The following is a 56958-nucleotide window of genomic DNA, read 5'->3' on the forward strand; positions in this document are numbered from 1 at the left end:
TGGTGGGCGACACGCACGCCGAGATCGAGGCGGCCGTCGGCGACGGCAGCGCGTTCGGCCTGGAGGTGACCTACATCCGCCAGGCCGCGCCGCTGGGACTGGCCCACGCCGTGCTCGTCTCCCGCGACTACCTGGGCGACGAGGACTTCGTCATGTACCTGGGGGACAACTTCATCGTCGGAGGCGTCAGCGACCTGGTCGGGCGGTTCGCCCGCGAGCGGCCCGCCGCCCACATCATGCTCACCCGGGTCGGCGACCCCCGGCAGTTCGGGATCGCCGAGCTCGACGCGGCCGGCCGGGTGGTCGGCCTGGAGGAGAAGCCCGACGTACCCAAGAGCGACCTCGCGCTGGTCGGCGTCTACCTGTTCACCGCCGCGATCCACGAGGCGGTGGCCGAGCTCAAGCCCTCCTGGCGCGGGGAACTGGAGATCACCGACGCCCTGCACTGGCTGATCACCTCCGGCCGCCGGGTCGAGTCCACCGTCATCTCCGGCTACTGGAAGGACACCGGGAACGTCACCGACATGCTGGAGGTCAACCGGCTGGTCCTGGAGTCCCTGGAGCCGAGGGTGGACGGCCGGGTGGACGCCGCCAGCGAGCTGATCGGCCGGGTGGTCGTCGAGGCGGGCGCGAGGGTGGAGCGGTCCCGTATCGTCGGCCCCGCCGTCATCGGCTCGGGCGCGAGCGTCCTGGACAGCTACGTCGGCCCCTTCACCTCGATCGGGGCGGGCTGCACGGTCAGCGGCAGCGAGATCGAGTACTCCATCGTCCTGCCCAGGGCGTCGATCGCGGGCGTCTCGCGGATCGAGGCCTCCCTCATCGGCCACGACGTCGAGGTCACCCCCGCCCCCGCCACGCCCCGGGCCCACCGCCTGGTGCTGGGCGACCACAGCAAGGTCCAGATCAGTTCATGACGACATCCGGCGGGACACGCGGGGCGACCCGCCCGCGAACGCGCGGAACCCCGCGGGGCCGCGTCCCGGGACGAGAGGGCGTGTCCATGACCACCTGCAGGCTGTGCGGCTCGACGAGCCTGGCGAGCGTCGTCGACCTCGGCGCCACGCCGCCGTGCGAGCGCTTCCTCACCGAGGCGCAGCTGGAGGAGCCCGAGGTCACCTACCCGCTGCACCTGCGGGTCTGCACCGGCTGCCGGCTGGCGCAGATCCCGCCGCTGATCACCCCCGAGGAAACCTTCACCGAGTACGCCTACTTCTCCTCGTACTCGACCTCGTGGGTGGAGCACGCGCGCGTCTTCGTGCGGGGGGCGGTGGAACGGCTCGGGCTGGGATCCGGCTCGTTCGTGGTGGAGGTGGCCAGCAACGACGGCTACCTGCTGCGGCACGTCGCCGACCTCGGCATCCGCTGCCTGGGCGTCGAGCCGTCCGAGAACGTCGGCCGGGCCGCGCGGGAGGCCGGGGTGCCCACGTGGACGGCGTTCCTCGACCCGGTGACCGGCGCCTCGGTGCGGGCCGGGCACGGCCCGGCCGACCTGGTGGTGGCCAACAACGTCTACGCCCACGTACCGGACGTGATCGGCTTCACCCGGGGGCTGCGCGCGCTCGTCGCCGACGACGGCTGGGTCTCGATCGAGGTGCAGTACCTGCCGACGCTGATGGCGGGCAACCAGTACGACACGATCTACCACGAGCACTTCCAGTACTACACGGTCGACTCGGCGCGCGCCGCCCTGGCCGCCGGCGGGCTCCGCCTGGTGGACGTCGAGCGGCTGCCCACCCACGGCGGGTCGATCCGGCTGTGGGCCAGGCCCGAGGAATCCGCGGGGGAGCCGGGGGAGCGGGTGGCCGCGCTGCTCGCCGAGGAGAAGGCCGCGGGCCTGCACGAGCTGTCCGGGTACGCCGAGTTCGGCGCGCGGGTCGCCCGGGTGCGGCGCGACCTGCTCGCCTTCCTCCTGGACGCGGCCCGCCGGGGGAAGACGGTCGCCGGCTACGGCGCCCCCGGCAAGGGCAACACCCTGCTCAACCACTGCGGCATCCGGCCCGACCTGCTGCCCTTCACCGTGGACCGCAACCCGTACAAGCACGGCAGGTTCACGCCCGGGACGCGCATCCCGATCCTGCCGCCCGAGCGCCTGGCCGAGGAACGGCCCGACTACGTGCTGGTCCTGCCGTGGAACCTGCGCGAGGAGCTCGTCGTCCAGCTCTCCCACGTGCACGCCTGGGGAGGCCGGCTGGTCTTCCCCATTCCCGAACTGGAGATCGTCGAGGTGAACCCGTGAAGGTCGTCCTCTTCTGCGGCGGATACGGCAGCAGGATGCGCACCGGCACCGCCGGCGACGTGCCCAAGCCCATGCAGCTCGTCGGGCCCCGGCCGCTCATCTGGCATGTGATGCGCTACTACGCGCACTTCGGGCACACCGAGTTCGTCCTCTGCCTGGGCTACGGCGCCGACCACATCAAGGAGTTCTTCCTGAACTACCGGGAGACGACGTCCAACGACTTCGTGCTCCGCGGCGGCAGGGTCGAGCTGCTGTCCACAGACATCTCCGAGTGGTCGATCTCGTTCGTGCAGACCGGGATCACCTCGCCGATCGGCGAGCGGCTGCGCCGGGTCCGCGACCACCTGGACGGCGAGGAGATGTTCCTGGCCAACTACGCCGACGTGCTCACCGACGCGCCGCTGCCGGAGATCGTCGACCGGTTCGCCGCCTCCGGCGCCGCCGCGTCGATGATGGTGGTGCCGCCCTCGGACACCTTCCACTGCATCGAGCTGGGGGAGCGCGGCGCGGTCGGCGGCATCACCCCGGTCAGCGAGATGCCGCTCTGGGTCAACGGCGGCTACTTCGTGCTCCGGCAGGAGATCTTCGAGCACATCCCGCCCGGCGGCGACCTGGTCGGCGACGGCTGCGCCGAGCTGGCCAAGCGGGGCAGGCTGCTGGCCTACCCGCACCGCGGCTACTGGCGGCCGACCGACACGGTCAGGGAGCGGGTCGCCCTGGACGAGGCGTACTCGCGCGGCGAGCGCCCCTGGGCGCTGTGGGAACGCGAGCCCGCGGCGGTGACGATCCCGTGATCGGTTTCCGGCCGGCCCGGACGGGCCGGATCGCGCTGCTGGCCGCGCACTGCGACGACCTCGCCATCGGGGCGGGCGGCACCCTGCTCACCCTGTGCTCGGCGCGCCCCGGCACGCGGGTGGACGCCCTGGTGCTGTCCGGCGGCGGGACCGCGCGCGAGGACGAGGAACGCGCGGCGCTGGCCGACTTCTGCCCCGGCGCCGACCTGCGGCTGACCGTGCTCAAGCTGCCCGACGGGCGGCTGCCCGCGTACTGGGAGGAGGCCAAGACGGCGGTGGAGGAGCTGCGCGCCCGCACCGACCCCGACCTGGTGTTCGCGCCGCACCGCGGCGACGCCCACCAGGACCACCGCGGCCTGGCGGAGCTGGTGCCCACCGCCTTCCGCGACCACCAGGTGCTCGGCTACGAGATCGTCAAGTGGGACGGCGACCTGGGCCGCCCCGGCGCCTACCAGCCGCTCGCGCCCGAGGTCGCCGAGGCCAAGGCGGAGCTGCTGGAGCGGCACTACCCCTCCCAGCACGGGCGGCCCTGGTACGACCGCGAGGCGTTCCTCGGGCTGGCCCGCCTGCGCGGCATCGAGTGCCGCGCCCGCCATGCCGAGGCGTTCCACGTCGGCAAACTGACCTTCGACCTGGCTGGAGGGTGAACCCCATGCGCGTGCTGCTGACCGGGCACCAGGGATACCTGGGGAGCGTGATGGCCCCGGTGCTCGCCGCCGGGGGCCACGAGGTGACCGGGCTGGACTCGGGGCTGTTCGCCGGGTGCGTGCTGGGCCCCGCGCCCGGCGACCCGCCCGGGCACGCCGTCGACCTGCGGGACGTCACCGCCGGCATGCTGGAGGGGATCGACGCGGTGGTGCACCTGGCCGCGCTGTCCAACGACCCGCTGGGCGCCCTGGCGCCCGAGCTGACCTACGACATCAACCACCGCGCCGCGGTGCGCCTGGCCCGGCTGGCCCGCGACGCGGGCGTGCGCCGGTTCCTGTACGCCTCCACCTGCTCGGTCTACGGCGCCTCCGGCGAGGACCTGGTCGACGAGGACGCGCCGCTGCGGCCGGTGACCCCGTACGCCGACTCCAAGGTGCGCGTCGAGGACGACCTGCTGGCGCTGGCCGACGACGACTTCAGCCCGGTGTTCCTGCGCAACGCCACCGCCTTCGGGTTCTCGCCCCGGCTGCGCGCGGACATCGTGCTGAACAACCTCGTCGGGCACGCGCTGCTGTCCGGGCAGGTCAAGGTGCTCTCCGACGGCACCCCGTGGCGTCCCCTGGTGCACGCCGCCGACATCGCCGACGTCTTCGCCCTGACGCTGACCGCGCCGCGCGAGATCGTGCACGCCAGGGCGTTCAACGTCGGTGACGAGGAGAACAACCTGACCGTCGCGCAGATCGCGGCCGAGGTCGCCGAGGCGGTGCCCGGCGCGGAGGTCGTGATCACCGGCGAGACCGGGGCCGACCCGCGCTCCTACCGGGTCGACTTCTCGCGGCTGCGGGCCGCGCTGCCCGGCCACCGGACCCGGTGGACGGTCAAGGCGGGCGCGGTCGAGCTGGCCGAGGCCTACCGGCGGTTCGGCCTGACGGGGGACGACTTCCGGGAGCGCTTCACCCGGCTGGCGCAGCTGGCGGCCCGGCGCGAGGCCGGGACCGTCGACGGCGCGCTGCGCCCGCGCCGCGCGACGGCGGGACGACCGGCGTGACCGGCGCGGACGGCACGGGTGGCGCGGGCGGTGTGACCGGTGCCGGTGGCGCGGGAGGCGCCGACGAGGGGCGTGAGATGCACGCCCTGGTGGAGCGGCTCTACCCGATCTGCCGCAGCATCACCGGCGACGGCGTGCGCCGCACGCTGGAGATCGTCGGGGAGTCCCTGCCGCTGCGGGTCAGCGAGGTGCCGACCGGCACCGAGGTCCTCGACTGGACCGTGCCCAGGGAGTGGAACATCCGCGACGCCTACGTCAAGGACGCCTCCGGCACCCGGGTCGTCGACTTCGCCGCGTCGAACCTGCACGTGGTCGGCTACAGCGTCCCGGTGTCGGCGACCATGACCCTGGACGAGCTGCGCGGCCACCTGCACACGCTGCCCGAGCAGCCCGGCCTGGTCCCGTACCGGACGAGCTACTACGCGGAGACCTGGGGTTTCTGCCTGGCCCACGACACGCTGGAGGGCCTGCCCGACGGGCCGTACGAGGTCATGGTCGACTCCACGCTCGCCGACGGCCACCTGACCTACGGCGAGCACGTGGTGCCCGGCCGGGTCGCCGAGGAGGTGCTCGTCTCCTGTCACGTGTGCCACCCCTCGCTGGCCAACGACAACCTCGCGGGGATCGCCGTGGCCGTCCGGCTGGCGCGCCGGCTCGCCGGGAGCGACCCGTGGTACACCTACCGCTTCGTGTTCGCGCCGGGCACCATCGGCGCGATCACCTGGCTGGCGCGCAACCGCGAGCGCGTCGGGCGCGTCCGGCACGGCCTGGTGCTGGCCTGCGCCGGGGACCGGGGCCCGCTGACGTACAAGCGCAGCAGGCGGGGGGAGGCCGTGATCGACCGGGCCGTCCGGCACGTCCTGCGCACCTCGGGGCGCGAGCACCGGGTCGTGGACTTCTCCCCGTACGGCTACGACGAGCGGCAGTTCTGCTCACCCGGCTTCGACCTGCCGGTCGGCTCCCTCACCCGGACCCCGTATGCCGGATACCCGGAATATCACACCTCGGGGGACAATCCGGGCTTCGTGTCGCCCGAGGCGATGGCGGACACCCTGGAGACCTGCTGGGAGGTCACCCGGGTGCTGGAGGGCGACCGCCGCTACCTCAACCTCAGCCCGTACGGCGAGCCGCAGCTCGGCAGGCGCGGCCTGTACGGATCGCTGGGCGGGCGCAGCGACGCCCAGGCGGCGCAGATGGCGATGCTGTGGGTGCTGAACCTCTCCGACGGGGAGCACGGCCTGCTGGACATCGCCGAACGCGCGGGCCTTCCCTTCGGCGCGGTGGCCGAGGCGGCACGCGCCCTGCACGGATCGGGACTTCTCAAGGAGTGTTCGCAATGACGGGCTTGCGGGTCGTGACCGGCGCGCCGGCGACCGGGACCCTCGGTCTCCGGGTCGGCGAGACGGTGGAGGTGCTCGGCGAGGCCGAGATCAGGGCCACCCTGGACGAGCGGGGGGAGCTGGAGGGGCTCCCCTTCATGCCGGAGATGCTGGCCTGGTGCGGGCGGCGGCTCACCGTGCACAAGGTGGCGCACAAGCTCTGCGACACGATCGGCGGCAGCGGCATGCGCCGCATGGAGCGGGCCGTCCACCTGACCGGGGCCCGCTGCGACGGCGCGGCGCACGGCGGCTGCCAGACGGCCTGCCAGTTCTACTGGAAGGAGGCGTGGCTCAGGCGGGTGACCCCGGAGAGCTCGTCCTCCCCGGCCGCCTCCGGTGGCGCGGCCACGAACGGCGCGGTCACGAACGGCGCGGTCACGGACGGCGCGGTCACCGGTGGCGCCCGGGTCGCTCCCGGTGCCCTGGTGCCCCCCGGAGCGCGGGTCACCCCCGCCACGGGACGCGACATCGCCGCGGGCCGGACCCTGCTGCCGGTCCTGCGGGCCGCCACCCGCAAGGAACCCGGCCCGGACGGCGAGGAGCGCTTCTCCTGCCAGGCCACCGAGCTGCTCCGCGCCGCGCCCGCCTGCCTGCCGCTCAAGGACGTCGGGCAGTACGTCGCCGACGTGCGCACCGGGAACGTGGGCGTGCCCTGGATGCTGCGCTCACTCCTGGTGGGCCTGTTCAACCGCTACCAGCAGGCCGCCAGGCGCCTCCTGCCGAGGTGGCTGTGGATCAGGGGCGGGATGCGCTGGGGGTTCGTCAGGGGCGAGGCCGGGGCGAGGACGCCGACGCGGACCCTGGACCTGCGGCCGGGCGAGCTCGTCCGGGTCAGGTCCAAGGAGGAGATCCTGAAGACGCTCAACGGCGACCTGCTCAACCGCGGCATGGGGTTCGAGGAGGAGATGTCGCGCTACTGCGGGCACGTGGCGCGGGTCAGCGCCCGGGTCGAGCGCTGCCTGGACGAGAAGACCGGCCGGATGCTGCGGATGAAGAACCCCTGCATCGTCCTGGAGGGCGTCGTCTGCTCGGGCGCGTACAACGTGAGCTGCCCGCGCGAGTTCGTGCCGTTCTGGCGGGAGATCTGGCTCGAACGCGTCGGGGAACGCGCCGAGCGAGGCGCCGGTGAAGGCGCCGGGGAAGGCGCGGGTGAAGGCGCGGGGGAACGCGGCTGAGCGCTCACCCCGCGAGACGCCCACCCACGGGCGGAAGGCACGGACGGCGGAAGGCACGGATGGACCAGCGGCAGACACAGGACGCCGGCGCGCACGGCACCGGCGCGCACGGTCCCTCCGGCGCGCCCGCCGCCGGCGCGCACGGCTCCTCCGGCATGCCTCCCGCCGGTGGGCACGGCCCCTCCGGTGGTTCCCCCGCGGGCGAGCACGGTCCCTCCGCCGGTGAGCAGGTGGGGGCGATCGGCGCCAAGGCCGGGCGCGGGCTGCGCTGGAGCCTGCTGGGCAACGTGGGCACCAAGGCGACCACCTTCGTCATGGGGCTGGTGCTCGCCCGGCTCCTCGCCCCCGAGGACTTCGGCCTCTACGCCATCGCGCTCGCCGCGACCACCTTCGTCATGCACGTCAACGACGTCGGCATCATCGCCGCCACCGTGCAGTGGCGCGGCCGGGTCGAGGACATGGCGCCGACGGCGACGGTCATGGCCATGGTGTTCAGCACGGGGATCTACGGGATCTTCTGGGTGGTGGCCCCCTACTTCGCCGAGCTGGCGGGCAGCGCGGAGGCCACGCCCGTGGTGAGGCTGCTCACCGCGATCATCCTCATCGACGGTGTCACCGCCGTGCGGGCGGGCTCGCTGATGCGCGGGTTCGGCCACGACAGGCTGACCAAGGCCAACATCGCGGGATCGCTCGTCAATGCCGGGGTGGCGGTCACCCTGGCCGCGAACGGCGCGGGCGCCTACAGCTTCGCCGCCGGGCAGGTCGCGGCCAACACGGTCACCGGCGTGCTGGTGTTCGCCTGGGTCGGGCTGCCGTTCCGGCTCGGCTTCGACCGGGAGGTCGCGGCCCGGCTGCTGCGGTTCGGCGCGCCGCTGGCGCTGGGCCTCGGCATCGAGGCGGTGCTGATGAACGCCGACTACGTCATCGTCGGCGCCGTGCTCGGCCCGGTCGCGCTCGGCTTCTACCTGCTGGCGTTCAACGTCTCCAGCTGGGTGCCCAGCGTGATCGGGACCGCGCTGCGCTACGTCACCGTGCCCAGTTTCTCCCGGCTGGCCGAGCAGCGGCCGGAGGCGCTCTCGCTGGGCGTGCAGCGGTCGGTGCCCCTGCTGGTCGCCGCCGTGCTGCCGGTCGCGGTGGTGACGGCCACGCTGGCGCCGGAGATCGTGGCGTTCCTGTACGGCGAGAAGTGGGCGCCCGCCGCGGGGGTGCTGGCGCTGCTGGCGGTCCTGATGGTCGTGCGGATGCTCACGTCCCTGGCCTTCGACGTCCTCACCTCGGCGGGCGCAACCCGGGCCACGGTGTGGATGAACCTGGCCTGGGCCGCGGCGCTGGTGCCCGCCCTGTGGGCGGGGACGCACTGGTACGGGGTGCGCGGCGCCGCGATCGGGCACGCGCTGGCCGGGCTGCTGGTGGCCCTGCCGGTGGCGGCGCTGGCGCTGAGCCGCGCCGGGGTGCGCCTGGCCCCGGTCCCGGCCACGCTGGTACGCCCGCTGCTGGGCGCCGCGCTCGCGGCGGTGGTCACGGTGACGCTCGCCCACGCGGCCGAGGAGCTCGCGGGGCTCGCGGGGGCCGGGGGAGGGATGGGCGCGGGCGCCGCGCTGCTGCGGCTCTGCCTGGCCGGGGGCGGGGGACTGCTCGCCTACGTCCTCGTCGTCGTTCCCGCGGCACGGCTGCGCGAGCTCCGCCGGCTCGGACCGCTGGCGCGGCTCAGGGGACGGGGACGGCCCGGATGACCCGCACGACCGGCAAGGCCCGCACGACCCGCACGACCCGGAAGGCCCGGAAGGCCCGGACGTTCCGGGTGAACGGATGGAGAGGAGAGGACCGGATGCCGAACTCCGACACGCTGGTGTCCATCGTGCTTCCCGTACGCAACGGGGCCGATCGGATCGAGGGCGCGGTCCGCTCGGTGCTCGCCCAGGACCACGAGAACCTCCAGCTCGTGATCTCCGACAACGCGTCCACGGACGGAACCGAGGAGATCTGCCGCGACCTGGCCGCCGGCGACCGCAGGATCGCCTACCGCAGGCACCCGGAGAACGTGGGCCTGTTCGAGAACTTCGTCGGCACGGTCGCCTTGACCGACGGGGCGTTCTTCCGCTGGGTCGGTGACGACGACCGGCTGGGGCCCGCGTGCGTCTCCCGGTCGCTGCGGGCGTTCGCCGAGGACGATCGGCTCGTCCTGGTGTCCACGCAGGTCGCCTACACCGGACCCGACGGGGCCGTCGCCACCGCCCCCCTGGACCGTCCCGGGCTGGGCTCGGACGACCCGGTCGAGCGCTTCACCGAGATGCTGCGGCTGCTCAACGAGAGCCACCTGCTCGTCGACCCGCTGTACGGCCTGCTGCGGCGCGACCCGCTGGCCCGGATCCCCCGGCGGAACATGCTCCGCGAGGACGAGGTGTTCGCGGCGAAGCTGGCGCTGGCAGGGCCGTGGGGGCACGTCCCGGAGGTCCTGGCCCACCGCAACTGGAAGCACGACCCGCTCACCGCGATCGCCCGCCGCCTGGACGTGCCGCCCTGGCGGGCCCGCTGCTCCACCGTCCTGCAGTGCGCCGAGCTGCTCGGGTGGCTGCGGGGGAGCGACCTCGACGCGCGGCAGCGCCGCCGCGCCCGCGCGGCCGTCCTGGCCATGTACGCCCGCCGCCACCGGCTGACCGTGGCCCGCCGGGGGCGCAGGCTCGCCTCGGCCGCGTCCGGCCTCCTCGGCGCCGGGCGGTGAGAGGCCTCCCCGAGCCGCACGTCCCGTGACCGACCAGCGATCTCATCGAACCCCCAGCGAGGAGAACCACCGTGACCACCGTTTTCTCCAACAGCGGAGTGGACGACGACACCCGCAGGGAGCTGCTCTACGGCGGGCAGGTCTTCGTCTACCCGGCGACGTCCGCCTCCGGCCGCCTGGCCGCCTTCGCCCGGGAACTGGTCGCCGAGGCGTTCGGCGGGCGGGACCCGGAGACCGCCCAGTTCGACATGCCGGTCGAGGAGTTCGCCGAGCTGCTCGCGTCGCTCAAGCCCCGCTTCATCCACCACCCCCGGTGCAAGGAGCTGCTGCCGGCGCTGCTGGAGGAGCTGGGCTGCGACCTGGAGCGGACCTACTTCGACGTGCCCAGGCTGCGCACCTCCACCTCGCACGACTACCTGACCTCGGGCATCTCCTACGCCTTCCACCCGCACCGCGACTGCTGGTACTCGGCCCCGTTCAACCAGGTCAACTGGTGGATCCCGGTCTACGCGGTGGTCCCGGAGAACGTGATGGCCTTCCACCCCCAGTACTTCGGCACCCCGGTGCGCAACGGCAGCGCGCGCTACGACTACGCCGAGTGGAACCGCACCAGCAGGGCCACCGCCGCCCGGCACGTGCGCGGCGACACCAGGGAGCAGCCCCGGCCCGAGGAGGAGGTGACGCTGGAGCCGCAGGTCCGGGTGGTGCCGGAACCCGGCGGGGTGATGGTCTTCTCCGGCGCCCAGCTGCACTCCACGGTGCCCAACACCTCGGGCAGGACCCGCTTCAGCATCGACTTCCGCACCGTGCACATCGACGACGTGCGCGCCCGGCGCGGCGCGCGCAACGTGGACGCGGCGTGCACCGGCACCACCCTGCGCGACTTCGTGCGCTGCGCCGACCTCGACCCCATGCCGGAGGAGCTGGCGCTGGCGTACGAGGCGGAGGCCCTGACCAGGTCCGGAGCGGGTCCCGAACGGGTCCCGAGCAGGTCCTGAACCGGTCCCGGGCACGTCCCGGCAGACCCGAGCAGACCCGAGCGGGGGCGGGTCGGCGGCGGATCCCGGCCGCCGCCACCCCGATGTGATCCCCGTGACGCCACAGTGACAAGGAGTTCGCGTGCCGCGATCAACACCCATCGTGTCCCGGGCGTCCGGGCCACCCGGGAGAGCGGGGACGTAGTGGAGTTCTGGAAGACCCTCCTCGGCCTCGTCAGGAGGAGGTGGATCGGGTTCCCGCTGCTCGGCCTGGCGCTCGTCGCCGCCGTGGTCACCTTCGCGCTGGTGCCCGTACGCCACGTGTCGAGCACGTCCATGGTGCTGACCACGCCTCCGGCCGGAGGGACGCTGGACCCGGTCACGCCGCAGGGGCGCAGCAACCCGCTGCTGCAGTTCAGCGACGGGCTGCGGACCACGGCCGGCATCCTCATCCTGGCCATGAACACCAAGGCGGTCATGGCGGAGCTGGGCGTGACCGAGGACGGCCCCACCGAGGTCACGATCAACGACGGGCGCAACGATCCCAGCATGATGGGCATCCTGACGAACGGCCCCTTCGTGTACGTCAGGGTCGAGAGCGGCTCCGCCGACACCGTCCGGACCGTCATGACGGAGGCCCAGGCCCGCCTCAGGGCCGAGCTGACCCGCAGGCAGCAGGTGCTCGGCGCCCCCAACTCCACCTACATCGGGCTGGTCGAGGTGGTCCCGCCCGCACCGCCGGAGGCGGACCGGAGCGGCCCGGCGCGGGCCGCGGGCGGCGCGGCGTTCCTGGTGGTCCTCCTCGGCCTCGGGACCGCGTACGCCGTGGAGCGCCGCAGGGTGTTCCGGCGCCGGTCCGGCGACGGCCGGGCCGAAGGGTCCGCGAGCACCGTCACGGCCCCGGCGGACCCGGGCCGGCCGGTGACCCCCGAGGGGCCGGCGCACCAGGGCGGGACGGCCGCGGACGGAACCGGTCCCGGCACGACCACCCCGGGCGGAACGGCCCCGGGCAAGGCCGCGACGGGCAAGGCGGCGACGGGCAAGGCCGCCTCGGACGGGGCGGCTCCCGGCGGGGCGGCCCGCCCGGGAGGCGCGGCGGGACGCGGCGACGGCGGCGGCCGGGACGACCGAGGACGCGGCGGCGATGACGGCGGGCGGGACGGCAGGGACGACCGGGACCGGCCCGTCGTGCTCCACCCGGCGGACCCGGCCGGCCGGGAGAAGGACGGCCCGGAGGACGGGAGGGCCATGAGGCGGCGCAGGCGCAGGGCGGCGGCGCGGCGGGCGGGCGGTACGAGGCACGGGCGGCGCAGGCGGTAGACGACCCGGTCACCGGCAGGGGAGCCCACGGTTCCCCTGCCCGGCGGCCCCCATCGGGCCGGAAAGGAGAACGCGTGGACTTCTGGGGAACGGTGCTCATCGTGGCACGGCGCTGGTACGTCGCCCTGCCGACGTTCCTGCTCTCCCTGGGTGCCGCCGTCGGCGTCTACACGACGATCCCGACGCCCTACGTATCGAACGCGGTGCTCGTCCTGACCATCCCGCCCAGCGGCGGAAGCCTGCCGAGCGACCCGACCCGTCCCAACGGGCTGACCAATCCCCTGCTCAACTTCGACCAGGGCCTGAGCATGTCCGCCTCGATGCTCATCCAGGTGATCAGCACCCCCGAGTCCACGCGGGCCCTCGGCGTGCAGCCGGAGGGCGAGACGACCTTCACGGTCACCAACGGCGGCACCAACCCCGAGGCGATGGACGGGGGACCGTTCGTCTACATCGAGGGCAAGAGCATGTCACCGGACGGGGCGCGGGACATCGTGACGCGGGTCAGGGACCGGGCGCGAACGGAGCTGGCCGCCCGGCAGAGGGAGCTGAACGCGCCGCCGGCGACCTACATCGCGATGAGCGAGATGGTGCCGCCGACCGAGCCGATGCCCCAGCGCGGGGGCAAGTCGCGCGGCGCGGCCGCGGCCCTGCTGCTGGGGGTGCTCGCGAGCCTGGCCTCGGTGTTCTCCCTGGAGAGCTTCCTGGCCGCCCGCGCGCGCAGGCGGGGCGACCGGCGGCCGGTGCCGTCCGCGTCCGGCCGGCGGCCCGCCGAACCGTCGGCGCTGCGGCGGTGAGGGCCCCGTGACGACCGTGCCGCTTCCCGCCTCCCTCGACCGTCCCGGCCTGCGCGCGGCCGACGGGGCCACCCTGGCCGCCGTGTTCGCGGTGGTCCTGATGCTCTCGCCCGCGCGGCTGGTCTTCCGGGGGCTGCCGTTCTCGCTCACCCCGGCCGACGCGCTGGGCCTGTTCGCCGCGCTGTGGTGGTTCTGCGCCCACCTCACCGTCACGCTCGGCGCCGCCAAGGGCTCCAACCCCGTGCGCACCGCGCTGTTCGCGTACGGCGCCGCGATGCTCCTCACCTACGGGTACGCCAGCGCCGCCTACCTGCCACCCGACGAGCTCGACATGGCCGACCACGCCATCGTCCTCGTCGTGGCGCTGGTCGGCATCGGGCTCGCCGCGTGCGACGGCGTCCGCGGCAGGGAACGGCTGGACTTCGTCCTGCGGTCCCTCGTGGTCGCCGGAGCGGCCGTCGGGGTCGTCGCGGCGCTGCAGTTCGTGCTCGAGTTCGACCTCACCAAGTACCTGGACTTCCCCGGTTTCCGCTTCACCGCCGAGCTGCCGGCGATCCTGGAGAGGAACACGCTGCGCCGCGTCGCGGCCACCACCGGGCATCCCATCGAGCTCGGCGTGGTCTGCGCGATGCTCATCCCCCTCGCGTTGCACTACGCGTTCGACGCCCGCGACCGGGGCGCTCCCGCGCTGCGGTGGTGGGTCTGCTGCGCGCTGATCGGCGCCGGGCTGATGTTCTCGGTGTCGAGGTCGGCGGTGCTGGGGCTCGCCGTGGTCGCCGCGGTGCTGATGGCCGGGTGGCCGGCGCGCCGCCGGCTCTGGGCGCTGGTCGGCGGCGCCGGCTTCCTGGCGGTGACGAAGGTGGCCGTGCCCGGCCTGCTCAGCGTGTTCCTCGGCCTGTTCACCAGCCTGTCGAGCGATTCGAGCATCCAGTACCGGACCCACGACTACGCGGTGGCCGCCACCGAGATCGGCAACCATCTCTGGGTCGGCCGCGGGCTGGGCACCTGGTACGCGCCCAAGCACCTGATCTTCGACAACCAGTACATCCTCTCGCTGGTGGAGACCGGCGTGATCGGCCTGCTCGCCTTCGCGGCGATCTTCCTGGCCGGGATCCGGGCGGCGCTGCGCGTCCGCCACCTCAGTTCCGACCCCGGGGTACGGGACCTGGGACTGAGCCTGGCGGCATGCCTGGTCGTCCCCCTGGTCGGGGCGGCCACCTTCGACCTGCGCTCGTTCGCGACCGTGGCCGGGCTGTCGTTCCTGATCATCGGCGTGACCGGCGCGCTGTTGCGGACCACCCGGCGGGCGAGGCCCCCCGGTACCGACGGCGGCACCGGAGAGGAGGTCACCCGGACAACCGGCCGCGCAGTTCCGCCCAGGAACCCGCCGCCAGATCACGCTCGCTGATCACGGCGACCGGCAGCGGCCAGCGGATGCCGAGCTCGGGGTCGTCGTAGCGGACGGCGAGGTCCTCGGCCGGGTCGTGCTCCCGGTCGATCCGGTAGCAGACGTCCGCCTGATCGGTCAGTGCCTGATAGCCGTGCAACAAGCCAGGAGGAACGTAGAGATGAACGAACGCCTCATCGTCGAGGACGACCGACATCTGTCGGCCGAAGGTGGCCGAGTCCGGCCGGGCGTCGACGAGCACGTCGTGCACGGCGCCACGGGCGCACCGGACGAGCTTGGCCTCCCCCCGGCCCCCCCGGCCGTGCAGGGCCCGGATCGTCCCCCCGCGGGACCGCGACTGGCTGTCCTGGATGAAGGCGGCGGGCCGCAGCCCGTGGGCGGCGGCGAGCTCGGCGTCGAAGGTGCGGGTGAAGAACCCCCGCTCGTCCCGGTGCGGGGTGGGGACGAACAGCAGGACGCCGTCGATCTCGGCGCGTTCGACTCTCATGGGTCCATCCTCCCCGTTCCCGGCGCCCCGGGCCATCGGCGACCGGGCGGCGACACCGTTCCCCGAACCCGACAGAACGGCTCTTCTCTGCACGCCTCCCCGCACAACGGTTTCTCGCAGAACGGTTCCTCGCGGCAGGGCTCTTCGCATGACGCCCCCTCCCGGCGTGGTTCACCCCAGAACGGCTCCTCACGGCACGGTCCTCCCGATGACGATCCCTCCCGGTCCGGTCTCCCGCGGAACGGATCCTCCACGGCCACACCGTCCGGCCGGGACGACGGGGCGGGACACGCGCGCGTCCGGGTCGGCGCCGTCGAGGTCATGGCGATCGGCGAGGCGGAGCTGCTGGACCGGGTGGCCACCGGATGGCGGCGGGGACGGGGCGGCGCGATCGTCACCGCGAACGTCGACATCGTCCGCGCCGCCACCCGTACGCCCGCGCTGGCCGCGCTGGTCGCCCGCTCCGAGATCGTCGTCGCCGACGGCATGCCGGTGGTCTGGGCGGCGAGGATCGCCGGCCTGGCCCTTCCCGGACGGGTCACCGGTGCCTCGCTCGTCCACTCCCTGGCCGGGCGGGCCGCCCTGGAGAACCGCTCGATCTACCTGCTCGGCGGGGAGCCCGGCGTGCCCGAGGCCGCCGCGCGGGTCCTGACCGGGAGCCACCCCGGCCTGCGGGTGGCGGGCACCTGCTCGCCCCCCTTCGGGTTCGACAGGACGCCACGGGGCCTGCGGGAGGTGGTCGCCCGGGTGAGCGCCACCGAGCCGGACCTCGTCATGGTCGGGCTCGGGTTCCCCAAGCAGGAGAGGGTCATCGAGGCCCTCCGGGCGGAATGGCCGCACGCCTGGTACCTGGGCTGCGGGGCCGGCATCCCGATGGCCGCCGGGCGGTTCCGCCGGGCGCCGGTGGCGTTCCAGCGGATGGGGGCCGAGTGGCTGTACCGGCTCGCGCTGGAACCACGCCGCCTGGCCCGCCGCTACCTGCGCGACGACGCGCCGTTCGCGCTCGCCCTCCTCGCGGGCGCCCTGCGCGACCGCCTGACCTCCCGGAGCCGTCGATGACACCCGAACGCCACGACGGCACCGGCACGAGCACGACCGTTCCCGGGACACCGCAACGCCACGACGGCACCGGAACCGGCACCGCAACCAGCACCAGTACCGGCACCGGCACCGGCACGACCGTTCCCGATCGGCTCCCGCTCGCCGTGGTGATCGTCACGTACGCGAGCGGCCGGGTCGTCGAGGGATGCCTGCGCTCGCTGGAGGCGGCCCTGGCCGGTGCCGGCCCCGCGCGGGTCATCGTGGTGGACAACGCCTCCCCCGACGACACCGTCGAGCGGGTACGCCGGGCCGCGCCCGGCGCGGAGGTCGTCCAGACCGGCCGCAACGGCGGCTTCGCCGCCGGGGTGAACGCGGGCATCGCCGCCGCGGACGGCTGTGACGTGCTCGTGCTGAACCCCGACATCCGGCTCGCGCCCGGCGCGCTGCTCCCCCTCCGGCGGGCGCTCGCCCTCCCGGGAACCGGGATCGCGGCACCACGCCTCACCTCCGAGACCGGAGAGCTCCACCTCTCCCTGCGCAGGCGTCCCACCGTGGCGAGGGCGCTGGGCGAGGCGCTGATCGGCGGGCACCGGGCCGGGCGGACCCCGGCCCTGGGTGAGCTGGTCGTCGATCCGGACGCCTACGACGGCCCGCGGACGGCCGACTGGGTGACCGGCGCGGCCTGGCTGGTCTCCCGCGCCTGCCTGGACGCCCTCGGCCCGCTGGACGAGCGCTACTTCCTGTACTCGGAGGAGACCGAGTACATGCTCCGGGCGGGGCGGGCCGGGTTCGCGATCCGCTACGAGCCCGCGTCCCACGCCGTGCACCTCGGCGGGGAGCAGTCCGTCTCCAGCCGGCTGTGGGCGATCTCCGCGGCCAACCGGGTCCGGATGCACCGGGAACTGCACGGCGGGCCGCGCGGCCTGCTGATGCGGCTGGCCGTCGGGCTCAACGAGCTGATCCGGGCGGTCGCCCGAGGCCGCGAGGGCGGCCGGCGGCACCGCGCCGCGCTGCGGGAACTGGTCACGATGCGCGAGTGGCCGCGCCTGCCCGAGGGAACGGCCCCGCCGGGCCCGCCGCCGTCCACGGCCCCCGGCGCCACCCCGGAGGACCGGGAGGCCGGGAAGGGCCGGGAGGCCGGGAAGGGCCGGGAGAGCAGGGGGAGCCGGGACGGCCGGCAGGCCGATGACGTGCCCGGCTACATCTGCTTCTCCGCGCAGGACTGGTGGTACCACAACCGGGCGCACTCGGACTTCCAGCTCATGCGCTCGGTCGCCGCCCACCGCAGGGTCCTGGTGGTCAACAGCATCGGGATGCGCATGCCGCTGCCCGGCAGGTCCACCCAGGTGCTGCGGCGGGTCGGGCGCAAGCTGCGCAGCGTCGCGATGCTCGTCCGGCGGCCGTTGCCCGAGCTGCCCGGTTTCTACGTGATGTCCCCGCTGCCGCTTCCCTTCTACGGATCGCCGACGGCCCGGCGGGTGAACGCCCTGCTGGTCCGGACCCAGGTGCGGGCCGTGGCGTGGGCGCTGGGGCTGCGCCGTCCCGTGATCATGGTGACGATCCCCACGGCATGGGACGTGGTGCGGCCGATGCGCAGGCGGGCGCTGGTGTTCAACCGCTCCGACCGGCACTCCTCGTTCCCCGAGTCCGACCGGGCGACGATCGAGGCGCTGGAGCGCGGCCTGCTGCGGGGCGCCGACCACGTGCTCTACGCCAGCAACGCACTGATGGGCGAGGAGATCGGGACCACCGGCGACCGGGCGTACTTCCTCGACCACGGGGTGGACACCGACCACTTCCGCAGGTGCCCGGAGAGTGAGCAGCCCGCCGACCTCCGTGCCGTTCCCGGGCCGCGCGTGGGGTTCTTCGGCGCGCTGGACGACTACCTGGTCGACGTCGACCTGCTCGAACGGCTCGCCGTCGAGCTGCCCTACGTCTCGCTGGTCCTGATCGGTGACGCGACCGTCCCGATGGAACGGCTGACCCGGCACCCGAACGTGCACTGGCTGGGTTTCAGGCCGTACGAGCGGATCCCCGCCTACGGGTCGGGATTCGACGTCGCGATCATGCCGTGGCTGGACACGCCGTGGATCAGGAACTCCAACCCGATCAAGCTGAAGGAGTACCTGGCGCTCGGCCTCCCGGTGGTCAGCACCTCCTTCGAGGAACTCGCCGGGTACGCCGACCGGGTGAGGATCGCCACCGACCCCGACCTCTTCGTGGACGCCGTACGCGCGGCCCTGCGCGAGGGCGGCCTGCTGCCGGCCGAGACCGTGCGCGCCTCGGTGCTGGGCGCGTCCTGGTCCTCCCGCGCCGAGCGGCTGATGGCACTCGTCGAACCGCCCACCGAACCACCCAGCGAACCGACGACCGGACCGCCCACCGAACCGTCCGCCCGGCCGACGACCGGACCGTCCGCCGAGCCGCTCGCCGGACCGGTGTCGGGCAGGGTCGCCTGATGACCTCCGAAGAGCGAGGACGACCGCCGGGACGCGGGCACGCGACCGTACGCGGGACCGGACGGTCACTGCCGGTCCTGGCCGGGGCGGGGGCGGTGACGCTGGCGATGCTGGGCTCCTGCGCGGTCGGCACGCCGGCGGGCGCTCCCCGCGCTCCGCTCACCGGCGCCACGGGCGCCTCTCCCGGGGGCACGCCGCTCCCGGGAGGTCCCCCGGACGTCCCCCCCTCACCCGGTGCCCTTCCGACCGGCACCCCCACGGCCGGCGTCCTCCCGAACGGTGGCGGGTCGACGGGCGGCACGTCGGCCACCGGAAACTCCTGGTCGGCCGCGGGCCCTCCCGCGACGGCCGCGCGGGTGCCGTGGGAGGGCGGCCCCGCCTACTACGGCCGGTTCGCCGCCCCGGCGGCGGCGGGCTGGACCAGCCCCTCGTTCTTCCCGGTGGGCGTCTGGTTCGAGTCGGTGATCACCCAGGCCGACGTGGACAAGGACAAGGCCGCCGGGATCAACACCTACGTCGAGCTGACCACCACCACGAACATGGAGCTCGTACGGAAGAACGGCATGTCGGCGCTGACGAACGTCCCCCTGCCCGGCTACGGCAAGGAGACGGTGGGCTGGCTGCTCGACGACGAGGTCGACATGTGGGCGAAGGCCGGGGACGCTCCGTGGACGGGAAAACACCCCGGCGAGGGGGCCCTGTGCATCCCCGAGAACAAGGGCTGCGGCTTCACCGTGCTGCGTACTCAGAAGAACCGGTTCCCACGGGGCGACGGAAGGATGCACTACGCCAACTACGGCAAGGGCGTGATGATGTGGGAGAGGGACGCGGACGCCGCCACGTTCGTCAACTACTTCACCGACGTCGTCTCGACGGACGTCTACTGGTACACCAGCGAGAGCGCCTGCCTGGACGGGAAGAACTTCCTGTCCCTGCCGCCCTCCCGGTGCCGCCGGGCCGCCAACTACGGCGCCGTCATCGACCGCCAGCGCGAGCTGGACGCGCTGGACGGACGCCTCCAGCCGATCTACGCCTTCGTCGAGGTCGGCTGGCCCGCCGAGAACGACACCCGGGCGATCGAGCCGTACCAGGTGACGGGCGCGGTCATGAGCTCGCTGATCCACGAGGCCCGGGGCATCATCTACTTCAACCACAACTTCGGCGGTCCGTGCCACTCCCAGCACGTCCTGCGCGAGAAGTGCGGGGAGAGGGTCAGGCCCGCGGTGACCGAGATCAACCGCAGGATCGCGAAGCTGGCGCCCGTGCTGAACACCCAGTCCTACCGGCACCGCTTCGGCCCCGGCCTCGACACCATGCTGAAACACCACCGGGGCTCGTCCTACGTCTTCGCGATGCCCCGCGCCGCGAGCACCCCCGGCAGGCGCACGTTCACCCTGCCCCGCGGGGTACGGGCCTCCCGGGCGGAGGTCCTCTTCGAGAACAGATCAGTGCCGATCGACCGCAGGGGCAGGTTCACCGACTCCTTCGCCGCCGAACACTCCCACCACATCTACCGGATCACCCCCTGACGTCCCGCGCCCGAGCGGACGCGACCGCCCCCGGCTCGCCGGCACCTTTCGGGTCCGGCCGTATGCCGGCGGCCGGACCGGGGCGGCGGGGGAGTGAAACGTTCAGGACCACCGCCCCCGCGGTGTTCCCACGGAACTACCGGGCGACCCCGGCCTGGCGGATCACGTTCTCGCTGCTGAGGGGACGCATGCCTGCCGTGCGGGATGTGATCGCCCGCGGGTCGTCCGCGTCCGCCGGGAGGCCGGGCCTCCGAAACTTTCAGTCGTTTCCTTGACAATTTTCGGGGCTCTTTCCACACTTGGGTGCCGAACGTGACGCACCGTCCCGCCCAATTGTTAACGCAAACATATTGTGATCATCCTTCTCGGGTCGGCGGCGATCATGCTCGGAGGTGATGGCGGCCGAGGAGACTCGCGCCGCCGAGCCGAGGACGCGGCGGGACGAACGGTCGTGGAAACCGTCGAGCCGCCTCGGCCGGACCGGCTTCACCTGCCAGAAGCATCCGGATGGCACGATCTCGGGAGGGTCCGTGGTACGGATCGTCATGGCAAGCGCTCTTCTCGCCACGTCACTGGTGGCGGTGGCCGGGCAGGCAGCGGCCGGACAGGTCGCGGCCGCGCCTGTCATCACCGTTTCGGACAGTGTGCGTCATCAGCAGATGGACGGCTTCGGCATCTCCACGGCGTTCCGCCGGGGCGAACTGCTGCGCAACCTGTCGACGACGCAGCAGAACGACATCCTCCGCCTGTGGTTCGACCGCGAGACCGGCGCGGGGCTCAGCATCCTGCGCCTGGGCATCGGCGCCTCACCGGCCGGCAGCCCGTACGACAAGATGGTCTCCATCCAGCCGCAGAACCCGGGCGGCCCCGACGCGCCGCCGAGATACGTGTGGGACGGCGACGACGGCGCCCAGGTGTGGCTGGCCAAGGTCGCGAAGTCGTACGGCGTGGAGCGGTTCTACGCCAACGCCTGGAGCGCCCCCGGCTACATGAAGGACAACGGGAGCGAGAACAACGGCGGCACCCTCAAGCCCGAGTGGCGCACGGCCTACGCCCGGTACCTGGCGCAGTACACGAAGTTCTACGCGCAGGAAGGCATCAAGATCACGGACTTGGGGTTCACCAACGAACCCGACTACACGTCGACCTACGAGTCCATGCGCTTCACCCCGGCCCAGGCCGCCGCCTTCGTCAAGGTCCTCGGCCCGATCGCGACCGACGTCAAGATCGCATGTTGCGACGCCTTCGGCTGGGACCAGGCCAAGGCGTACACCAACGCCATCGAGGCCGACCCCGAGGCACGCCGCTGGGTGTCCACCTACACGGGCCACACCTACGCCAGCCAGATAACGAGCCCGCAGCCCGGCAACAAGCGCACCTGGATGTCGGAGTGGGGCCCCGACGGGAGCACCTGGAACGAGAGCTGGGACGACGGGAGCAGCCAGGACGGCTTCACCGTCGCCCAGGCCATCCACCAGGCCCTCACCGTCGGCAACGTCAGCGGCTACATCTTCTGGCTGGGGGGCTCCTCGGGAGCCACCCGGGCGATGATCCAGATCGACCCGGCGGCGCGGACGTACCGCGTGTCCAAGCGGCTGTGGGCGATGGCGGCGTACAGCCGGTTCATCCGGCCGGGCGCGGTCCGGCTCGGCACGTCGACGAGCAACTCGGCGCTGAAGGTGTCGGCGTTCCTCAACGCCGACGGATCGAAGGTCGTCGGGGTACTGAACACCGGCAACTCGGCCGTCACCTGGGACGGCCTGCAGGGCGGCACCACCGCCTACGTCACCGACAACGCCAACTCGATGACGCGTTCCACGGTCACGGGCGGCGCCGTCACCCTCAGGCCGCGCTCCCTCACGACCGTCGTGATCGGCGCTCCGACCCCGACTCCCACCCCGACGCCGCCCCCGACCCCGACGCCGACCCCCACGCCCACCCCCACCCCGACGCCCACCCCGACTCCCACCCCCACGCCGACTCCCACGCCGACCCCGACGCCGACCCCCACCCCGACTCCCGTCCCCGGCGGGTGCACGGCGGCGGTCCAGACGGTGAACGCCTGGGGCGGCGGCTTCCAGTCCACCGTCACCGTGAAGGCCGGCTCCAGCGCGATCAACGGCTGGACGGTGAAGTGGACCTGGCCCGGCTCACAGTCCATCACCCAGTTGTGGGGAGGCGTACGGTCCGGCTCGGGAGCGGCCGTCACCGTCAAGAACGAGACCTGGAACGGCGGCCTCGCCGCCGACGCCACCACCACGTTCGGGTTCACCGCCACCGGCCCCGCCGCCACACCGCCAATGACATGTGAGGCCTCCTGACCCGGCGACGAGCGTGCCACGGCGCGGCGGTGAAGGCCGCCGCGCCCCGGTCGCGGGACGGGAAGTGGCTTTCACGTGCCGGGAGGGTTCGTGGTCCACAGCGCGGAGACTTTCACGTGCCGGGAGGGTTCGTGGTCCACAGCGCGGAGATGGGCAGACACGCCAGACCGTCGCCGAAGCTCAGCGATTCCGTACCGCAGTAGAGGACGAACCCCGCGCGGAACCGTGAGCCGAGCCGTCGCTGCATGAGCCTCAGGCCGCGGAAATCATCTGTCCGTACCGTCTCCGCCGCCTTGACCTCGATGCCGATGATCTGGCCTGAGTTGTCTTCGAGTACCGCGTCCACCTCGTACTGGTCACGATCGCGGTAGTGGTAGAGACGAGCGGTGGTGTCGGACCAGGTGAGCTGACGAGCCAGCTCGCCGAGTACGAAGTTCTCCATCAACCCGCCGATCGGTGCGTCCGTCGCGCTTCCCAGAGCCAGATGGTTGGCGAGACCGGAGTCGACGAAGATGACCTTCGGGGTCGCGACCGTCCTGGTCGTCAGGTTCGACGACCAGGACGGTACCAGCCGTACCAGATAGATGGTCTCCAGGATGTCTATGTAGCTGCGGACCGTTGGCGCCGTGACGCTCAGTTCGGAGGCGAGACGGTTCACGTTGAGCAGTCCACCTGTCTGGGCGGCCAGCAGCGCGATCAGCCTGCGCATGTCACCGGCCTTCTCGATGTCCGCCACCTGCTTGACGTCACGGCTGAGCAGATCCGCGATGTAACTCTCGTAGAACCGTTGCCGCCGACGGGGAGACTCGCGGCGTACCGCTTCCGGATAACCTCCCCGGGCCATCCTGACGAGATAATCCTTGCGCCGCAGTGTCGACGGTCCGCCGCGGGTATCGGAGCCGAGGGCGAAGGCGGCGTCGACGAAACCGTCGGGAGTGCCGTCCATCTCGCCCTGGGACAGCGGCCAGAGTTCGACGGTTTCCGAGCGACCCGGCAACGTGTCCGGCAGACTGCGCAGCGCCAGTAGCCGTGCTGAGCCGGTCAGCAGGAAACGACCGGGGCGCGGATCGCGGTCGACCAAGTACTTGATCGCCAGCCAGAGGTCGGGGACCCGCTGGACTTCGTCGATGAGCATCAAACCGTCGTGGCGGACGAACCGGACCGGATCCTCCATGGCGGCCGCCCGAGTGACCGGATCATCGAGGAAGCGCGTCACTCCGTTCGCCCCCTGGCGTAGGACGAGCTCGGCCAGAGTGCTCTTGCCCACCTGGCGAGCCCCGTTGATCACGACGACCCGTGTGTCGGCCAAGGCCTCCGCGATCAGGCCGGCTGCCTTCCTGGGAACGTAGTCCATTGCGCTTCGCACCGGTCGATCCTAGCAGTCACTTTAGATCTGCCGAAGGTCACTCTTTAGATCTGCCGTACCCCACCCTTTATATCTGCCGAACACTGGCGGTTTGCCGAATCTCCATGGCCGGACACGTCCGGCACATCTACCGGATCACTCTTTGGCCTTGCCATGAGGGAAAAGACGCCAGCGGGCCCAGACGGTCTTGCCGGGACGGCGGGGGAGAGGGGTGACGCCGTGGTCGTGGGCGAGGGCCCCGACGATGGCCAGGCCACGTCCGTGGACGGCCTCGGCGTCGAGGGCGAGGCGGCGGAGCCGTCCCGGACCCCGGTCGGTCACCTCGACCCGAAGCTCGTCCACCCTGCCCCGCATGGAGAACCTGACCACGGGCTCGCCGTGGACGATCGTGTTGGCGAGCATCTCGCCGACCACCAGGACGACATCGTCGGCGAGGTGGTGCAGCGCCCAGGCGGTGAGGGTCTCGCGCACCATGGCACGAGCCTTGGAGACGATCGACAGGTCGTGCGGCAGATCCCAGCAGACGGCACGCGGCTCGTCCGGGGAGTGCCGATCGGCTCCCTGCGGCACGTCCGGAGGTCGCGAGGTGTCGTCGTCCGGAGTCTCAGGCATGGTCTCTCCTCGAGGAGGCGGTGCGCCGTGTCCGGCTCGCGCGTCAGGTGGTGTGCTTCCCCGCCGATGCCGCCCGCGTCGAGCGCGCCCGCTCACGCGGTCACTCCCTGCCGGGGGGTGTGCCTGCCGGAGGGGGTACGGGAGCCCGGCGGCCGTCCGCGCCGGTACGGCACCGAGGTCGCGGCGACGGGCTGCTCCGCCCTCCGGTGACGGCCGGGGGACCCCTCGGAGGTCCGAACGGGAGGAGCGGCGGGAACGGCCGGGCCCGGAATCGAGCGGACGGGCGTCGCGACGGGCGGGCGCCCGGACAGGTCGAGGCGACGACGGGCGGCCATCCGGGCACGGACCTGGGCGGGGGTGGGCTGCTCCCAGTGGTGGTGCGCGCGGTGCGGCAGGCTGGCGGCCTCGTGCGCGTACGGGGGATGGCCGCACCAGCGGCAACCGAGCGGCATCGGCGGCCGGTCCGCATGCCAACGCACCAGGATCGGCCTGGGGTTTCCTCTAGGGTTGTGCATCGGATCGGACCTCCAGAGTCCGGTCGAGGGGCTTGTCATGGCGTGCCGTGCCGTGGCAGGCCCCGATCTGTTCGTGGGGCAAGAGCGACGCGTTTCCGTCGGACTTACTCAGCGGTGACAGCTACGTGTCCGCAAGAGGCTGAGGTGCGATCGTCGATCTGTTCTCCGTGTGAGTAAGCAGGATTTCCGCCCTCCCGACTCGGACATATCTGATGATTTTTCGATATTCGTGAGGAGTGCTCCCTGCGGGCATGCGGAAGCCGCTTCAGTGGCGTCTCCGGTTTCCCGGAACCCTTAACAGAGTGCCTTTCAATGGCTACTTTGGGTATTGAAATCTGCGGTACATCAGCGAGACGGTTTGTAGAAAAGCTGTACCGCTTGTGTCGCGGTGTGGAATTCTTCGCTGGATGGAGTCAAAATGTTCATGAACTCCGATCTCGATCCGACAATGAGCAATCTGGCTCTCTTCGGTGCGGAACTCCGTAAATGCCGGAAAAGGGCAAAAATAACTCAGGACGAGCTGGCCGAGGTGACCCAGTTCAGCAGGAGCCTGCTGAGCTTCGTCGAAAAGAGGCGAGCGCACGCCCAGCCGCAACCTGGCACAACGCTGCGACGAGGTCCTGGGTGCGAGCGGAGAGCTCGTCCAGCTCTGGGAGTACATCACCCACGCCGCGAGCCCTCGGTGGTTCCGGGGCTGGCTCGATGTCGAACCGGCCGCGCACACGCTGCACACCTGGGAGCCGCTCGTCATGCCGGGCCTGCTCCAGACCGAGGAATACGCGCGGGCGGTCATCCGCGGAGAGCCCGGCATAACCGACCAGCAGGCAGAAAAGGCCGTTGCGGCCCGAATGGAGCGTCAGGCGATCTTCGGTCGCGACGACCCGCCCCTGTTCCGTGCGGTGATCGACGAAGGCGTTCTGTATCGACTCATCGGCGGCAGGGAAGTCATGCGCAGACAACTCGAACGCCTCGCGCGGGCGATAGAGTCCCCGCGAATCGGCGTCCAGATCATTCCCTTGGAACTGGGGGTGACGACGGGAATCCTCGGCGGTTTCGTGATCGCCCAGCTTCCTGGGAACCCGGATATGGTGTATATCCAATCTGCGATCCATGGAAGCGTGTCGAGCCGTCCTGAAGACGTGGAGGCCATCCACGCCAGATACGGCGCCCTGCGTGCGGAGGCGCAACCCCAGCGCGCGTCCATCGAGTTGATCAGAAAGGCCGAGAAGCTGTGGATCTGAGCGACGAGCTGAAGACCGCAATCTGGCGCAAGGCCACCAAGAGTGGATCTGACCAGGGCAACTGCCTGGAAGTGGCTCCGTTGTCGGGTGGTCGGGTGGGTCTGCGGGACACCGAGGCTCCCGAGCGGGCGCCGTTCGTGGTGAGCGCGAGTGTGTGGGACGCCTTCGTCGAAGGCGCCAAGAAGGGCGAGTTCGACTTCTAGTTCGAACCCGCGAGATACGAGAAGCCCTCGGCCGGTTGGCCAAGGGCTTCTGTCGTCGTACGGCTATGCCACGGTGTACTCAACGTCTCCGAAGTCGGCCACCACGCGAAGCCGTCCGCCGAGAGCCTCCACGTAGGAGCGCAGGGTCGCCACCTCGGCACGGTCGATCTGGCCGCCTTTCCGCTATCGGTGCGTTCGTGCCGTACCACTGATCCCAGTTGCCGGCCTTGCCGCCTGCGGCCAGGAGCACCGCCCGGTGAGTCGGGTCGAACGCGAACGGAACGCGGATCTCGCTTTTTCTGGATGAAGCTGGCCTCAACTCTTTTAGGAGCCGTTCGAGGTTCAGACTTGGCCGGATCACCTGTTCTGAAACTTTCACGACCATTGACTTATTCAAGTCAGGGAATTGAGAATGCTCAACGTCGTTCGAGAGGGCCACCAGCTGCCATGTCCATGATCCGATCCGAAGGCGCGTGCCGTTCTTTCGACATCGATGCGGCAGTTGTCGAGGACGCCGGCGAGGCCCCCGCCTACGACCATCGGATCCGATCCTGAGGCGGCAGATCTCCGGATCCACCAGGGAGAAAGAGGAAATCAATGAGACATCGCATCGCGCTGGCCGCGGCGACGGCCGTCGGCCTCGCGGCCGTGGGGGCCGCGCTCTTGAGCCCGCCGGCCTCCGCCGCCGAAAGTGGCTGCTCCGTGAAGTACAAGGTCGCCGGCGAGTGGCAGGGTGGCTTCCAGGGGGACGTCTCAATCACCAATCTGGGCGATCCACTGACCGGCTGGACGCTGGAGTTCGACTTCCCCACTCCCGGACAGGGCGTGACCAACGGCTGGAGCGCCGACTGGTCGCAGTCCGGCGCGCACGTCACCGCCAAGAGCCTTGGCTGGAACTCCAATGTGGCCACCGGCGCCTCGGTGTCGGTCGGCTTCACCGGTAGGTGGAGCGGCGACAACCCCGTTCCCACCGTCTTCAAGGTCAACGGCATCGCCTGCGACGGCCAGTCCCCCACCCCGACCCCGACCCCCACCCCGTCGCCTACTCCCACCCCTGATCCCGGCGGCCCGGCACCGCAGTTGCGCGTCTCCGGCAACAAGATCGTCACCGCCGAAGGCAAGCCGTACCGGCTGCTGGGTGTCAGCCGCTCCAGTGGGGAGTACGCCTGCGTCCAGGGCAAGGGGACGTGGGACTACGGCCCGGTGGACCAGGCTTCGGTCGATGCGATGAAGAGCTGGAACATCCACGCCGTCCGCATTCCGCTCAACGAGGAGTGCTGGCTCGGCACCAACGGCACGCCCAGCGGCGCCGTCTACCAGCAGGACGTCAAGGACTACGTGAACCTGCTGGTCGCCAACGGCATCACGCCGATCCTCGACCTGCACTGGAACTGGGGACAGTTCACCGGCGTCTCCTGGGCGTGCACCGACACCACGGCGACCTGCCAGAAGCCGATGCCCGACGCCCAGTACGCCCCGCAGTTCTGGACCGGTGTCGCGAAGACCTTCAAGGGCAACAACGCGGTGGTCTTCGACCTGTTCAACGAGCCGTGGCCGGAATACGGCACCGGTGACACCACCTCGGGCTGGAAGTGCCTGCGCGACGGTGGGAACTGCCCCGGCATCTCCTACGAGGTCGCGGGGATGCAGAGCCTGGTCGACGCCGTCCGGGCGACGGGGGCGACCAACATCGTCATGGTCGGCGGCCTGGCCTGGTCGAACGACGTGAGCCAGTGGATGCAGTACAAGCCGAACGACCCGACCGGCAACCTGGCCGCCTCGTGGCACTCCTACAGCTTCAACTACTGCTCCAACGAAGCCTGCTGGGACAGCCAGATCGCCCCGCTCGCCGCGAAGGTCCCCGTGGTGACCGGTGAGTTCGGCGCGGACGACTGCGGCTACGACTACATGGACCGGCTCACCAAGTGGGCCGACAAGAACGGCGTGTCGTACCTGGCCTGGACCTGGAGCCCCTGGGGCTGCACCCAGGGCGCGGTGCTCATCAAGGACTGGAACGGCACACCCGAGCCCGGCATCGGTGCGGGCTACAAGGCGCACCTGCTCACCCAGGACCCGTACGCGTGACCACCCGTCCCGACCGCGGATGATCGCGCCGGGCCCGGCCGTCGCACCGTGACGGCCGGGTCCGTCGGGTGAACGGGCGGTAGGTGTCGTGCCCGGATCCGCGTGGGCCTGAGGCGTCACGGTGAAGACGAGAAGGACGCGTCGCGTGGTCTCGACCGGTGCTGCTCCTCCCGCGTCCGCCGCCTCACCCCGTCCCGGTGGGCCACGCTCATTCGTCCTCCTCGCCGGCCGGCTCCGCTACGTGCTCGACGGCCCGATCCGCGGTACGGCGATCCGGACCCGTCGCGGAGGACGACCGCAGCCGGTCGGTCAGGAATCCCTGGAAGTGCGGGCACGTCATGATGTCGTCGTGCGGGCATTCCAGGCCGCCCTCCAGCATGTCCAGGGCGGCCTGCGCCCTGGAGATCCGTGTCAGCAGCCTCTCGCGGTGGCGGGCCATCACCTCGTGGCGGTCCGGCGCGGATCGGGCGGCCAGCATCGTCCGGATGTCCGCGAGCCCGAACCCCGCCTCCTTCGAGATCAGGATCGCCGCCACCCGGTACAGGTCCGCGTCGGTGTAGCGGCGGCGGTCACCCACGCGGGCCGGTGTCATCAGTCCTTCCGACTCCCAGTGACGCAGCACGTGGGTCGGCAACCCGAACTGAGCCGCCACCTCACCGATTGACTTCATGTCGACATTAAGTCGCACACTGATGACCATGTCCACACTGCTTACTCTCCTTGACGCTCTCGACGACCTCTCTCAGGCCCGCGACCTGCGGGAACGCACCTACCGGGCGCTGGGCGACAGCGTCGTCGACGTCGGCTGCGGAAGCGGGCGCGCCGTCGGCGAGCTGGCCGCCCGCGGGGTCAGGGCCATCGGCGTCGACCTGGATCCCGCCATGATCGAGGTCGCCGCCGAACGCTGGCCCGCGGGCGAGTTCCACGTCGCCGACGCCACCGCGCTGCCTCTCGACGACGGCTCGGTCACCGGCTACCGCGCCGACAAGCTCCTGCACGCTCTCACCGAGCCCGAGCGGGCCGTCGCCGAGGCCCGCCGGGTCCTGGCCTCAAACGGCCGCGCGGTGCTCGCCGGCCAGGACTGGGACACGTTCGTGATCGACTCCGACGATCCCGGACTCGTCCGCACGCTCGTCCACGCCCGCGCGGACGCCATGCCGCACCCGCGAGCCGCGCGCCGGTACCGCAACCTCCTGCTGGACAACGGGTTCGTCGACGTCACCGTCGAGGTCCACACGATCGTGTGGACGGGCCGCGAGGGCCTGCCGATACTCGCCAACCTGGGAGAGGGCACCTGGCTCGACGAGCAGGCCGCCCGGGCACGCGACGACCGGCTGTTCCTCGCCGTCCCGATCTTCCTCGCCTCCGGGACGCGCGCTGGCTGAGCGCCGGTCCGGCGCCGGCGGTGATGCCGCCTTCCCGCCGGGGCTGTGGCATGTTCGTCGGATGAACCGTTTTTCCCGTTCCCGGGTCCAGCGACGATTGCGGTCGCTGGCCTGGCTGGAGGCGCTGAACGTCCCGTTGCAGGCGGCGATCTGGTTCGGCGTGCTCGGACTGCCGGTGACCGCGGGCAACGCCGCGGGCTTCGCGTTGTTCGCGCTTCTCCTGCTGGAGGGGGCGGGGTACTGGTCGGCGAAGCTGCGCCAGATCGCCACACGAGACAGGTTCCTCCCGGGGCGCCGGGCCTTCGAGATCCTCCGCAGGGGTAACGTCGCCGTGCTCGCCGTCGGGCTGCTGTTCGTCGCGGGGACGGTGGTGGTCGATCCGGGGATCGGAAGCTGGCCCGGCCTGGGGTTCGGGCTGTTCGCCGTGCTGGAGCATGTGAATTACTTTCACGTCCAGCTCATGTACGACACCGCCGAGGATCTCCGCCACCTGCGCTCACACGGTCTGCGCCGCGCTCACCTGGCCCGTGACCTCGTTCTTCACGAGGAACGTGCCGCCCACCGCGTCCGTGGCGACGAACGGTGACTCCAGGACCGACGTTCCCCCGCGGCCGCCGGCCGGTCACGGCCGCTCCGTCAGGATGCGGCTCAGGTGGTAGTCCACGGTGCGCCGCACGTCCGCCAGGGTGCGGCGGCGGTGCAGCAGGTCGAGTCCGAGCCCGCTCACGCCGCCGACGAGCAGGACCGCTTCCCGGGCCGCGTCGATCGAGGGCCGGGCACCGGCCGCCTCGATCAGGGCGGTGACCAGGTCCTCCAGCGGGCTCCCCTCGTGCAGGAAGACCGCCGCCAGCGCGGGATCGGTGAGGCTCCGCGCGTAGTAGGCGGCCATCACCCGCAGGCTCGCGCGGCGCTGTTCGTCGAGCGGAAGCAGCTCCTCCAGGGTGGCGCGCAGCAGCACCCGCGGGTCGGACGCGTCACGCAGCGCCGCGATCCGCTCCCGGCCCCGGTGCTCGTTCTCCCGGTGCAGCATCTGCAGGGCGGTGACCAGCAGGTGGTGCTTGCCGGTGAAGTGGTACTGCACCACCCGCGGGGACACGCCCGCCTCGGCGGCGATCTCCCGGACGGTGGCCATCTGGAGGCCGCGCTCGGCGGCGATCCGCCAGATCGCCTCGACGATCTGCCGCCGGCGACCGGCCGGCTCCGGAGCGGCGGGGGCCGGGACCGGCGGGTTCCTGCGGGCCCGGTACGCCCGTGCCTGACAGGCGCGGGAGCAGTAGACCGGGCGGCGTCCGCGCGCGGACGCCCGCAGCGGGCCGCGACAGACCCGGCACTTCATTTCGTCACCCACACTTCCAGATTAACCGCATCATTACCGTGATGTATTGCCCTTCATTGCCTTGCTGACAGGGGATCACCGATGGTGTCGTTGATACATTCGTATCTCGACGGGAGTGGACTGTGAACGAGGCCTGGTACCGGCTGGCAATGCTTCTCACGCTCATCGCGGGTGTCTGGGAGGGCCCGATGGCGATCATCTTCCGCGTGTTCACCGACAAGGACCCGAACGTGCTGGTGGCGGCCAACTACCTGCCCGCCCCGTGGTGCTACGTCGCCGCCGTCGCGGCGGCGGCCGTCGCGTTCGCGGTGATCGCCTTCCTGGACGTCCGGCACAAGCGGGCGATCTCCGCCGCCCGCCGTCCGGACCGGTCGGGAAATGTCGGTCCATGATCGTAGGGTCGCGGCTCATGACCGACTCTCACAGCGTTTCCTTTGATCTGCGTGTCTCCTACCGGCAGGCGTACCTCGTCGACGAGACCGACGACGCCGAGGGGCCGGGCGACCTGCTGCCCGACCACCCCACGCATCGCGTCGGGATCGTACGGGTGCAGGACGGCTGCGCCTTTCTCATCACGGGCCTGCACACGGGCACGGTCGGCTTCTCGGTGACGGTGGCCGGCCACGACCCGGGGGCGGACACCGAAGGCTACGAGGACATCGTGGAGATCGACTTCGAGTCCGAGGCCGGGCAGGTGTCCTTGCACGAGTGGGGCGGCGGGAACGTCCACGAGCTTCCCGAACTTCCCGCGGGCCCGGGACGGTACCGGTTGCGTTACCACGCCCGGAACATGGACGAGGCCGCGGAGGCGGACACGTCGAGCGAGATCATCGACCGCTACCTGCTGCAGATCTGGCCTCAGGACGAGTCCCTCCCGCGCGTGGTCAAGAGCGCGAGCGGGATGCTCGCTTACTGGCGGCAACCGCGCTGACACCCGAGCGGCCCCCTCCGCCCGGCTCACTTCCGGGGTGTACGGGGTGACACGGTTGACCCTGACACGGTGTGAGGTCCTAAACCGGAGGCATCATGTTCAGCATCGGAGATTTCGCCCGCCTCGGCCGGGTGTCCGTACGCATGTTGCGGCACTACGACACGTTCGGACTGCTCCGGCCCGCCCGGGTCGACCAGGCCACCGGCTACCGCTACTACGAGGCACGGCAGCTGTCCCGGCTCAACCGGTTGATCGCGCTCAAGGATCTCGGCCTCAGCCTCCAGCAGGTGGGGCGGATCCTGGACGAGAAGGTCGGCCTGGAGGAGCTGCACGGCATGCTGCGACTCCGCCGCGCGGAGCTGGAGGCGCGGCTGGCCGAGGACACGGCGCGGCTGGCCCGGGTGGGTGCGAGACTCCGAACGATCGAAACGGAGGGCGTCATGCCCATCGATGTCGTGGTCAAGAGTGTTCCCGCGATCCGCCTCGCCGAGTTGAGCGACGTCGCGGAGAGCTTCGAGTCGGACAGGATCGGCCCGGTGATCCAGCCGTTGTACGGGGAACTGTGCAGGCGGCTCGACGAGGCCGGCCTCGCCGTCGTCGGCCCCATGGTCGCGTACTACGAGCAGCTCCCCGAGGGGGTGCGGGTGCACGCCGGCGCTCCGGTGAACGCGGAGCGGGACGGGTCCTACGACTTCGACGTCGTCGACCTGCCCGCGATCGAGCAGGCGGCCACGGTCGTCCACCACGGGCCCATGGAGGACGTGGACGCCACGGCCCAGCGGCTCGCCCGGTGGATCGAGGACAGCGGCTACCGCAGCTCCGGAATGGCCCGCGAGGTGTACCTCAAGTACGGCGACGGCGACCCGTCGACCTGGGTGACCGAATTGCAGGAAGTCATCACGCCACACCCATAGAACCGCCGGCCGAACCTCCGGGGGGTCACGTGTCCCGGCTCCGTGGCCGGCGGAGCGAACTCCCGGGGGCGTCGCGACACGGCTCGTCGCCCGGCTCCGGCCCGTCCCGGTGACCGGAAACGATCACCGGGTCGGCGCCAGCATGGCGGGTGGCAGGATTCGCCGTATGGGCGTAAGCGGTTACTCGTTGCGGCCGGCGACGGCCGGCGACGCGGGCTTCCTCACGGACATGCTCGTGGCGGCCGTGAATTGGGATCCCGCTCGGGAACCGATCGGTCGCGACCGTGTCCTCGCGGAGCGGCGGACGGCTCACTACGTCGAGGGCTGGCCCCGGCCGGGCGACCTCGGGGTGATCGCCGTCGAGGCGGGTGGGCGACCGGTCGGTGCGGCCTGGCTACGGCTGTTCGGCCCGGACGATCCCGGCTACGGTTTCGTGTCCGAAGGTGTCCCGGAACTCTCCGTGGGCGTTCTCCCGTCGTGGCGAGGCGGGGGAGTGGGACGTGCCCTGCTGACCGAGGTCGTCCGGCGGGCGGCGGAACGCGGCTTCACCCGTATCTGCCTGAGCGTCGAGCGGTCCAACCGCGCCCGCCGCCTCTACGCCACCGAAGGGTTCACGACCGTCGAATCGGGGCCGGACTCCGACACCATGATCATGATTCTCCCCGCACGGTGACAGCGGTCACGACGAGAAAGCGTGCGACGGCGAGCGCGGGACCTTCCCGGCGCATGGTTTCTCGTCGTGGACGCAAACGCGTTCGCACCGCTGGGTGGCCGCCACGCTGGGATGACAGAAGGAAGATCGGTGAAAGGCCGACAAGGCGTCTGAGGGGCCTGGTAGCGTCGGAGGCTGGTATCGATCTTGATTTGAGATGATATTTCACTATGAGTGACAGTGACGCCGTCGCATCCGCGTGGGCGCGTGTCGACACCACCGTGCCGCACTCCGCGAGGGTGTGGAACTTCCTGCTCGGCGGCAAGGACAACTTCCCGGTTGACCGCGAGGCCGGGGAGACCCTGCTCAGGCTGTTCCCCGACTTCGCGATGGTCGCGCGCCTGCAGCGTGACTTCCTCGTCCGCTCCGTCCGCTACCTGGTGCGCGAGGCCGGGATCCGGCAGTTCCTGGACATCGGCACCGGGCTGCCCACGGCGAACAACACCCACGAGGTCGCCCAGGGCATCGCGCCGGAAACGCGCGTGGTGTACGTGGACAACGACCCCATCGTGCTGGTGCACGCCCGTGCCCTGCTCACCGGCACCCCGGAGGGTGCCGCGTACTACGTCGACGCGGACGTCCGCAACCCCGAGCTCATCCTGGAGGGGGCGGCCACGACGCTGGACCTCGGCCGGCCGACAGCGGTCATGATGCTGAGCATCGCCGGGCAGGTGACCGACGACGACGACCCCCAGGGCATCATCGACCGGCTGCTGGAACCCCTCGTTCCCGGCAGTTATCTGGCGCTGAGCGACGGCACGAACACCAACCCGGCCCTGATCGAGGCCGTCACCGCCTACAACGCGAGCTCCGCCAACACCTACCAGCTCCGCAGCCCGGAGCGGATCGCCGGTTTCTTCGACGGCCTGGAGCTGGTGGAACCGGGTATGGTGCCGACACCGGAGTGGCGCCCCGAGCCGGACCGCTGGGACGAGCCCTCCCCCGTGGTGAGCGCGTTCTGCGGGGTGGCCCGCAAGCCCTGAGTTCCGCGGCCCACCCCGCAGACCTGCCCCGCAGACCCACCCTGCAGATCCCGAGCCATGCGAACCGGTCCTCCGCCGTCGTGCGAGAGACCGGTCCGTCCCGTACGCTCAGGCGTTCTCGCGGGCGAACCAGGCGACGGTCCGGCGCAGGCCCTCCTCCAGGCCGACGGCGGGCCGCCAGCCGAGGATCTCGACGGTGGCGGTCAGGTCGGCGATCCTGGCGCTGTCGAGGGGACGGTCGCCCAGCGCTCCGTAGCGGGGACGGGCCTCGCCGCCGGCGACACCGCCGACGATCCGGGTGAGCAGGTCCACGGTGTCGCGGATGGAGGTGCCCTCTCCCGCGCCGACGTCGAAGGTACGTCCCCCCGCCTCCGGGCTCGCGCCCGCCGCGAGGAAGGCGTCGACCACGTCGTCGACGTAGACCCAGTCGAGCTCGCGCGTGCCGCTGCCCAGCTCGGGCTCCTGCCCGCGCAGCAGCGACAGCGTCACGTACGGGACCAGCTTGCGGACGTCCTGGGGGCCGGGACCGTAGACCATGCCGATCCGCAGGTTGCTCACCTGGACGCCCCACAGGTGGTGGAACATCCGCGCGTAGCCCCCGGCGGCCCACTTGGAGGCCGCGTACGGCGAGGACGGCGCCCGCTCGCCCTCGTCCGGCCGGAGCTCCTCCAGCGAGCCCGCCAGCACCACGCGGGTCTCCGGGCCGTCGGTGACGGCCGTCAGCAGGTTGACCACGCCGGTGAGGTTGCTGTGCAGCATCGGCAGTACGAGCTTCGGATCCCTGGCCCCGGCGACCTCGCTGGCCAGGTGGAACACGACGTCCGGGCGGACGGAGCGGACGAGGGCCCGGGCCGCGTCCGCGTCGGCGACGTCGGCGACGTGCCACGTCTCGCCGTGCTCCGAGCCCTCCCGGGGTCTGCGGCCGACGGCGTGCACGCGCGCGCCGAGCTCGCCCAGGCGCCGGACCAGGTGGGCCCCGATGAAGCCACCGGCTCCCGTCACCAGCACGGGCCTCGCGTGCCAGTGCTCCTCCGCCAACGGGACGACCATGTTCTTCCTCCTGGTTCGGGGGGATTTGCGCAAACAAGCGGTAAGGCCCGCTCCGAGGAGCGGGCCTTACCGTGTGGTCGTGCGCGTGGTACCGGTCAGCCGATGCGCCAGGTGTCCCCGGCCAGCAGCAGGTCGTTCAGGTCGCCCGGACCCTTCTCGCCGACGGCCGCTTCGAGCTGGGCGGCCATGAGCTCGTCGTAGGAGGGGCGGTCGACGTCGCGGAAGACCCCGATCGGGACGTGCTCGAACGAGGGCTCGTCCAGCCGGGAGAGCGCGAACGCCAGCGACGGGTCGGCGCGGTGGGCGTCGTGGACGAGGATCTCCTCCTCGCTCACCGCCGACCTCGGGACGACCTCGATGCCGCCGTCGGCCGCCCGGCGCACGGCCTTGGAGGCCGAGGCGATGGGCATGCCGTGCTCCAGGCGCAGCGTGATGTCGTCGCGCTGCTCCGGGTCCTTCAACGGCTCGAAGGCGTTGTCGTTGAAGATGTTGCAGTTCTGGTAGATCTCGACCAGGGAGGTCCCCCTGTGCTCGGCGGCCTCGCGCAGCACCGACTGCAGGTGCTTGCGGTCGGAGTCGAGGGTCCTGGCCACGAAGGACGCCTCGGCGCCGATGGCCAGCGAGATCGGGTTGAACGGCTTGTCCAGCGAGCCCATCGGGGTCGACTTCGTGATCTTGCCGACCTCGGAGGTCGGGGAGTACTGCCCCTTGGTCAGGCCGTAGATCCTGTTGTTGAACAGCAGGATGTTCAGGTTGACGTTGCGGCGCAGCGCGTGGATCAGGTGGTTGCCGCCGATGGACAGCGCGTCGCCGTCACCGGTGATCACCCACACCGACAGGTCGGGCCGGGAGGCGGCCAGGCCGGTCGCGATCGCCGGGGCGCGCCCGTGGATGGAGTGGAACCCGTAGGTGTTCATGTAGTACGGGAACCGCGAGGAGCAGCCGATGCCCGAGACGAACACCATGTTCTCGCGCTTGAGACCGAGCTCGGGCACGAACGACTGGACCGCGGCCAGGATGGCGTAGTCACCGCACCCGGGGCACCAGCGCACCTCCTGGTCGGACTTGAAGTCCTTCATGCCGAGCTTGACCTCGGACTTGGGGACCAGGGAGAGTCCGCCGCCGACTCCGGGGAGGGACACCTCGGTACTACTCACTGTCGATCACATCCTGGATCACGCCGGCGAGTTCCTCGGCCTTGAAAGGAAGCCCGCGCACTCGGTTGTAGCTGATGATGTCGACCAGGAAACGGGCGCGCAGCAGGAGCGCGAGCTGGCCGAGGTTGATCTCCGGCAGGAGCACCCTGTCGTAGGCGCGCAGCACCTCGCCGGTGTTGGCGGGCAACGGGTTGAGGTGGCGCAGGTGCGCCTGGGCGACCCTGCCGCCGCTCTTCCTGATGCGCCGCACCGCCGCCGCGATCGGCCCGTAGGTGGAACCCCAGCCGAGCACCAGCACGCGGGCGTCGCCGTCGGGGTCGTCGACCTCCAGCGCCGGGATGTCGTTCGCGATCCCGTCGATCTTGGCCTGGCGGACCCTGACCATCCGGTCGTGGTTGCCGCCGTCGTAGGAGATGTTGCCGGTGTTCTCGGCCTTCTCGATGCCGCCGATCCGGTGCTCCAGGCCCGCGGTGCCGGGGATCGCCCAGGGGCGGGCGAGGGTCTCGGCGTCGCGCTTGAACGGCAGGAAGGTCGTGCCGTCCTCGGCGTTCGGCCCGGAGGCGAACTCGGTGGAGATGTCGGGCAGGTCGGCCGCGTCGGGCACCTTCCACGGCTCGGAGCCGTTGGCCAGGTAGCCGTCGGAGAGCAGCATGACCGGGGTGCGGTACTTCACCGCGATCCTGGCCGCCTCCACCGCCGCGTCGAAGCAGTCCGACGGGGTCGAGGGCGCGATGATCGGCAGCGGCGACTCGCCGTTGCGGCCGAACATGGCCATCAGCAGGTCGGTCTGCTCGGTCTTGGTGGGCATGCCGGTGCTGGGACCGGCCCGCTGCACGTCGACCACGATGAGCGGCAGCTCGGTGGTCACCGCCAGGCCGACGGTCTCGGCCTTGAGCGCGACACCCGGCCCGGAGGTCGTGGTGACGCCCAGCGCCCCGCCGAAGGCCGCGCCGAGCGCCGCGCCGACGCCCGCGATCTCGTCCTCGGCCTGGAAGGTGCGGATGCCGAACCGCTTGTGCCGGGAGAGCTCGTGCAGGATGTCGCTGGCCGGGGTGATCGGGTACGACCCCAGGAAGAGCGGCAGCCTCGACTGCACCGAGGCGGCGATCAGGCCGTAGGCGAGCGCCTGGTTGCCGGAGATGTTGCGGTAGACGCCCGGGGGCAGCTTGGCCGGCTTGATCTCGTAGGAGACCGAGAAGGACTCGGTGGTCTCGCCGTAGTTCCAGCCCGCCTGGAAGGCCGCGATGTTGGCCTTGGCGATGTCGGGCTTCTTGGCGAACTTGGTCTCCAGGAACTGGATCGTCGCCTCGGTGGGCCGGTGGTAGAGCCAGCTCAGCAGCCCGAGGGCGAACATGTTCTTGGAGCGCTCGGCGTCCTTCTTGGACAGGTCGAAGCCCTCCAGCGCCCTGACCGTCAGCGAGGTCAGCGGCACCGGGTGGAGCCGCCACTCGGCGAGCGAGTCGTCCTCCAGCGGGTTGGCGTCGTAGCCGACCTTCTGCAGGTTGCGCTTGGTGAACTCGTCGGTGTTGGCGATGATGTCGGCGCCGCGCGGCAGGTCGGAGAGGTTGGCCTTCAGCGCGGCGGGGTTCATCGCGACCAGGACGTTGGGGGCGTCGCCGGGGGTGAGGATGTCGTGGTCGGCGAAGTGGAGCTGGAAACTCGACACGCCCGGCAGGGTGCCTGCGGGGGCGCGGATCTCGGCGGGGAAGTTGGGGAGCGTCGAGAGGTCGTTGCCGAACTCCGCGGTCCCTGCGGTGAAGCGGTCACCGGTCAGCTGCATGCCGTCACCGGAGTCGCCGGCAAACCGGATGATCACGCGGTCGAGTTGCTGAACCTGCTTGGTCACAGCTCAGTCCTCCTCGACGCGACAGCGCGCCGTTGTTCGTGGCACATTCTTTTTTCCATGCTAGGTCCTCGGGGTGACGCGTAGTCTTTTCGCGCTCCACTCGGCGGAGGAAAGTGACCTTTGTCGCATTGTCCTCGGCGGCCTTGAGTCGAAGCCTGGGGCGTGCGTGCACGGCGCATCGCGGGCCTCCAGCGGCCCGCGGAGAGGTCACGATCGCGGACGGCCGGTCCGACACAGCCCGGCCGCGAGCCTGCACAGGTCGACGTGCAGGCGGCCGAAGAGGACGGTTGTGGTCACGCCGTCCAATATATGTCCCGTCCTCGAGCGGCTCTCATCGCCTCCGGTTATGGCCTCATAGCCCCAGGGTATGACGCCGGCAGTCGTTCCGGCGACTCGGCGCCGGCCCCGGAGTCGTAGATCCAGCCCGGTCGCATCGCGCGCGGGCCGTACAGCTCGGGAACGGTGACGAAGGTGTAGCCCGCCTCGGCGAGCCTGCGCACGATCTCCGGCGCCGCGTCCACGGTGGCGCCGTGGACGTCGTGCATGAGGACGATGGACCCCGGGCCGGTCCGGGTGACGACCCGGTCGGCGATGACGCGGGGGTCGGGCTCGCCGCGGTCGTCGGCGTCGACGTTCCAGCGGACCACGGCCATGCCCAGCCCGGCGGCGGCGCCGGCCACCCGCCCGTCGAGCCCGTCGTACGGCGGGCGCATGAGCGTGGGGGCCTGTCCGATCGCCTGGGCGATCGCGTGCTGGGCGCGGTTGAGCTGGGAGGTGACCATGAGGGTGGTCAGCGTGGTGAGGTCGCGGTGGGACCAGGTGTGGTTGGCCACCAGGTGCCCCTCGTCCCGCATCCGCCGCAGCAGGTCGGGGCGGGCCGAGGCGCCGGAGCCGAGGCTGAAGAAGGTGGCCCTGGCCCCGTGCCGGCCGAGGACGTCGAGCAGCCGTCCGGTGTCGGGGCCGGGTCCGTCGTTGTAGGTCAGGGCCACGCAGCGGGCCCTGGCGCAGTCCACGCCGCCCGCCCTGGAACTGCGGGCCGGGGGCTTGTCGGTGCTCGCCGCCAGCATGTCCCGCTGCGAGGTGCCGGACGGCCTGGGCGCCGACGCGACCGCCCGCCGCGCCCGCAGGCCGGTCGGCGACAGCAGCGGCCCGGAGACGGCCGACGGCACGGCGACCGCCACCCGCCCGGTGGACCTGGAGGCCACCTGCCCGTCGTCGAACTCCACGACGAGGTCGCCGCGCGGGTTGAAGACCAGGGAGTCGAACATCCTCGGGTCGAGCCTGAGCGGGTCGAGGCGCACCGGCGTTCCCCGCCTGGTCATCTCGTTTTCGACCAGCCCCACCAGCGTGGACATCGCGGCGTCGTCCCTGATCAGGCCCGCGGAGCCCAGGACGCGGCGGTCGGTCCGGTCGTACCAGAGGGTGGTGCGCGACTCCCGCCAGCCCGCGTCCATGGAACGGCCGATGCGCAGCCGTACCCCCAGCACCTCCTCGGACGCGGCGGCCAGGAGCCAGTCCACGTTGAACTCGGGAGCGGTCGTGGTGTCGCCGGGGGCCTCGCGCCAGGTGAAGCGGCGGAGCTCGTCCTCGACCGTGTCGCGGAGCCGGTCGGTGAGGCGGGGGGCCCCGGTGACGGCCGGGTAGGCGGCGTGCGCCCGCCGGCCTCCGCGCTCGCCACTGCTGAGCGTCCGGGTGGTCAGGCCGCTGACGGCCGACGGGTCCACATAATTGATCATTGTCGGTTCCGAGGGCAGGGGGGCCCTCGTCACGGGGGAGGCGGTGGCCGCACCGCAACCGGCGAGCATTGCGGCCACCCAGGCGATTCCTCCGATGAATCGCTTATTAGGCATGAAAAGAGGCTAAACGTAATAATGAGGTATTTACTCGGATTTGATATTAGGTACACGGAGGCTTTAGGCGTCCCGACGCCCCGGGCCGGTCCCGCTCCCGGGGGTTCCCATCGCGTGACGGGGGCGGCGGATGCTGCTATAGGTAGGACGAGGGAGTGCCGCGGCGCGGATCCCGGGAGGAGAGGCCATGAGCGGATATTTCGGCTCCTACGTGGTCGTCCTCGCGTTGTTCGCGATCGGCCTGCTGATCGTCGCGGGGGCGCTGCTCGTCAACCGGGCACTCCGTCCCAGCCGCCCCACCCACGAGAAGCTGCTCACCTACGAGTGCGGCGTGGACCCGGTCGGCGACGGCTGGGCGCAGTCCCAGATCCGCTACTACGTGTTCACCTACCTGTACGTGGTCTTCGCGGTCGACGCGGTCTTCCTGTTCCCGTGGGCGACGATCTTCGCCGCCCCCGGCTTCGGGGCGGCCACCCTGGCCGAGATGTTCGTCTTCCTGGCCTTCATCGCGCTCGGCATCCTGTACGCCTGGCGCAAGCGCGTGCTCACCTGGACCTGAGCCCCGGCGGGCCGACGGAGCGCGGGCGCCGACACCGAAGGAGAATGCGTGCCATGGCGGATCTCCCGATGCCCACCGTGGGGCCGGTCTCGCGGCTGGCACCCAAACCCATGCGCTTCATCCTCAACTGGGGGCGGCGCTACTCGCTGTGGGCGTTCAACTTCGGTCTGGCCTGCTGCGCGATCGAGTTCATCGCGACCTCGATGAGCAGGCACGACTTCATCAGGTTCGGGGTGATCCCGTTCGCCAACGGCCCCCGACAGGCCGACCTGATGATCGTCTCCGGCACGGTGACCGACAAGATGGCCCCCGCGGTCAAGCGGCTCTACGAGCAGATGCCCGACCCCAAGTACGTGATCTCCTTCGGCGCCTGCTCCAACTCCGGCGGCCCCTACTGGGACTCCTACTGCGTGACCAAGGGCGTCGACCAGATCATCCCGGTCGACGTGTACGTGCCCGGCTGCCCTCCCCGGCCCGAGGCCCTGCTCCACGGCATCATGATGCTCCAGGAGAAGATCGCGGCCGAGAACCTGGGTGATCGCTATGCCTGACCTGCCCGTCCCCGCGCCCGATCCCGCGTCCGTCCCCGCGTCCGTCCCCGCGTCCGTCCCCGCGGCCGTGCCCGCGGCCGGGGCCCTGGCCCGTCTCTCCGGAGACGGGCGCGCCAGGGTGTCGGAGTCCTTCGGCCAGACCACGGCGGACGTCGACGCCGGCGACTGGGTCGACCTGCTGGCCGCCGCCAGGGCCGAGGGGTACGAGTTCTTCGACTGGCTGACCGCGGTGGACGAGCCCCCGGAGGAGTTCGCGGTCGTCGCCCACCTCTACGCCCCGGCCTCCCGCTCCCGCCTGCTGCTGCGCACCCGCGTACCGCGGGCCGACCCCCGGCTGCCCAGCGCGGTCGGGGTCTTCCGCGGGGCGGACTGGCACGAGCGCGAGACCTTCGAGATGTTCGGCGTCGTCTTCGAGGGCCACCCGGACCTCGTCCCCCTGCTGCTCCCCGAGGGGTTCGAGGGGTTCCCGCTCCGCAAGGACTTCGTCCTGGCCGCCCGGGTCGCCAAGGCGTGGCCGGGCGCCAAGGAGCCCGGCGAGTCCGACCACGGCTCGCCGAGCCGCCGCAAGACGCTCCCTCCCGGGGTACCGGCCGGCTGGGGGCGCGACCGTGGTGCCTGAGACGCCCCGCCGGAGGTGCCCGTGACCGCCGTGGTGCCCGAGCCTCCTCGCCGGAGGTGCCCGTGATCGCCGAGGTGCTCGACGCCGCCGTCCGGCTGCTCGTGATCGTCGCCGCCTTCCTGGTGCTGCCGCTGGTCGCCGGGCAGATGGAGCACAAGGTCATGGCGCACATGCAGGCGCGCCTGGGTCCCATGTACGCCGGGGGCTTCCACGGCTGGGCCCAGCTCGTCGCCGACGGGGTCAAGTTCATGCAGAAGGAGGAGGTGATCCCGGCCGCCGCCGACCGCCGGGTCTTCGCCCTGGCGCCCGGCGTGGCGCTGATCCCCTACCTGCTGGTCATGGTCGTGATCCCGATCGGCCCCGGGCTGGTCGGGGTCGACCTGGACGCCGGGCTGTTCTTCGTCCTCGCCGTGATGGGGGTCGGCGTGCTCGGCTCGGTCATGGCCGGGTGGTCGTCGGGCAACAAGTACTCGGTCCTGGGCGGCATGCGCTCGGCGGCCCAGCTCATGTCGTACGAGCTGCCGCTGGTCCTGGCGGCCTCCAGCGTGGCCATGGCCGCGGGGACGCTCTCCCTGCCGGGCATCGTGCAGGCCTGGCAGTGGTGGTGGCTGCCCTGGCAGGCGATCGGCGGGGTGGTCTTCTTCGTCGCCGGGCTCGCCGAACTGCGCCGCCCGCCGTTCGACATGCCGATCGCCGACTCCGAGCTCGTCATGGGCCCGATGACCGAGTACACCGGCATGAGGTTCGCGCTGTTCATGCTGGCCGAGTACGCCGGGATCGTCGTGGTGTCCGCGCTGACCAGCGTGCTGTTCCTGGGCGGCTGGCAGGGGCCCTTCCTTCCCGGGCCGGTCTGGATGCTGCTCAAGGTCTTCCTGCTGGTCTTCGTGATCATCTGGCTGCGGGTGAGCTACCCGCGCCTGCGCGAGGACCAGTTGCAGAGGCTCGCCTGGGTGGTGCTCGTGCCGCTGGCGCTGTTCCAGCTCGCGCTGACGGGGGTCGTCAGGGTCGTCGCCGGGTGACCCCGCGCCTCCTCCTCGCCGGCCGATCCGGCGTCTCCTTCTCACCGGTCCTCGCGCGATCGGGCCGCCGTACGAGATGATCTGACGTTCGAAGCGCCCACGCTGGGCAGGGAAGTAATACACCCTGTGACACCACCTGCCAAGGACGGAACGCATGAGCCTCGCGCTTGCCGTTGAGAACCACGAACTGGTCGTCGACGTGCCGGAACATCCACCGGTGCGGCTGCCGCTGGCCGGTGAGGTCCGGGCGCGCACCATGCTGATCTTCGGCTATCCCGGCAGGGGCAGGACGAGGTACGGCCTGGCCGTGCTGGACGAGTCCGGCCTGGTCATGCTGGAGGCGCCGGGTGCCCGCTCCAGGGAGGAGGTGGAGGCGTTCGCCGCCGGCAACGGGCTGGAGTTCGAGTTCCGGACGTTCGACACGCCGCAGCGCGCCAGGGTCGCGCTGGCGCGCAGGTCCCCCAGGTGGCACGGGGTGACCTGGCGCCGGGCGCCCGCGCCGCTGCCGCGTCTGCGCGTGCCCGGCGCGAGAAGCCTCAGGCCGCCCCTGAGCTCGCCCAAGGTGTGGTGGCGCGAGCAACTGCTGTACGTGCTCATGTGGGCGGTGCTCGCCTACGGGGCGGTCTTCGTGGCGCTGGTGCTGCTGAACCTGACCGACACCCGCGCCGACGTCACCCGGGGGATGGGGGCGCTCGGCATCGTGGCGCTGGTGCTGGCGGGGCTGACGGTCGTCGGGGCCGTCGTCGTGGTCGGGATCGGCCGCCGCAGGACGCGCAGGCAGAACGCGCAGGGAAGGGTGCTCAGGCGCGAGGGGCAGCCGCACTGCCGGCTGGTGGTCGTCCACGACCGTCTGCTGCTGGAGACGGCGCGCAGGACCCGGGAGCTGGAGGCGTCCGAGCTGCTGCTGTACTCGGCGGAGTCCGGGGTGAGCGGCCTGCTGGTGGGCGGGGGGCTCTTCCACCTGCCCGGCCGCTGGGACCCCGAGGAGGTGGAGCGCTTCGCCTCCGGAAACGATCTGGAGCTCCAGGTTCGCGCGCTGACCCACGAGGAGTACCTGACCCTGTCGGAGGGGGCGAGGGACGCGGTGCCCTGACCCGCGCGCGTCCCCGCGTTCTCCCTCGCGTCCCCCCGCGTTCCCGCGTTCTCCTCCGCGTTCCTCCGCGTTCCCGCGTTCTCCTCCGCGTTCCTCCGCGTTCCCGCGTTCTCCCCCGCGTCCCTCCGCGTATCCCCGCGTGCTCGCGCGCTCTCACCGCCGGAGAACCGTTTCCCGGCCATCCCGGCCCTCCCGGCCACCCCGCTCGCCCCGCGACCCTCGGCCGGTCAGTGCACGATCCGCAGCATGATGTCGGAGGCCGTGGGCCGGTTGGCGGGCAGCTTGTCGAGACAGGCGGCGGCCAGCGGGCGCAGTGACGGCGGCATGGGCGTCAGGTCGGGATGGTGGTTGATCACCCGGTTCAGGATCGCGGGGATGGTGTCCTCCCCGAAGGCCGCCTGCCCCGAGGCGGCGAAGAGCATCGTCGCGGCCCAGCTGAACACGTCGGTCTCCGTGCCGATCGCCTCGCCCGAGAGCTGCTCGGGTGACATGTAGGCGGGTGTGCCCATGATCTTTCCCGAGGTCGCGGTCACCTGGTCGAGGGCGCGGGCGATACCGAAGTCGATCACCCGGGGCCCGTCGGCGCCGATCAGCACGTTGGCCGGTTTGAAATCCCGGTGCACGACCCCCGCCCGGTGGATAGCGGCGAGCGCGCCCGCCGTGGCCAGCGCGAGCCGGGTCAGCCCGTCCTCGTCGCGGGGTCCCCTGTCGCGGACGAGTTTCTCCAGGGAGACGCCCTCCACGTACTCGCTGACGACGTACGCCTGATCCTCGTTGATGTTCACGTCGAGGACGCGCGCGGTGGAGAACGTCGCCACCCTGCGGGTCGCCTCCACCTCGCGCAGGAAGCGTTCCCTGACCGCCCGGTCGCCGCCGACGTGGTCGTGCAGCACCTTGATCGCGACCTTCTGCCCCTGCGGTGTGAGCGCGAGGTAGACCTTCCCCTGCCCGCCCTTCCCGAGCTCGCCGATCAGCCGGTACGGCCCCAGCCGGCCCAGTGGGGTCCCGGCGTCCCGGTCCGGTACCGCGGGATCGTGGGAGGGCCGCCCGTGCGAGAGGTACCCGGCCGGGTGGGGCGGTGACCCCTGACGGGGCCGCCCGTCGCGGGGCATCTCGTCGTGCCGCTGCCCGCCATGAGGACCGTTGCCGTACGGGCCGTTGCCGTGCGGCCCGTTGTCATGAGGTCCCTTGTCGTACGACCCCTTGTCGTACGGGCCGGCGGAACCGTACGGGGGGACGTCGCGGCGGGTGTCGTAGGGGCCGGCGCCGTGCGGGCCGGTGTCGCGCGAAGCGGGCGGTCCGTGGTGAACGCCCTGCGGCGCGCCGCCCCCCATGCGCTGTGGCGAGGGCCGCTGCCACCCCGCGGGCGGGCGCATGGCCGAGGGCGCCGTCGGTGCGGTCGTGTGCGGGGTCCGGACGTGCCCGTACCTCGCGGCCGGGTGCGGGTGCCCGTCCACGGGACGCCGGAACACCGACTCCCTGATGATCAGGGCGTGGATCAGGCCGCCGATCCAGCTACCGAACAGGCCGATCGACCCGACGGTGTCCAGCCATACCGGGATGAGGTCGGAGTCGCCGTAGATCGAGGCGCCGGTCATGAAGACGCCGATGCCGATGCCGTAGAGGACGGCGGCGAGGGCCAGCAGCGGACTGCGCAGTCGGTGGGCGGCGTGGCCGATGATGAACGGCGTACCGATACCGCAGGTCAGCAGGGGAGCCAGGGCCCACAGGACGCTCCACGCCGTGGTGGAACGCGCCGGTGGCCGCGGCTGCCATGCAGGCGGTCCGTACTGGTAGGACATGGGGCGAACAATACGATTCTTTTGGCATGAACGCAGAGCATTGTGCTTCACCAGGGCGAGTGGGCGGCGGTTATCGAACACACAGTCTGTGGATAACTTCTGTGGATAACTTCGGGCCCGTGTGATCCGCGCCGTCGGGGCCATACCGGCGAGGTCTCCGGTGCCCGCCGCATTCCCGAGCGCCCCACCGTGCGTCATGATGTTGAGTTGTGGCGCGGATACCAGGAGTGGGACTGGCGAAGGGGCTCTCCGTGACCCTTCGCCACATGCTGAGCAGGTCGGTGACCCAGCAGTACCCCGAGGTCCGGCCGGAGCTGCCGCCCCGGAGCAGGGGGGTGATCGCGCTGGTCGAGGAGAACTGCACGGTGTGCATGCTCTGCGCCCGCGAGTGCCCCGACTGGTGCATCTACATCGACTCCCACAAGGAGACCCTCCCGGCGCCCGAGGGCGGCCGTCCCCGCGCCCGCAACATGCTCGACCGCTTCGCGATCGACTTCTCCCTCTGCATGTACTGCGGGATCTGCATCGAGGTCTGCCCCTTCGACGCCCTGTTCTGGTCCCCGGAGTTCGAGTACGCCGACGGGGACATCCGCAACCTCCTGCACGAGAAGGACAGGCTGGCGGCCTGGGCCGCGACCGTCCCGCCGCCCCCGGCCCACGAACCCAACGCCGACCCGCCCAAGGAACTGGCGGCGACCTCGCGCCCGGTCCGCCCCCGACCCACCCCCTCCTCCGGTACGTCCCCCTCCGGCGCGTCGCCCTCCGGTACACCCGCCTCCGCCCCCGCCACCCCCGCCGCCCCGGCCTCCAGGTCCGGCTCCGGTCCGGGTTCCCCGGATTCCTCAGGCTCCCCGGGTTCCCCGGCCCCCGGTGCTTCCGGTTCCCCGGCCACGGACGCCCCCGCCGCGCCTTCCGCGCCTTCCGCGCCTTCCGCGCCTTCCGCACCTTCCGCACCTTCCGCGCCTCCCTCGCCTCCCGGACGTTCCGCGCGGGCGCCGGGCGGGCCCTCCGGCCCCGCCACCTCGGCGGCACACGCGCGCGTCCGGGCCATCCGTCCACCGGGATCCCTCCCCAAGCCCGCGGACTCGTCCACGGGCGGCTCCTCCGCCGAGAAGTTATCCACAGGTAAGGGTGGCGTGCCCCCGGCGGCCGACGCGCCGGAGCAGACTTCTCCTGCGGATCCCAGCGGAGAGCCGAAGGAGGAGACGTGACCGAGGCGCCGTCCTATCTGTCACCGAGCGGGCAGGAGATCGTTTTTCTTCTGCTGGGCGCGGTGGCCGTCGGGTCGGCCCTGCTGGTCGTGACCACCCGGCAGCTCGTCCACGCCGCCCTGTGGCTGGTGGTCTGCTTCGGCGCGCTGGCGGGGTGCTATCTGGTCCTGACCGCCGAGTTCGTCGCCTGGGTCCAGGTCCTGATCTACGTCGGTGCGATCGTGGTCCTGCTGCTGTTCGGCATCATGCTGACCCGTGCCCCGATCGGCAGGACCGCCGATCTCGACAGCCCGAACAGGCCCACCGCCGCGATCGTGGCGATCGCCACCGCGGCCGTGCTGGTCACCGTCGTCGTCGACGGCTTCCGCATGGCCTACGTCCCCCTCGAACCCGGCGGTGGTTCCGCGCGTGAGCTCGGCTCCAGCATCTTCCGCAACTGGGTGCTCCCGTTCGAGGCGCTCTCGGTCCTGCTGCTCGCTGCCCTGATAGGCGCCATCGTCCTGTCCCGCACCGACATCCGCGGGAGGGACTGACATGCACGTCGTCTATCCCGCCGTCGTCTCGGCGCTGCTGTTCTCCATCGGCGTGTACGGCGTGCTCGCCCGGCGCAACACGATCCTCGTGCTGATGTCGGTCGAGCTGATGCTCAACGCGGTCAACCTCAACCTGGTCGCCTTCGACGTGTGGTTGCGCGACCGGCTGCACGGCGGGCAGGTCCTCACGCTCTTCGTCATCGTGATCGCCGCCGCGGAGGTCGGTCTCGGCCTCGCGATCATTCTCGCTCTCTACCGCAACCGCCGGACCGTCGACCTCGACCGTCTCCGCTCCCTGGCCGAGCCCGCCACCGCCACCCTCCCCACCTCCGCCGATTCCAGCCACGCCGGTTCCGCCCCCACCGCGACCACCCCCGCGGCCCTTCCGCCGGACGAGGCCGCCTCCTCCCCGGGCACCGAGCCCGCTCTCGCACCGGCAGGCCCCGCCCTCACGTCCACCGGTTCCGCCCACACGCCCAGCCGCCCCGCCCGCACCCCGGCCGAGCCCTCGATCCCCCCTCGGCCCCGCCCCCGGGCCGGGTCGCCCGACTCCGCGGAGGGGCGCCGGACGGACGCCGGGCCGGGTGAAGCACCATGATCACCATTGCCGCGCTCGTGATCCTGCTGCCCTTTCTGGGAGCCGCCGCGGGCCTGCTCGGCTCTCGCTTCCCCCACCGCTCCACCGGTGTGACACCTCCCGCACCCGACCCCGCCGCCCATGACGCGGCCGGCCGCCGAGCCGCCTGGATCGCCGTGATACCCACCGCGGCCTCCGCCCTCCTGGCGCTCTGGCCGGCGTACGCCGCCTGGGTCGCCGCGGGCCGGAGCGGAGCCGAGGCGTCCGTGCCGGCCGGTGCCGGTGGGCAGGGCACGACCGAAGGGATCACCGCGACCTTCGCCGTCATCGAGACCGGCTCGGTGCCCATCTCGGTGGGATTGCTCGTCGACGGCCTCGCCGCCTCGATCGCGGTGCTGGTGACCGTCGTCGCGCTGGCCGTCCAGGTGTACTCCGTCGGCTACATGCGCGGCGACCGGCGGTACCCGTCGTACAGCTCGTTCATCAGCCTGTTCACCAGCGCCATGCTGCTGGTCGTCTACTCGGCGGACCTGCTCGTCCTCTACGTGGGGTGGGAGGTCATGGGTCTGTGCTCCTACCTGCTGGTCGGCCACTGGTGGGAGGAGAGGGCCAACTCGCGGGCGGCGATCAAGGCGTTCCTCGTCACCCGGATCGGGGACGTGGGCTTCCTGTTCGGCATCTTCGTCCTCGGGACGGCGGCCGGCAGCTTCAGGATCGCCGACGTCGTCGCGGCCGTCCCCGCGATGTCGTCCGGCACGCTCGTCGCGGCCACCATGCTGCTGCTGGCCGGGGTGGCCGGCAAGAGCGCCCAGGTGCCGTTGCACGTCTGGCTGCCCGACGCGATGGCCGGGCCGACGCCGATCAGCGCCCTCATCCACGCGGCCACCATGGTCGCCGCCGGGATCTTCGTCGTCGCCCGCCTCTACCCGGTCTTCCTCGGAGCCCCCGCCACCCTGGACGTGCTCGCGGTCCTGGCCGCGCTCGGCATGCTGGGCGCGGCCCTCGCCGCCCTGGCCCAGGACGACCTCAAACGCGTCCTGGCCTACTCCACCGTCAGCCAGCTCGCCTACATGGCCGGTGCCCTGGCGGCGGGTTCCCGGAGTGCCGCGATCTTCCATCTGATCACCCACGGGGCCTTCAAGGCGCTGCTCTTCCTCTGTGCGGGGGCGGTGATCCACGCGGTCGGCTCCAACCTGATGAGCACCATGGGAGGGCTCCGCACGAGCCTTCCCGTCACCTTCGCCGCGATGACGATCGGTTTCGCCGCGCTGACGGGCCTCCCACCGGCCAGCGGCTTCTTCAGCAAGGACGAGGTGCTGGTGGCCATCGAGGGCTCCCTGTCCGCCGGCCCGCTGACCGACGCCGCCGCCCTGCTGCTGTACTGCTGCGCCCTGGCCACGGTCGCCGTCACCGGCGCCTACGCCACCCGGGCGTGGCTGCGCACCTTCTTCGGGCAGCGCGCCCCGGCAGACCCCGCCCCCGCCCATGCCCCCGTGCACGGGACACCGCCCACCATGCGCTGGCCCATCGTCGTCCTGGCGGTCCCGGCCCTCCTCCTCGGCCTCGCCCGGATCGGTGACGTCCACTGGGGCACCGCCGCCCTCAGCCTCGTGCTGGCGCTGCTGGGCGCCGGGGTGGTCTACGCCGTGTGGCGCTCGGAGCCCGGGAGCGACCCGGCCCGCCTGCTCGGCCCGCTACGCGTCCCCTGTGAACGGGCCTTCCACGTCGACGCCGTCTACACGGCCCTGTTCGTCCGCCCCGTCCTGCTCCTCGGCGGCCTGGTCGTCCGCGTCGACGACCGCGTGGTCGACGGCGCGGTGCGCGGCTCGGGCCGGACGACCCTGGGCGTGGCCGGGCTCGTCCGCCTGGCGCAGAACGGCAACGCCCAGCTCTACATCACCGGCCTGCTGGCGGGCGTCCTTCTCCTCACGGCCGGGGCGGTGATCCTCAAGTGATCTTCGTGCCTCTCCGGGGCGTCGTGGCCCTCGTCGTGCCGCCCCTCGTCCGTCTGGCGGTGACGCGCCGTTGACCTCCATGAGCTGGGTGCCACTCGCGCTCATCGGCCTGCCGCTCGCCGGGGCCGTCGCGCTGCTCGTGCCCTCCGGCACGGACACCGCGGCCCGGGGGCGGCTGCTCCGGGCGCACGGCCTGACCGTCTCAGGTGTGACGTTCGCGCTGTCGGTGGTGCTGGCCGTCGCCTTCGACCACGGCGACGCCGCCCGGGTGCAGTTCGCGACCGACCTGGCCTGGGTCCCCGGGCTCGACCTCAGGTTCCACCTGGGCGTGGACGGGATCTCGCTCCCCCTGGTGGTGCTGACCACGCTGCTGACCTTCCTCTGCTTCGTCTACCTGTGCCGGGGACGCGCCGACGGTCCCGGGCAACTGCTGCGGTCCGGCGGCGACCGGCCACGGGCGATGGTGTTCACCCTGCTCGTCCTCGAGGTCGGCATGGTCGGCACGTTCCTCGCGCTCGACCTGCTGCTGTTCTTCGTGTTCTTCGAGATCGTCCTCATCCCGATGTACTTCCTGATCGCCGTCTGGGGAGGCCGGGCCCGCCGGGCGGCGGCGATCAAGTTCATCCTCTACACCCTTCTCGGCTCGGTGGTCCTGCTGCTCGGCCTGCTGCTCATCTGGTCGCAGACCGGCACCCTGGACATGACGGTCCTCGCCGAGGCACGGGGAACCGGCGTGTCCCGCTCGGTGCAGATCATCGCCTTCCTGGCCGTCGGCATCGGGTTCGCGGTCAAGACCCCGATGTGGCCGCTGCACACCTGGCTGCCCGACGCCCACACCGAGGCCCCGACCGTCGGCTCGGTGCTCCTCGCGGGCGTACTGCTCAAGATGGGCACGTACGGCTTCGCGCGCATCGCGATCCCGGTCCTGCCCGACGGCGCCGCCGCGACGGCTCCCTGGCTGGGCGCCTTCGCGGTGGCCGGGATCGTCTACGGCTCCCTGGCCTGCCTCGCCCAGCGCGACCTCAAGCGGATGATCGCCTACTCGTCGGTCGGCCACATGGGCTTCGTGCTGCTGGGGTTCGCCACGCTCACCCCGGTGGGGGTCAACGGGGCACTGTTCGGCAACATCGCCCACGGCCTGATCACCGCCCTGCTGTTCTTCGTGGCAGGAGCGATCAAGGAACGTTACGGCACCTCCGACATGCGCGTGCTCGGCGGCGGCATGCTGACGCGCCTTCCGCGCCTGGGCTCGCTGCTCACCTTCGCCTGTGTCGCCTCGCTCGGGCTGCCGGGGCTGGCCGGCTTCTGGGGGGAGATGCTGGCCCTGCTCGGCGCCTTCCGCCCCGCCACGGGTCTGCCCGGCCCCCTCTACCTCGTCTTCATGGCCCTCGGAGGTCTGGGCACCGTGCTGACCGCCGCCTACTTCCTGCTCATGCTCTCCCGCGTCACGCACGGCAGGAGCACCGAGACCGTCCACGCCCCGGTTCTCACCGCCGCCGCCACGGGCGCCCCCGCCTCCACGGGCCCTACGAGCATCGAGGAGGACACGGCGGCCGCCGACGTCAGGGCCGTGGCGGCACAGGGCACGGTGACGCAGGAGGCCGCCGCGCGGAGCTCGCGGAGCTCGCGGAGCTCGAGAACACCCGAGGAGGGAGCGGCGGGCCGTCCGCCCTCCTCCACGGGAGGATCCCTCCTGCCCGACGTCATGGGCCACGAACTGGCCGCCTGGGTGCCGCTGGTCGTACTGATCCTGCTGTTCGGGCTCTGGCCCAAGCTTCTCCTCGCCGTCACCGATCCGGTGGTCCGCACCCTGCTGGGGGCGCCGTGATCCAGTCCATCGACTACCACGCGATCGCGCCGCCGCTGATCCTGGCGCTCTTCGCCGGGCTCGTGTTGCTGCTGGACGCCTTCCTGCCCCGCAGGGCGTACGTCCGGCAGGCGCTCGGGGCGGTCACGCTGACCGGGGTGATCGCGGCCCTGGCGACGGTGGTCTCGCAGGCCGTACGGGCCGGAGAGCCCTTGAGGACCTTCTGCGTGCCCGAAGGGCTGCTCGGCTCCTCCCGCGCGGCGATCGGTGCCCTCGTCCCCCCGGACGCCGCGTCCGCGGCGGCCACCGCGCCCGGAGCCACCGTGCCCGCCACCGCGGCACCGTGCTCCTTCGTGGTCGACGACTTCACGCTGATCTTCGCGGGGCTCGCGCTGGTCGCGGGAGTCGTCGTGGTGCTGCTGTCGGCGACCGAGCTGTCCCGTGAGGACATCCCCGTCGGCGAGTGGTACTTCCTGCTGCTCTGCACGCTGGTGGGAGCCGTCGCCCTTCCCGCCTCCCGCGACCTGATCATGCTGGTGGTGGCGCTGGAGCTGGTCTCGCTACCGGTGTTCGCGCTCACCGCGCTCAGGCGCTACGACGGCAGCGGCTCCGAGGCGGCGGTGAAGCTCTTCCTGGTCTCGGTGGTCTCCACGGCCGTCATGCTCTTCGGCGTCTCCCTGCTGTACGGCGCGACCGGAACCGTCTACCTCGACCGGATCGCCCACGCCCTCCGGGCGACCGGCCCAGGCCCCGGTTCCACGGATCCGGGCGGTGCCGCCGGTGTCGCCGGTGCTGCCGGTGTCGACGGCGCCGCCGGTGCCCTGCAGCAGATCGGCCAGGTGCCGCCCGCCGTGGTGACCGTGGCCGTGGTGCTCGTTCTGGCCGGGTTCGCCTTCAAGGTCGCCGCGGTGCCGTTCCACGCGTGGGCGGGCGACGTCTACGAGGGGGCACCCGTGCCGGTCGCGGCCCTCCTTTCGGTCGTCTCCAAGGCGGCCGGGTTCTCCGGGCTGATCCTCATCCTGGTCGTCGCCCTGGACGGCCAGGGCGCCACCTGGGTCCCGCTGGTCGCGATCATCGCCGCTCTGACCATGACCGTGGGCAACCTGCTGGCCCTGCGCCAGCGCAACGCGGTCCGCCTGCTCGCCTGGTCCTCCGTCGCCCAGTCGGGCTACATCCTGGCTCCCCTGGGGGTCAGGGACGGCGAGGCGATGAGCGCCTCGATCGCCTACCTGGTCTTCTACGCGGCGATGAACCTCGGCGCCTTCGCCGTGGTCATGCTGGTGTCGAGGGGACCCGGGGGCGGAGGGCTCGACGACTACCGGGGACTGGTGTTCCGCAGCCCTCCGGCGGGGCTGGCGCTGGCCTTCTTCCTGATCTGCCTGGCGGGCCTGCCCCCGGGGCTGGCGGGGCTCTTCGCCAAGATCGTGGTGTTCCGGGAGCTGCTCGGCACCGACGGCGGCTGGCTGGCCGTGGTCATGGCGGTCAACACGGTCGTGGGGCTCTACTACTACGTCACCTGGGTCGTGCGGATCTTCACTCCCGTTCGGGTTCCGGCTCTCCCGGCCGCCGGAGCCCCGGCGGCCGGGAGAACCGGAACGGGCGAGCGCGCACCGAGCGATTCCGGCACGGACGCCTCCGGCACGGCCAGGGTCGGCACGGACGCCTCCGGCACGAGCAGGGACGGTACGGAAGCCTCCCGCACAGGCGGCTTCGGCACGGCCGCCCCCGGTGGGGGCGGACGCGGAAGCGGGTGGCTGCCCGCCGGCGTGGCCGTCGCGCTGGCGGCGATCGTGGCGATCGCCTTCTCGATCGCCCCCCAGCTGGTCCTCGACCTCGTCCCCGCCGCGCTCATCGCCGCAGACTGAGCCGTTCGGGAACGTTCGACCTGGACGAAGACGTTGTCACAGGTGAGTCGGCGTCGACCGGGAGGGGGATGTAGTGCACCACAACGGTCTGCGTACCGCGGTCCTCCTCGGCGCACTGTCCGCGGTGATCATCGCGGTGGGGGCGTGGCTCGGGGGTGGCGCGGGCGTGCAGATCGCGGTCCTGATCGCGCTGGCGGTCAACGCCGTCACCTACTTCTTCTCCGACCGCATGGCGCTGTCCGCCATGCGCGCCCGGCCGGTGAGCGAGGTCGAGCAACCGGTCCTCTACCGGATCGTGCGCGAGCTCTCCACCGAGGCCCGCCAGCCCATGCCCCGGCTGTACGTCTCGCCGACCATGCAGCCCAACGCCTTCGCGACGGGGCGAAATCCGCGCAACGCCGCGGTCTGCGTGACCTACGGGATCACCCGGCTCCTCGACGAGCGCGAGCTGCGCGGGGTCGTCGGCCACGAGCTCTCCCACGTCTACAACCGGGACATCCTGATCTCCTCGGTGGCCGGCGCGCTCGCGACCATGATCACCTACCTCGGCTATGCCGGGCTCTTCCTCGGAGGCGGCGAGGACGACGAGGGGCCCGGCTTCATCGGCGCGCTCCTCATGATGGTGCTCGGCCCGGTCGCGGCCGGGATGATCCAGATGGCCATCTCGCGTTCCCGCGAGTACCAGGCGGACGAGTCCGGGGCCCGGCTCACCGGCGACCCGCTGGCCCTCGCCTCGGCGCTGAGGAAGATCGAGATGGGCACCCGCCGGTTGCCGCTCCCGGAGAACGGCCGGATCGTCTCCGCCTCACACCTGATGATCGCCAATCCCTTCCTCGGCACCGGGATCAGCAGGATCTTCTCCACCCACCCGCCCACCGCGGAGCGCGTCGCCCGCCTGGAGCGGATGGCCGGCTACCGCCGCTGATCCACACCCGGGACGGGTCACGGGCTCAACCCGGCGACGATCGGGTGGTGGACCGACCCGGGCACGACGAAGCCGGCGATCCGTTCCGTCCCGCCCGTCTCCCGATCGACCCGGTACCAGCCGTAGCGGTTCCCGCCCCCCTTCCTGGCCCGGCGCGAGACGACCGTCTGCAGATCGAGAAGGCCCGCGACGTTCCAGCGCAGCCGGGTCGGTGTCCTGCCGTACGGAACGGCGACCGGGACGCCCGTGGCAGGGGCGCCGGACGGCACGCTCCACAGGCCGATACCGGCATCGCCCTCCGTGAAGTGGGCGACGGTCTCGCCTCCCGGCCCGAGCGCGCCTCCCACGGGGACACGTCCCCGCTCGGCGAAGGGCGACATCGAGTACACCTTCGCCTGGAACGCGTCATCCACCACCAGGACGAACTCCGCGTCAGGGCTGAAACTCCACGGCCGCAACCCCGGCCGTAGCGTGAGGCCCGTCCCGCTGCGGGTGTCCAGGATCCGGTACTCCCCTCCGGTTCCCAGCACCGCGTACCGTCCGCGCGGAGAGAGGTCGATCCGCGTCGCGCGCATGGCACTCGACCAGGTCACGCCCGGCACCGCGCGTACCGCGCCCGAGATCACCTTCCGCACCGTCAGCGCCCCGCTGCCGAGATGGAAGTACGCGACATGCCTGCCGTTCGGTGACAGGGCCAGCGGAGCACGCCGTCCGCGCGAGGAGAACACCCGGGCGTCGGTGAGATCGACGACATCGCCACCCCGGCCCCAGAGCTTCCACGGCGCGCACAGGCACCCGTCGAGGCCCGCGTACCGGGCCGGAGACCGCACGTCCGCGCCCCGCGCCGGGAGAGGAGCCCCCACGGCGATGGCGAGCACACCGGCGCAGACGCCCAGGCGGCGGAACGATCGCACGCAGAACCCCCGAATCTTCCGGACAACGGGGGCGTCCGCTACGTACCGGCCACTGTACGCCTCGACCAGGGCCGACAGGCGGTGTCGCCGCGGATGTCGCCGCCCGCCCGCGGCACGCTCGCCGGGCCCGCGGTGCCGGGCTTATCGACGACCGGGCGGCCGTGCCGCCTCCGGCGGGTGAGCGGCCGGGGCATGAAGACCTCCTGCCCCGGCCGTGTGCCCTGGATGTGCCCCGATCAAGGACGGGAATCACGGGACTCCCGGTCAAGGCGCCGAGCGCCCGGCGGGCTAACGGTAGTTCGAGAACTGAAGGGCGATCTCCAGGTCCTTACCCTTGAGCAGGGCGATGACCTCCTGCAGCTCGTCCCTCTTCTTCGAGCTCACGCGCAGCTCGTCGCCCTGGATCTGTGCCTTGACGCCCTTCGGACCCTCATCACGAATGATCTTCGAGATCTTCTTGGCGTGCTCCTGGTCGATGCCCTCCTTGAGGGTCACCAGCAGGCGGTACTCCTTGCCGGACAGCTTGGGCTCGTCCGCGTCCAGGATCTTGAGCGAGAGCCCTCGCTTGATCAGCTTTTCCTTGAAGACATCGAGGACCGCGTTGGCGCGCTCCTCGCTGTTGGCCTTGATCTCGATCGCCTTCTGCCCCCCCGACCAGGCGATGGCGGCCCCGGTGCCCTTGAAGTCGAACCGGTGCCCCACCTCCTTGAGCGTCTGGTTCAACGCGTTGTCGGCCTCCTGGTGGTCGATCTTGCTGACGATGTCGAACGATGAATCCGCCAAAGTACAATCCCCTCTGAACCGGTAGAACTATCAGCCACGGCCCGGCTCCCAGGTGCCGCGGACCCCGAAGCGCGGCGGCGTCCGCGAGCCGGTTCGGTAGACGCGTACGTAACGGATCAGCCTAGCCAGCATCTCCCGCCGATGCCGAGGCGGTGGCATGTCCCACCCCGGCCCCGCCGGGTCCGCGCCCCCGGTCATGGCCGCCGGAACGTCTCCCA

Annotated in this window: 53 protein-coding genes and 2 pseudogenes (1 of these 55 running past the window's edge); 40 read left to right on the forward strand and 15 right to left on the reverse strand. The window is 71.6% G+C overall.

Going from position 1 to position 56958, the window contains the following annotated elements; translation table 11 throughout:
- From AB0G16_RS08395 to AB0G16_RS08455, 13 genes are all read left to right on the forward strand, one after another.
- On the forward strand, window positions 1-914 hold the 3' portion of the coding sequence (locus AB0G16_RS08395) for a glucose-1-phosphate thymidylyltransferase (RefSeq protein ID WP_362800655.1). 154 nt of this gene lie to the left of the window's left edge; only the last 914 of its 1068 coding nucleotides appear in the window; its start codon lies off the left edge, out of view; the stop codon is at window positions 912-914.
- A gap of 86 nt (window positions 915-1000) precedes the next feature.
- Window positions 1001-2236 (forward strand): class I SAM-dependent methyltransferase, encoded by a 1236-nt coding sequence (locus tag AB0G16_RS08400; protein ID WP_362800658.1) that lies wholly within the window; start codon window positions 1001-1003, stop codon window positions 2234-2236.
- Window positions 2233-3030 (forward strand): sugar phosphate nucleotidyltransferase, encoded by a 798-nt coding sequence (locus AB0G16_RS08405; RefSeq protein WP_362800661.1) that lies wholly within the window; start codon window positions 2233-2235, stop codon window positions 3028-3030. The genes AB0G16_RS08400 and AB0G16_RS08405 overlap by 4 nt, the downstream gene beginning before the upstream one ends.
- Window positions 3027-3677, forward strand: a complete 651-nt coding sequence (locus tag AB0G16_RS08410; RefSeq protein ID WP_362800664.1) for a PIG-L deacetylase family protein — start codon at window positions 3027-3029, stop codon at window positions 3675-3677. Before AB0G16_RS08405 ends, AB0G16_RS08410 begins: the two co-directional genes overlap by 4 nt.
- A gap of 5 nt (window positions 3678-3682) precedes the next feature.
- Complete coding sequence (locus AB0G16_RS08415) at window positions 3683-4726, forward strand: SDR family oxidoreductase (protein ID WP_362800667.1); 1044 nt, start codon at window positions 3683-3685, stop codon at window positions 4724-4726.
- Window positions 4723-6066, forward strand: a complete 1344-nt coding sequence (locus AB0G16_RS08420; protein ID WP_362800670.1) for a DUF4910 domain-containing protein — start codon at window positions 4723-4725, stop codon at window positions 6064-6066. Before AB0G16_RS08415 ends, AB0G16_RS08420 begins: the two co-directional genes overlap by 4 nt.
- Window positions 6063-7280: a hypothetical protein gene (locus AB0G16_RS08425; protein WP_362800673.1), complete on the forward strand. Its 1218-nt coding sequence runs from the start codon at window positions 6063-6065 to the stop codon at window positions 7278-7280. The genes AB0G16_RS08420 and AB0G16_RS08425 overlap by 4 nt, the downstream gene beginning before the upstream one ends.
- A 59-nt stretch (window positions 7281-7339) precedes the next feature.
- A complete protein-coding gene (locus AB0G16_RS08430) occupies window positions 7340-9013 on the forward strand; it encodes a lipopolysaccharide biosynthesis protein (protein ID WP_362800675.1) in 1674 nt (557 codons plus the stop codon).
- Window positions 9014-9108: 95 nt separating this feature from the next.
- On the forward strand, window positions 9109-10002 hold the full coding sequence (locus AB0G16_RS08435) for a glycosyltransferase family 2 protein (RefSeq protein ID WP_362800678.1): 894 nt from the start codon (window positions 9109-9111) through the stop codon (window positions 10000-10002).
- Between the two features lie 71 nt (window positions 10003-10073).
- Window positions 10074-11000 carry a hypothetical protein gene (locus tag AB0G16_RS08440; protein WP_362800681.1) on the forward strand — a complete coding sequence of 309 codons (927 nt, stop codon included), beginning with the start codon at window positions 10074-10076 and terminating at the stop codon, window positions 10998-11000.
- 183 nt (window positions 11001-11183) lie between these two features.
- Window positions 11184-12299: a hypothetical protein gene (locus tag AB0G16_RS08445; protein ID WP_362800684.1), complete on the forward strand. Its 1116-nt coding sequence runs from the start codon at window positions 11184-11186 to the stop codon at window positions 12297-12299.
- Between the two features lie 74 nt (window positions 12300-12373).
- Complete coding sequence (locus AB0G16_RS08450; RefSeq protein WP_362800687.1) at window positions 12374-13096, forward strand: hypothetical protein; 723 nt, start codon at window positions 12374-12376, stop codon at window positions 13094-13096.
- Window positions 13097-13103: 7 nt separating this feature from the next.
- A complete protein-coding gene (locus AB0G16_RS08455) occupies window positions 13104-14504 on the forward strand; it encodes an O-antigen ligase family protein (protein ID WP_362800690.1) in 1401 nt (466 codons plus the stop codon).
- Here AB0G16_RS08455 and AB0G16_RS08460 read toward each other — a convergent pair.
- Window positions 14443-14991, reverse strand: a complete 549-nt coding sequence (locus AB0G16_RS08460; RefSeq protein WP_362800692.1) for a dTDP-4-dehydrorhamnose 3,5-epimerase family protein — start codon at window positions 14989-14991, stop codon at window positions 14443-14445. The two genes, AB0G16_RS08455 and AB0G16_RS08460, sit on opposite strands and share 62 nt — an antisense overlap.
- A gap of 321 nt (window positions 14992-15312) precedes the next feature.
- On the opposite strand from AB0G16_RS08460, the gene AB0G16_RS08465 reads away from it, so the two are divergent.
- From AB0G16_RS08465 to AB0G16_RS08480, 4 genes are all read left to right on the forward strand, one after another.
- A complete protein-coding gene (locus AB0G16_RS08465; RefSeq protein WP_362800694.1) occupies window positions 15313-16050 on the forward strand; it encodes a WecB/TagA/CpsF family glycosyltransferase in 738 nt (245 codons plus the stop codon).
- On the forward strand, window positions 16047-18491 hold the full coding sequence (locus AB0G16_RS08470) for a glycosyltransferase (RefSeq protein WP_362800697.1): 2445 nt from the start codon (window positions 16047-16049) through the stop codon (window positions 18489-18491). The genes AB0G16_RS08465 and AB0G16_RS08470 overlap by 4 nt, the downstream gene beginning before the upstream one ends.
- Complete coding sequence (locus AB0G16_RS08475; RefSeq protein ID WP_362800700.1) at window positions 18491-20020, forward strand: hypothetical protein; 1530 nt, start codon at window positions 18491-18493, stop codon at window positions 20018-20020. The genes AB0G16_RS08470 and AB0G16_RS08475 overlap by 1 nt, the downstream gene beginning before the upstream one ends.
- Window positions 20021-20565: 545 nt before the next feature.
- A complete protein-coding gene (locus AB0G16_RS08480) occupies window positions 20566-22341 on the forward strand; it encodes a cellulose binding domain-containing protein (RefSeq protein ID WP_362800703.1) in 1776 nt (591 codons plus the stop codon).
- 112 nt (window positions 22342-22453) lie between these two features.
- Here AB0G16_RS08480 and AB0G16_RS08485 read toward each other — a convergent pair whose 3' ends face one another.
- The 3 genes from AB0G16_RS08485 to AB0G16_RS08495 all read right to left on the reverse strand — a co-directional run bounded on the left by AB0G16_RS08485 (window position 22454) and on the right by AB0G16_RS08495 (window position 24798).
- Entirely contained in the window at window positions 22454-23707 is a 1254-nt protein-coding gene (locus AB0G16_RS08485) for an ATP-binding protein (RefSeq protein WP_362800706.1), read from the reverse strand.
- A gap of 135 nt (window positions 23708-23842) precedes the next feature.
- Window positions 23843-24319 carry an ATP-binding protein gene (locus tag AB0G16_RS08490; RefSeq protein WP_362800708.1) on the reverse strand — a complete coding sequence of 159 codons (477 nt, stop codon included), beginning with the start codon at window positions 24317-24319 and terminating at the stop codon, window positions 23843-23845.
- A 92-nt stretch (window positions 24320-24411) separates the two neighbouring features.
- A complete protein-coding gene (locus AB0G16_RS08495; protein WP_362800711.1) occupies window positions 24412-24798 on the reverse strand; it encodes a hypothetical protein in 387 nt (128 codons plus the stop codon).
- 484 nt (window positions 24799-25282) lie between these two features.
- Here AB0G16_RS08495 and AB0G16_RS08500 point away from each other — a divergent pair.
- The 3 genes and pseudogenes from AB0G16_RS08500 to AB0G16_RS08510 all read left to right on the forward strand — a co-directional run.
- Window positions 25283-25408: pseudogene (locus AB0G16_RS08500) on the forward strand (helix-turn-helix transcriptional regulator); the annotation flags it as partial.
- 85 nt (window positions 25409-25493) lie between these two features.
- On the forward strand, window positions 25494-26075 hold the full coding sequence (locus AB0G16_RS08505; RefSeq protein WP_362800866.1) for a DUF5753 domain-containing protein: 582 nt from the start codon (window positions 25494-25496) through the stop codon (window positions 26073-26075).
- Complete coding sequence (locus AB0G16_RS08510; RefSeq protein WP_362800714.1) at window positions 26066-26278, forward strand: DUF397 domain-containing protein; 213 nt, start codon at window positions 26066-26068, stop codon at window positions 26276-26278. The genes AB0G16_RS08505 and AB0G16_RS08510 overlap by 10 nt, the downstream gene beginning before the upstream one ends.
- Before the next feature lie 79 nt (window positions 26279-26357).
- On the opposite strand, the gene AB0G16_RS08515 is transcribed toward AB0G16_RS08510, so the two are convergent.
- Entirely contained in the window at window positions 26358-26663 is a 306-nt protein-coding gene (locus AB0G16_RS08515) for a type II toxin-antitoxin system RelE/ParE family toxin (protein ID WP_362800717.1), read from the reverse strand.
- A gap of 212 nt (window positions 26664-26875) precedes the next feature.
- On the opposite strand from AB0G16_RS08515, the gene AB0G16_RS08520 reads away from it, so the two are divergent.
- Complete coding sequence (locus AB0G16_RS08520; RefSeq protein ID WP_362800720.1) at window positions 26876-28363, forward strand: cellulase family glycosylhydrolase; 1488 nt, start codon at window positions 26876-26878, stop codon at window positions 28361-28363.
- 208 nt (window positions 28364-28571) lie between these two features.
- On the opposite strand, the gene AB0G16_RS08525 is transcribed toward AB0G16_RS08520, so the two are convergent.
- A complete protein-coding gene (locus AB0G16_RS08525) occupies window positions 28572-29033 on the reverse strand; it encodes a MerR family transcriptional regulator (protein WP_362800723.1) in 462 nt (153 codons plus the stop codon).
- 28 nt (window positions 29034-29061) lie between these two features.
- Here AB0G16_RS08525 and AB0G16_RS08530 point away from each other — a divergent pair, with 28 nt between their 5' ends.
- Together AB0G16_RS08530 and AB0G16_RS08535 are read left to right on the forward strand one after the other, a co-directional pair.
- The gene (locus tag AB0G16_RS08530) at window positions 29062-29748 is read left to right on the forward strand and encodes a methyltransferase domain-containing protein (RefSeq protein ID WP_362800726.1); all 687 of its coding nucleotides are present in this window, start codon (window positions 29062-29064) and stop codon (window positions 29746-29748) included.
- Window positions 29749-29809: 61 nt separating this feature from the next.
- Window positions 29810-30334 carry a hypothetical protein gene (locus AB0G16_RS08535; RefSeq protein ID WP_362800729.1) on the forward strand — a complete coding sequence of 175 codons (525 nt, stop codon included), beginning with the start codon at window positions 29810-29812 and terminating at the stop codon, window positions 30332-30334.
- Between the two features lie 36 nt (window positions 30335-30370).
- Here AB0G16_RS08535 and AB0G16_RS08540 read toward each other — a convergent pair whose 3' ends face one another.
- On the reverse strand, window positions 30371-31096 hold the full coding sequence (locus AB0G16_RS08540) for a TetR/AcrR family transcriptional regulator (protein WP_362800732.1): 726 nt from the start codon (window positions 31094-31096) through the stop codon (window positions 30371-30373).
- A gap of 110 nt (window positions 31097-31206) precedes the next feature.
- Here AB0G16_RS08540 and AB0G16_RS08545 point away from each other — a divergent pair, with 110 nt between their 5' ends.
- The 5 genes from AB0G16_RS08545 (at window position 31207) to AB0G16_RS08565 (ending at window position 34624) form a co-directional block, all read left to right on the forward strand.
- Entirely contained in the window at window positions 31207-31476 is a 270-nt protein-coding gene (locus tag AB0G16_RS08545) for a hypothetical protein (RefSeq protein WP_362800735.1), read from the forward strand.
- Between the two features lie 17 nt (window positions 31477-31493).
- On the forward strand, window positions 31494-32015 hold the full coding sequence (locus tag AB0G16_RS08550; protein WP_362800738.1) for a hypothetical protein: 522 nt from the start codon (window positions 31494-31496) through the stop codon (window positions 32013-32015).
- A gap of 95 nt (window positions 32016-32110) precedes the next feature.
- On the forward strand, window positions 32111-32929 hold the full coding sequence (locus AB0G16_RS08555; protein WP_362800741.1) for a MerR family transcriptional regulator: 819 nt from the start codon (window positions 32111-32113) through the stop codon (window positions 32927-32929).
- 166 nt (window positions 32930-33095) lie between these two features.
- Window positions 33096-33602, forward strand: a complete 507-nt coding sequence (locus AB0G16_RS08560) for a GNAT family N-acetyltransferase (RefSeq protein ID WP_362800743.1) — start codon at window positions 33096-33098, stop codon at window positions 33600-33602.
- A 209-nt stretch (window positions 33603-33811) separates the two neighbouring features.
- Window positions 33812-34624: an SAM-dependent methyltransferase gene (locus AB0G16_RS08565; protein ID WP_362800747.1), complete on the forward strand. Its 813-nt coding sequence runs from the start codon at window positions 33812-33814 to the stop codon at window positions 34622-34624.
- Window positions 34625-34732: 108 nt separating this feature from the next.
- On the opposite strand, the gene AB0G16_RS08570 is transcribed toward AB0G16_RS08565, so the two are convergent.
- From AB0G16_RS08570 to AB0G16_RS08590, 5 genes are all read right to left on the reverse strand, one after another.
- Window positions 34733-35674, reverse strand: coding sequence for an SDR family NAD(P)-dependent oxidoreductase (locus AB0G16_RS08570; RefSeq protein WP_362800750.1), 942 nt, complete (start codon window positions 35672-35674; stop codon window positions 34733-34735).
- 95 nt (window positions 35675-35769) lie between these two features.
- Window positions 35770-36831 carry a 2-oxoacid:ferredoxin oxidoreductase subunit beta gene (locus AB0G16_RS08575; protein WP_362800753.1) on the reverse strand — a complete coding sequence of 354 codons (1062 nt, stop codon included), beginning with the start codon at window positions 36829-36831 and terminating at the stop codon, window positions 35770-35772.
- Window positions 36824-38677 (reverse strand): 2-oxoacid:acceptor oxidoreductase subunit alpha, encoded by a 1854-nt coding sequence (locus AB0G16_RS08580; RefSeq protein ID WP_362800755.1) that lies wholly within the window; start codon window positions 38675-38677, stop codon window positions 36824-36826. Before AB0G16_RS08580 ends, AB0G16_RS08575 begins: the two co-directional genes overlap by 8 nt.
- A 207-nt stretch (window positions 38678-38884) precedes the next feature.
- A complete protein-coding gene (locus tag AB0G16_RS08585; RefSeq protein ID WP_362800757.1) occupies window positions 38885-38974 on the reverse strand; it encodes a putative leader peptide in 90 nt (29 codons plus the stop codon).
- Window positions 38975-39021: 47 nt separating this feature from the next.
- Window positions 39022-40413, reverse strand: coding sequence for a polysaccharide deacetylase family protein (locus tag AB0G16_RS08590; protein ID WP_362800760.1), 1392 nt, complete (start codon window positions 40411-40413; stop codon window positions 39022-39024).
- 301 nt (window positions 40414-40714) lie between these two features.
- Between AB0G16_RS08590 and ndhC the strand changes: the two genes are divergently transcribed.
- The 5 genes from ndhC (at window position 40715) to AB0G16_RS08615 (ending at window position 44368) form a co-directional block, all read left to right on the forward strand.
- A complete protein-coding gene (ndhC, locus tag AB0G16_RS08595) occupies window positions 40715-41086 on the forward strand; it encodes an NADH-quinone oxidoreductase subunit A (protein ID WP_362800763.1) in 372 nt (123 codons plus the stop codon).
- A gap of 110 nt (window positions 41087-41196) precedes the next feature.
- Window positions 41197-41637, forward strand: a complete 441-nt coding sequence (locus AB0G16_RS08600; RefSeq protein WP_246474028.1) for an NADH-quinone oxidoreductase subunit B — start codon at window positions 41197-41199, stop codon at window positions 41635-41637.
- On the forward strand, window positions 41630-42256 hold the full coding sequence (locus AB0G16_RS08605) for an NADH-quinone oxidoreductase subunit C (protein WP_362800766.1): 627 nt from the start codon (window positions 41630-41632) through the stop codon (window positions 42254-42256). Before AB0G16_RS08600 ends, AB0G16_RS08605 begins: the two co-directional genes overlap by 8 nt.
- 65 nt (window positions 42257-42321) lie before the next feature.
- On the forward strand, window positions 42322-43275 hold the full coding sequence (gene nuoH, locus AB0G16_RS08610) for an NADH-quinone oxidoreductase subunit NuoH (RefSeq protein ID WP_362800869.1): 954 nt from the start codon (window positions 42322-42324) through the stop codon (window positions 43273-43275).
- 154 nt (window positions 43276-43429) lie between these two features.
- A complete protein-coding gene (locus AB0G16_RS08615; protein WP_362800769.1) occupies window positions 43430-44368 on the forward strand; it encodes a hypothetical protein in 939 nt (312 codons plus the stop codon).
- Between the two features lie 227 nt (window positions 44369-44595).
- On the opposite strand, the gene AB0G16_RS08620 is transcribed toward AB0G16_RS08615, so the two are convergent.
- Window positions 44596-46170, reverse strand: a complete 1575-nt coding sequence (locus AB0G16_RS08620; protein WP_362800771.1) for a protein kinase — start codon at window positions 46168-46170, stop codon at window positions 44596-44598.
- Between the two features lie 251 nt (window positions 46171-46421).
- On the opposite strand from AB0G16_RS08620, the gene AB0G16_RS08625 reads away from it, so the two are divergent.
- The 7 genes and pseudogenes from AB0G16_RS08625 (at window position 46422) to htpX (ending at window position 55043) form a co-directional block, all read left to right on the forward strand.
- Window positions 46422-47381, forward strand: a complete 960-nt coding sequence (locus AB0G16_RS08625; RefSeq protein ID WP_362800774.1) for a 4Fe-4S binding protein — start codon at window positions 46422-46424, stop codon at window positions 47379-47381.
- Window positions 47378-47914, forward strand: coding sequence for an NADH-quinone oxidoreductase subunit J (locus AB0G16_RS08630; protein ID WP_362800777.1), 537 nt, complete (start codon window positions 47378-47380; stop codon window positions 47912-47914). Before AB0G16_RS08625 ends, AB0G16_RS08630 begins: the two co-directional genes overlap by 4 nt.
- Before the next feature lies 1 nt (window position 47915).
- A pseudogene (gene nuoK, locus AB0G16_RS08635) lies at window positions 47916-48200 on the forward strand (NADH-quinone oxidoreductase subunit NuoK); the annotation flags it as partial.
- A gap of 308 nt (window positions 48201-48508) precedes the next feature.
- A complete protein-coding gene (locus AB0G16_RS08640; protein WP_362800780.1) occupies window positions 48509-50446 on the forward strand; it encodes an NADH-quinone oxidoreductase subunit L in 1938 nt (645 codons plus the stop codon).
- Between the two features lie 79 nt (window positions 50447-50525).
- On the forward strand, window positions 50526-52274 hold the full coding sequence (locus tag AB0G16_RS08645; RefSeq protein ID WP_362800783.1) for an NADH-quinone oxidoreductase subunit M: 1749 nt from the start codon (window positions 50526-50528) through the stop codon (window positions 52272-52274).
- Window positions 52271-54118: an NADH-quinone oxidoreductase subunit N gene (locus AB0G16_RS08650; RefSeq protein WP_362800786.1), complete on the forward strand. Its 1848-nt coding sequence runs from the start codon at window positions 52271-52273 to the stop codon at window positions 54116-54118. The genes AB0G16_RS08645 and AB0G16_RS08650 overlap by 4 nt, the downstream gene beginning before the upstream one ends.
- Before the next feature lie 73 nt (window positions 54119-54191).
- Window positions 54192-55043, forward strand: coding sequence for a zinc metalloprotease HtpX (gene htpX, locus AB0G16_RS08655; RefSeq protein WP_362800788.1), 852 nt, complete (start codon window positions 54192-54194; stop codon window positions 55041-55043).
- 17 nt (window positions 55044-55060) lie between these two features.
- On the opposite strand, the gene AB0G16_RS08660 is transcribed toward htpX, so the two are convergent.
- Window positions 55061-55957, reverse strand: coding sequence for a hypothetical protein (locus AB0G16_RS08660; protein ID WP_362800791.1), 897 nt, complete (start codon window positions 55955-55957; stop codon window positions 55061-55063).
- A 288-nt stretch (window positions 55958-56245) separates the two neighbouring features.
- Window positions 56246-56740, reverse strand: coding sequence for a YajQ family cyclic di-GMP-binding protein (locus tag AB0G16_RS08665; protein WP_362800794.1), 495 nt, complete (start codon window positions 56738-56740; stop codon window positions 56246-56248).
- Window positions 56741-56958: the final 218 nt, after the last annotated feature.

The organism is Streptosporangium sp. NPDC023615, assembly GCF_040640155.1.
Classification (GTDB): Bacteria; Actinomycetota; Actinomycetes; order Streptosporangiales; family Streptosporangiaceae; genus Streptosporangium.

Coding starts and splice junctions, on each gene's coding strand:
- AB0G16_RS08400 (WP_362800658.1), top strand. CDS start 1,001: ATGACCACCTGCAGGCTGTGCGGCTCGACGAGCCTGGCGAGCGTCGTC.
- AB0G16_RS08415 (WP_362800667.1), top strand. CDS start 3,683: ATGCGCGTGCTGCTGACCGGGCACCAGGGATACCTGGGGAGCGTGATG.
- AB0G16_RS08425 (WP_362800673.1), top strand. CDS start 6,063: ATGACGGGCTTGCGGGTCGTGACCGGCGCGCCGGCGACCGGGACCCTC.
- AB0G16_RS08430 (WP_362800675.1), top strand. CDS start 7,340: ATGGACCAGCGGCAGACACAGGACGCCGGCGCGCACGGCACCGGCGCG.
- AB0G16_RS08435 (WP_362800678.1), top strand. CDS start 9,109: ATGCCGAACTCCGACACGCTGGTGTCCATCGTGCTTCCCGTACGCAAC.
- AB0G16_RS08460 (WP_362800692.1), bottom strand. CDS start 14,991: ATGAGAGTCGAACGCGCCGAGATCGACGGCGTCCTGCTGTTCGTCCCC.
- AB0G16_RS08465 (WP_362800694.1), top strand. CDS start 15,313: ATGGCGATCGGCGAGGCGGAGCTGCTGGACCGGGTGGCCACCGGATGG.
- AB0G16_RS08470 (WP_362800697.1), top strand. CDS start 16,047: ATGACACCCGAACGCCACGACGGCACCGGCACGAGCACGACCGTTCCC.
- AB0G16_RS08475 (WP_362800700.1), top strand. CDS start 18,491: ATGACCTCCGAAGAGCGAGGACGACCGCCGGGACGCGGGCACGCGACC.
- AB0G16_RS08480 (WP_362800703.1), top strand. CDS start 20,566: ATGGCAAGCGCTCTTCTCGCCACGTCACTGGTGGCGGTGGCCGGGCAG.
- AB0G16_RS08490 (WP_362800708.1), bottom strand. CDS start 24,319: ATGCCTGAGACTCCGGACGACGACACCTCGCGACCTCCGGACGTGCCG.
- AB0G16_RS08515 (WP_362800717.1), bottom strand. CDS start 26,663: ATGGTCGTGAAAGTTTCAGAACAGGTGATCCGGCCAAGTCTGAACCTC.
- AB0G16_RS08520 (WP_362800720.1), top strand. CDS start 26,876: ATGAGACATCGCATCGCGCTGGCCGCGGCGACGGCCGTCGGCCTCGCG.
- AB0G16_RS08525 (WP_362800723.1), bottom strand. CDS start 29,033: ATGAAGTCAATCGGTGAGGTGGCGGCTCAGTTCGGGTTGCCGACCCAC.
- AB0G16_RS08530 (WP_362800726.1), top strand. CDS start 29,062: ATGTCCACACTGCTTACTCTCCTTGACGCTCTCGACGACCTCTCTCAG.
- AB0G16_RS08535 (WP_362800729.1), top strand. CDS start 29,810: ATGAACCGTTTTTCCCGTTCCCGGGTCCAGCGACGATTGCGGTCGCTG.
- AB0G16_RS08550 (WP_362800738.1), top strand. CDS start 31,494: ATGACCGACTCTCACAGCGTTTCCTTTGATCTGCGTGTCTCCTACCGG.
- AB0G16_RS08555 (WP_362800741.1), top strand. CDS start 32,111: ATGTTCAGCATCGGAGATTTCGCCCGCCTCGGCCGGGTGTCCGTACGC.
- AB0G16_RS08560 (WP_362800743.1), top strand. CDS start 33,096: ATGGGCGTAAGCGGTTACTCGTTGCGGCCGGCGACGGCCGGCGACGCG.
- AB0G16_RS08565 (WP_362800747.1), top strand. CDS start 33,812: ATGAGTGACAGTGACGCCGTCGCATCCGCGTGGGCGCGTGTCGACACC.
- AB0G16_RS08570 (WP_362800750.1), bottom strand. CDS start 35,674: ATGGTCGTCCCGTTGGCGGAGGAGCACTGGCACGCGAGGCCCGTGCTG.
- AB0G16_RS08590 (WP_362800760.1), bottom strand. CDS start 40,413: ATGATCAATTATGTGGACCCGTCGGCCGTCAGCGGCCTGACCACCCGG.
- ndhC (WP_362800763.1), top strand. CDS start 40,715: ATGAGCGGATATTTCGGCTCCTACGTGGTCGTCCTCGCGTTGTTCGCG.
- AB0G16_RS08600 (WP_246474028.1), top strand. CDS start 41,197: ATGCGCTTCATCCTCAACTGGGGGCGGCGCTACTCGCTGTGGGCGTTC.
- AB0G16_RS08605 (WP_362800766.1), top strand. CDS start 41,630: ATGCCTGACCTGCCCGTCCCCGCGCCCGATCCCGCGTCCGTCCCCGCG.
- AB0G16_RS08615 (WP_362800769.1), top strand. CDS start 43,430: ATGAGCCTCGCGCTTGCCGTTGAGAACCACGAACTGGTCGTCGACGTG.
- AB0G16_RS08620 (WP_362800771.1), bottom strand. CDS start 46,170: ATGTCCTACCAGTACGGACCGCCTGCATGGCAGCCGCGGCCACCGGCG.
- AB0G16_RS08640 (WP_362800780.1), top strand. CDS start 48,509: ATGATCACCATTGCCGCGCTCGTGATCCTGCTGCCCTTTCTGGGAGCC.
- AB0G16_RS08645 (WP_362800783.1), top strand. CDS start 50,526: ATGAGCTGGGTGCCACTCGCGCTCATCGGCCTGCCGCTCGCCGGGGCC.